The 57,671-nt window shown below is 57.6% G+C and carries 48 protein-coding genes and 1 pseudogene (1 of these 49 running past the window's edge); 34 read left to right on the top strand and 15 right to left on the bottom strand.

Annotated features, from left to right (window positions below):
• On the top strand, positions 1-234 hold the 3' portion of the coding sequence (locus ABSG47_RS02500) for a GGDEF domain-containing protein (RefSeq protein ID WP_424165947.1). Its footprint begins 768 nt before the window's first position; the window shows 234 of its 1,002 coding nt (coding positions 769-1,002); its start codon lies off the left edge, out of view; it ends in the stop codon at positions 232-234.
• 9 nt (positions 235-243) lie between these two features.
• Here the strand turns inward: ABSG47_RS02500 and hemW are convergent, their stop codons facing one another.
• Positions 244-1,494, bottom strand: coding sequence for a radical SAM family heme chaperone HemW (hemW, locus tag ABSG47_RS02495; protein ID WP_424165944.1), 1,251 nt, complete (start codon positions 1,492-1,494; stop codon positions 244-246).
• A 145-nt stretch (positions 1,495-1,639) separates the two neighbouring features.
• Here hemW and ABSG47_RS02490 point away from each other — a divergent pair, with 145 nt between their 5' ends.
• Positions 1,640-2,770, top strand: a complete 1,131-nt coding sequence (locus tag ABSG47_RS02490) for a metallophosphoesterase (protein WP_424165940.1) — start codon at positions 1,640-1,642, stop codon at positions 2,768-2,770.
• On the opposite strand, the gene fliB is transcribed toward ABSG47_RS02490, so the two are convergent.
• Positions 2,753-4,243 (bottom strand): flagellin lysine-N-methylase, encoded by a 1,491-nt coding sequence (gene fliB, locus ABSG47_RS02485; RefSeq protein ID WP_424165938.1) that lies wholly within the window; start codon positions 4,241-4,243, stop codon positions 2,753-2,755. The genes ABSG47_RS02490 and fliB overlap by 18 nt on opposite strands.
• Before the next feature lie 145 nt (positions 4,244-4,388).
• A complete protein-coding gene (gene efp, locus ABSG47_RS02480) occupies positions 4,389-4,964 on the bottom strand; it encodes an elongation factor P (protein WP_424165935.1) in 576 nt (191 codons plus the stop codon).
• A gap of 157 nt (positions 4,965-5,121) precedes the next feature.
• Here efp and ABSG47_RS02475 point away from each other — a divergent pair, with 157 nt between their 5' ends.
• The 10 genes from ABSG47_RS02475 to ABSG47_RS02430 all read left to right on the top strand — a co-directional run bounded on the left by ABSG47_RS02475 (position 5,122) and on the right by ABSG47_RS02430 (position 16,539).
• Entirely contained in the window at positions 5,122-7,386 is a 2,265-nt protein-coding gene (locus ABSG47_RS02475) for a beta-glucosidase (RefSeq protein ID WP_424165933.1), read from the top strand.
• Positions 7,387-7,583: 197 nt separating this feature from the next.
• Positions 7,584-8,738, top strand: a complete 1,155-nt coding sequence (locus ABSG47_RS02470) for an acyltransferase family protein (RefSeq protein ID WP_424165931.1) — start codon at positions 7,584-7,586, stop codon at positions 8,736-8,738.
• A gap of 616 nt (positions 8,739-9,354) precedes the next feature.
• Positions 9,355-9,666, top strand: coding sequence for a hypothetical protein (locus ABSG47_RS02465; protein ID WP_424165929.1), 312 nt, complete (start codon positions 9,355-9,357; stop codon positions 9,664-9,666).
• Positions 9,656-10,228: a type II toxin-antitoxin system VapC family toxin gene (locus ABSG47_RS02460; protein ID WP_424165926.1), complete on the top strand. Its 573-nt coding sequence runs from the start codon at positions 9,656-9,658 to the stop codon at positions 10,226-10,228. Before ABSG47_RS02465 ends, ABSG47_RS02460 begins: the two co-directional genes overlap by 11 nt.
• A gap of 350 nt (positions 10,229-10,578) precedes the next feature.
• Positions 10,579-11,508 (top strand): LysR family transcriptional regulator, encoded by a 930-nt coding sequence (locus ABSG47_RS02455; protein WP_424165923.1) that lies wholly within the window; start codon positions 10,579-10,581, stop codon positions 11,506-11,508.
• Between the two features lie 104 nt (positions 11,509-11,612).
• Positions 11,613-12,773, top strand: a complete 1,161-nt coding sequence (locus tag ABSG47_RS02450; RefSeq protein ID WP_424165921.1) for an NAD-dependent formate dehydrogenase — start codon at positions 11,613-11,615, stop codon at positions 12,771-12,773.
• Between the two features lie 65 nt (positions 12,774-12,838).
• Entirely contained in the window at positions 12,839-13,285 is a 447-nt protein-coding gene (gene cynS, locus ABSG47_RS02445; protein ID WP_424165918.1) for a cyanase, read from the top strand.
• A gap of 189 nt (positions 13,286-13,474) precedes the next feature.
• The gene (locus ABSG47_RS02440) at positions 13,475-14,854 is read left to right on the top strand and encodes an OFA family MFS transporter (protein ID WP_424165916.1); all 1,380 of its coding nucleotides are present in this window, start codon (positions 13,475-13,477) and stop codon (positions 14,852-14,854) included.
• 19 nt (positions 14,855-14,873) lie between these two features.
• Positions 14,874-15,050: an MFS transporter small subunit gene (locus ABSG47_RS02435; RefSeq protein ID WP_424165913.1), complete on the top strand. Its 177-nt coding sequence runs from the start codon at positions 14,874-14,876 to the stop codon at positions 15,048-15,050.
• Positions 15,051-15,495: 445 nt separating this feature from the next.
• Positions 15,496-16,539, top strand: a complete 1,044-nt coding sequence (locus ABSG47_RS02430; protein ID WP_424165911.1) for a cytochrome P450 — start codon at positions 15,496-15,498, stop codon at positions 16,537-16,539.
• A gap of 715 nt (positions 16,540-17,254) precedes the next feature.
• On the opposite strand, the gene ABSG47_RS02425 is transcribed toward ABSG47_RS02430, so the two are convergent.
• The gene (locus ABSG47_RS02425; protein ID WP_424165909.1) at positions 17,255-17,518 is read right to left on the bottom strand and encodes a hypothetical protein; all 264 of its coding nucleotides are present in this window, start codon (positions 17,516-17,518) and stop codon (positions 17,255-17,257) included.
• A gap of 248 nt (positions 17,519-17,766) precedes the next feature.
• Entirely contained in the window at positions 17,767-20,175 is a 2,409-nt protein-coding gene (locus ABSG47_RS02420; protein ID WP_424165907.1) for a lytic transglycosylase domain-containing protein, read from the bottom strand.
• 679 nt (positions 20,176-20,854) lie between these two features.
• On the opposite strand from ABSG47_RS02420, the gene ABSG47_RS02415 reads away from it, so the two are divergent.
• Together ABSG47_RS02415 and ABSG47_RS02410 are read left to right on the top strand one after the other, a co-directional pair.
• The gene (locus ABSG47_RS02415) at positions 20,855-21,619 is read left to right on the top strand and encodes an ABC transporter ATP-binding protein (RefSeq protein ID WP_424165905.1); all 765 of its coding nucleotides are present in this window, start codon (positions 20,855-20,857) and stop codon (positions 21,617-21,619) included.
• On the top strand, positions 21,612-23,387 hold the full coding sequence (locus tag ABSG47_RS02410; protein WP_424165903.1) for a hypothetical protein: 1,776 nt from the start codon (positions 21,612-21,614) through the stop codon (positions 23,385-23,387). The genes ABSG47_RS02415 and ABSG47_RS02410 overlap by 8 nt, the downstream gene beginning before the upstream one ends.
• Positions 23,388-23,416: 29 nt before the next feature.
• Here the strand turns inward: ABSG47_RS02410 and ABSG47_RS02405 are convergent, their stop codons facing one another.
• Positions 23,417-25,894: an alpha-L-rhamnosidase-related protein gene (locus ABSG47_RS02405; protein WP_424165900.1), complete on the bottom strand. Its 2,478-nt coding sequence runs from the start codon at positions 25,892-25,894 to the stop codon at positions 23,417-23,419.
• Between the two features lie 187 nt (positions 25,895-26,081).
• On the opposite strand from ABSG47_RS02405, the gene pstC reads away from it, so the two are divergent.
• The 5 genes from pstC to ABSG47_RS02380 all read left to right on the top strand — a co-directional run bounded on the left by pstC (position 26,082) and on the right by ABSG47_RS02380 (position 30,347).
• Positions 26,082-27,191: a phosphate ABC transporter permease subunit PstC gene (gene pstC, locus ABSG47_RS02400; RefSeq protein WP_424165898.1), complete on the top strand. Its 1,110-nt coding sequence runs from the start codon at positions 26,082-26,084 to the stop codon at positions 27,189-27,191.
• Positions 27,192-27,355: 164 nt separating this feature from the next.
• Positions 27,356-28,246 carry a phosphate ABC transporter permease PstA gene (gene pstA / locus ABSG47_RS02395; RefSeq protein WP_424165895.1) on the top strand — a complete coding sequence of 297 codons (891 nt, stop codon included), beginning with the start codon at positions 27,356-27,358 and terminating at the stop codon, positions 28,244-28,246.
• 177 nt (positions 28,247-28,423) lie between these two features.
• Positions 28,424-29,182, top strand: coding sequence for a phosphate ABC transporter ATP-binding protein PstB (gene pstB / locus ABSG47_RS02390; RefSeq protein ID WP_424165893.1), 759 nt, complete (start codon positions 28,424-28,426; stop codon positions 29,180-29,182).
• On the top strand, positions 29,179-29,901 hold the full coding sequence (gene phoU / locus ABSG47_RS02385) for a phosphate signaling complex protein PhoU (protein ID WP_424165890.1): 723 nt from the start codon (positions 29,179-29,181) through the stop codon (positions 29,899-29,901). The genes pstB and phoU overlap by 4 nt, the downstream gene beginning before the upstream one ends.
• A gap of 149 nt (positions 29,902-30,050) precedes the next feature.
• The gene (locus ABSG47_RS02380; RefSeq protein WP_424165887.1) at positions 30,051-30,347 is read left to right on the top strand and encodes a helix-turn-helix domain-containing protein; all 297 of its coding nucleotides are present in this window, start codon (positions 30,051-30,053) and stop codon (positions 30,345-30,347) included.
• A gap of 207 nt (positions 30,348-30,554) precedes the next feature.
• Here the strand turns inward: ABSG47_RS02380 and ABSG47_RS02375 are convergent, their stop codons facing one another.
• Positions 30,555-31,283, bottom strand: coding sequence for an OmpA family protein (locus tag ABSG47_RS02375; RefSeq protein ID WP_424165885.1), 729 nt, complete (start codon positions 31,281-31,283; stop codon positions 30,555-30,557).
• A 325-nt stretch (positions 31,284-31,608) separates the two neighbouring features.
• On the opposite strand from ABSG47_RS02375, the gene uvrC reads away from it, so the two are divergent.
• Positions 31,609-33,507 (top strand): excinuclease ABC subunit UvrC, encoded by a 1,899-nt coding sequence (gene uvrC / locus ABSG47_RS02370; protein ID WP_424165882.1) that lies wholly within the window; start codon positions 31,609-31,611, stop codon positions 33,505-33,507.
• Between the two features lie 27 nt (positions 33,508-33,534).
• On the opposite strand, the gene ABSG47_RS02365 is transcribed toward uvrC, so the two are convergent.
• Complete coding sequence (locus ABSG47_RS02365; protein WP_424165879.1) at positions 33,535-33,897, bottom strand: response regulator; 363 nt, start codon at positions 33,895-33,897, stop codon at positions 33,535-33,537.
• A 395-nt stretch (positions 33,898-34,292) separates the two neighbouring features.
• Entirely contained in the window at positions 34,293-35,627 is a 1,335-nt protein-coding gene (locus ABSG47_RS02360; protein WP_424165877.1) for a hypothetical protein, read from the bottom strand.
• A 186-nt stretch (positions 35,628-35,813) separates the two neighbouring features.
• Between ABSG47_RS02360 and ABSG47_RS02355 the strand changes: the two genes are divergently transcribed.
• Positions 35,814-37,175 (top strand): APC family permease, encoded by a 1,362-nt coding sequence (locus ABSG47_RS02355; protein WP_424165875.1) that lies wholly within the window; start codon positions 35,814-35,816, stop codon positions 37,173-37,175.
• Between the two features lie 50 nt (positions 37,176-37,225).
• Here ABSG47_RS02355 and ABSG47_RS02350 read toward each other — a convergent pair whose 3' ends face one another.
• The 3 genes from ABSG47_RS02350 to glgA all read right to left on the bottom strand — a co-directional run bounded on the left by ABSG47_RS02350 (position 37,226) and on the right by glgA (position 39,790).
• Positions 37,226-37,651 (bottom strand): type II toxin-antitoxin system VapC family toxin, encoded by a 426-nt coding sequence (locus tag ABSG47_RS02350; protein WP_424165873.1) that lies wholly within the window; start codon positions 37,649-37,651, stop codon positions 37,226-37,228.
• On the bottom strand, positions 37,648-38,016 hold the full coding sequence (locus ABSG47_RS02345) for a hypothetical protein (RefSeq protein WP_424165871.1): 369 nt from the start codon (positions 38,014-38,016) through the stop codon (positions 37,648-37,650). Before ABSG47_RS02345 ends, ABSG47_RS02350 begins: the two co-directional genes overlap by 4 nt.
• Before the next feature lie 304 nt (positions 38,017-38,320).
• Positions 38,321-39,790 (bottom strand): glycogen synthase GlgA, encoded by a 1,470-nt coding sequence (gene glgA, locus ABSG47_RS02340; RefSeq protein ID WP_424165869.1) that lies wholly within the window; start codon positions 39,788-39,790, stop codon positions 38,321-38,323.
• 54 nt (positions 39,791-39,844) lie between these two features.
• On the opposite strand from glgA, the gene ABSG47_RS02335 reads away from it, so the two are divergent.
• Positions 39,845-40,597, top strand: coding sequence for a GNAT family N-acetyltransferase (locus ABSG47_RS02335; protein WP_424165867.1), 753 nt, complete (start codon positions 39,845-39,847; stop codon positions 40,595-40,597).
• Here the strand turns inward: ABSG47_RS02335 and ABSG47_RS02330 are convergent.
• Entirely contained in the window at positions 40,594-41,268 is a 675-nt protein-coding gene (locus ABSG47_RS02330; RefSeq protein WP_424165865.1) for an energy transducer TonB, read from the bottom strand. The two genes, ABSG47_RS02335 and ABSG47_RS02330, sit on opposite strands and share 4 nt — an antisense overlap.
• Before the next feature lie 103 nt (positions 41,269-41,371).
• Here ABSG47_RS02330 and rsmA point away from each other — a divergent pair, with 103 nt between their 5' ends.
• Entirely contained in the window at positions 41,372-42,178 is an 807-nt protein-coding gene (gene rsmA / locus ABSG47_RS02325; RefSeq protein WP_424165863.1) for a 16S rRNA (adenine(1518)-N(6)/adenine(1519)-N(6))-dimethyltransferase RsmA, read from the top strand.
• A 39-nt stretch (positions 42,179-42,217) separates the two neighbouring features.
• Here the strand turns inward: rsmA and ABSG47_RS02320 are convergent, their stop codons facing one another.
• On the bottom strand, positions 42,218-43,699 hold the full coding sequence (locus tag ABSG47_RS02320) for a DUF6600 domain-containing protein (RefSeq protein ID WP_424165860.1): 1,482 nt from the start codon (positions 43,697-43,699) through the stop codon (positions 42,218-42,220).
• A gap of 459 nt (positions 43,700-44,158) precedes the next feature.
• Positions 44,159-44,860, bottom strand: coding sequence for an HAD family acid phosphatase (locus tag ABSG47_RS02315; RefSeq protein WP_424165858.1), 702 nt, complete (start codon positions 44,858-44,860; stop codon positions 44,159-44,161).
• 44 nt (positions 44,861-44,904) lie between these two features.
• Here ABSG47_RS02315 and ABSG47_RS02310 point away from each other — a divergent pair, with 44 nt between their 5' ends.
• The 11 genes and pseudogenes from ABSG47_RS02310 to ABSG47_RS02260 all read left to right on the top strand — a co-directional run.
• Positions 44,905-45,681 (top strand): HAD-IA family hydrolase, encoded by a 777-nt coding sequence (locus ABSG47_RS02310; RefSeq protein WP_424165856.1) that lies wholly within the window; start codon positions 44,905-44,907, stop codon positions 45,679-45,681.
• A gap of 216 nt (positions 45,682-45,897) precedes the next feature.
• Positions 45,898-48,618, top strand: coding sequence for a TonB-dependent receptor (locus ABSG47_RS02305; protein WP_424165853.1), 2,721 nt, complete (start codon positions 45,898-45,900; stop codon positions 48,616-48,618).
• Between the two features lie 111 nt (positions 48,619-48,729).
• A complete protein-coding gene (locus ABSG47_RS02300) occupies positions 48,730-49,278 on the top strand; it encodes a hypothetical protein (RefSeq protein WP_424165851.1) in 549 nt (182 codons plus the stop codon).
• 112 nt (positions 49,279-49,390) lie between these two features.
• Positions 49,391-50,164, top strand: a complete 774-nt coding sequence (locus ABSG47_RS02295; RefSeq protein ID WP_424165848.1) for a TIGR03435 family protein — start codon at positions 49,391-49,393, stop codon at positions 50,162-50,164.
• Between the two features lie 124 nt (positions 50,165-50,288).
• Complete coding sequence (gene uvrB / locus ABSG47_RS02290) at positions 50,289-52,280, top strand: excinuclease ABC subunit UvrB (protein WP_424165845.1); 1,992 nt, start codon at positions 50,289-50,291, stop codon at positions 52,278-52,280.
• Positions 52,281-52,515: 235 nt separating this feature from the next.
• Positions 52,516-52,935 carry a response regulator gene (locus ABSG47_RS02285; RefSeq protein WP_424165843.1) on the top strand — a complete coding sequence of 140 codons (420 nt, stop codon included), beginning with the start codon at positions 52,516-52,518 and terminating at the stop codon, positions 52,933-52,935.
• A 152-nt stretch (positions 52,936-53,087) separates the two neighbouring features.
• Complete coding sequence (locus tag ABSG47_RS02280) at positions 53,088-55,208, top strand: heme lyase CcmF/NrfE family subunit (RefSeq protein WP_424165840.1); 2,121 nt, start codon at positions 53,088-53,090, stop codon at positions 55,206-55,208.
• Positions 55,208-55,753 (top strand): cytochrome c-type biogenesis protein, encoded by a 546-nt coding sequence (locus ABSG47_RS02275; protein ID WP_424165838.1) that lies wholly within the window; start codon positions 55,208-55,210, stop codon positions 55,751-55,753. Before ABSG47_RS02280 ends, ABSG47_RS02275 begins: the two co-directional genes overlap by 1 nt.
• A gap of 3 nt (positions 55,754-55,756) precedes the next feature.
• A complete protein-coding gene (locus tag ABSG47_RS02270) occupies positions 55,757-56,035 on the top strand; it encodes a hypothetical protein (RefSeq protein ID WP_424165836.1) in 279 nt (92 codons plus the stop codon).
• A 64-nt stretch (positions 56,036-56,099) separates the two neighbouring features.
• A complete protein-coding gene (locus ABSG47_RS02265) occupies positions 56,100-57,368 on the top strand; it encodes a peptidase associated/transthyretin-like domain-containing protein (RefSeq protein ID WP_424165833.1) in 1,269 nt (422 codons plus the stop codon).
• 103 nt (positions 57,369-57,471) lie between these two features.
• A pseudogene (locus ABSG47_RS02260) lies at positions 57,472-57,671 on the top strand (hypothetical protein); the annotation flags it as partial.

Genomic DNA, 57,671 nt, shown 5'->3' with positions numbered 1-57,671 from the left:
TCTGCGCCGTTTCATGCGGCTGGGCATGTGGTGCGGCTCTCGGCTTGCTTTGGCGTGGCGGCAAGCGCGGGGCGTTCGCCCGTGATTGTGCTGCGTGAGGCGGAAGAGGCTTTGCGGTTGGCGAAAGAAGAGGGTCCGGAGAATATTCGCTGCGCGGGGAATGATATGGAGGCGCTGGCCAGGCCGGTGACGTTTCTTTCGCCTACATCGGGTGAGGATTTGCTGGCCTGGTAGGCGAAACTCTCAGTTGCGTGATTCGAGAGCCGATTCGAAAACGGGGGGCTGTGCTTCGCTTTCGTCCGCATCAAGCGAGAGAAATTCCTGAAAGACATCGTTGGAGAGTAGTCGTCCGCGTGGAGTGAGGCGGATGTGGTCGCCGTCTGTGGTGAGTAAGCCATCTTGCGCAAGACGATTTGCGGCTTCGAGTGCTGGGGCTACGCGGCTGTGGCCGAATTCGGTTGCTAATGCCGATGCGTTGACGCCGGAGTTCATGCGCAGGCCGAGGAACCAGGCTTCCTCATGGCGGCGGTCGGGCGAGAGCCATGCGGTTTCGGGGGATTCGGTGTCTTCGAGATACGATTTGAGATCGTCTGCGGTTTTGGAGCGCAATGCATAAGCGGCTTCGGAATCGAGGAGCATGGAAGAGGCGTCGAGGCCGAGGCCGAGGTACGGGCGGCGCTGCCAGTAGCGGAGATTGTGAAGCGAAGCAAGGCCGGGGCGGCTGAAGTTGGAGATTTCATACTGCGCGAGACCGGATGCCGCCAAACGCTCGACGGCGGTTTCATACATGCCGGCGATGGCATCGTCGGATGGAACGAGTTCAGCGTGATAACGCGCGCCGCCGGAGAGCATCTCGCGGCCCAGGCGCGAATCTTCATCAACTTCAAGCATGTAGATGCTGGCGTGCGGGATGCCGGTGTCGAGGAGGACGGCGAGTGACTCGTCCCATGAGGCGAAGGTCTGACCGGCGAGGCCTGCGATGAGGTCGATGTTGAGGTTGGTGATGCCGGCGGAGCGAAGGCGCTGGAGATCGCTGAGGACGGCGGCGCGGTTATGAAGACGACCGCTGGAATGGGCTTCGCGATCAATAAATGACTGCACGCCGAGGCTGACACGATTGACGCCGGCTTGAGCTAATGCGGCTAGCGTGGCGTCGGCAATTTGTGCCGGGGCGCACTCGACGGTGATTTCGGCGTCGGGCGTGAGATGGAATTCAACGCGGAGAGCGGCGAAGAGACGTTCGATGAGATGCGGCTCAAGCAAAGAAGGCGTGCCGCCGCCCAGGTAGACGGTATCGACGGTGCGCGGGAGATCGCCGCCCATCTGCGCGGCCCAGGCGTGCGACCGGCGCATGTCCTCGATGAGGCGATGGATGTAGCGCGTGTGCTCGCTGGCAGGATAGACACCTGAGGCGAAGTTGCAGTAGGTGCACTTGGAGCGGCAGAACGGGATCGAGATGTAGACGCCGAGCGCGTTGGGCGGCGGTTGAGGCATACGTTGTTATTGTTTCATGTGAGATGAGCTGCGGCGTGGAATCCGTGAAGTCAACAGAAGGCGAGAATTCATGGCTTCCCTATTTTCTTTCCGGCATTATGGAGAGAGGGCCTTTTGACGTCGCCAGCCCCTTTGGGAGATCGGATTGAAGGTTTGGCCGGCACTCGGCATTGTTCTTATTCAGGCTTTGCTTTGCCTCGGTCACTGGTTCCTTTATGTGACGGCTGTGAGCTTCTGGCCGCTTGGAATTGAAACGCGGCATGTGCTTGCCATTGCGCTGGCGGTGCTTTCTTTCAGCTTTGTAGCGGCTACGCTGCCGAGCTTTCGCTGGACGAATGCGGTGGTCAGGGTCTGCTACACGATGGCATGCTGCTGGATGGGCGTGCTGAATTTTCTGGTGTGGGGAGCGTGCCTGTGCTGGCTGATGGCGCTGCCCATTCACTGGGTGGATGCGGCTCATGAGGCACAGCCGCGTGTGTGGATTGCGGATACGCTTTTGGCGCTGGCGCTGATGGTGAGCCTGTACGGCTTTGTGAATGCGCGACGGATTCGCGAGCGGAAGCTGACCATTGAACTGCCGAACCTGCCGGATGCATGGCGCGGGCGGAAGGCACTGATGCTGAGCGATCTGCACCTGGGGCATGTGAATGGCGCGGGCTTTGCGCGGCGCATTGCAGGGATTGCGCGGAGGCTGGATCCTGATGTGATTTTTATTGCGGGCGATCTTTACGATGGCTCGAAGGTGAATCCCGCAAAGCTGGCTGCGCCGCTCTTTGAGGTAAACCCTCCCCTGGGGGTTTATTTTTGTGGCGGAAATCACGAGGAGTTTGGCGATGAGGCAGCTTATGAGGCGGCGCTGCGCGGAGGCGGCTTTCGTGTGCTGCGGAATGAGCTGGCCGATGTGGACGGCGTGCAGGTGGCTGGTGTGCGCTATGCGGATACGACATTTCCGCTGCGGCTACGTGGGATTCTGGAGAAGATGCAGGTGGATCGTGGGCGCGCGGCAATTCTGTTGAACCATGTGCCGAACCGGCTGCCGATGGTGGAGCAGGCGGGATTTGGTCTGCAACTCTCCGGGCATACGCATGGGGGGCAGTTTCTGCCTTATACGTGGATCACGCAGCGGATTTTTGGCAGGTTTACGCGCGGGCTGCATGCGTTTGGAGACCTGCAGGTGTTAACTTCAGTCGGCGTGGGGACGTGGGGCCCTCCGATGCGGATTGGGACCGCGCCGGAGGTGATTTTGATTACGTTCGAGCTACATTTTGAACATTGAAGGCGATTCACGCAAAGCGCTGCCGTCCAAATCAGCCTTCGGGAATGCAACAGACGGCATTTGCCGGGAGGTGGCCTGTTCACTCTCATTCAAAGACTCGCGCATCAGGATCGCCAGCCCGTGCATGCCATCCATCCGGCTTTCAACGAGCAGGGCGTGGATGCGGTCAAGAAACTCGGGGTGATGTTCAAAATGCTTGCTGGCAGCCTGCACTGTGTGCACCACATGTTCGCCGGAAAAGTCCTGGCGATGAGCGCCGGCCACGCCGATCAACAAGCCCTTCATCAGCGTGAACTGAGCCACAAGCTGTATAAGCTCGCGGCTCATGGAAAGCTCGTGGAGATGCATCCCGGAATCCAGGGGTGCATTTTGCGCATCTTTCCGCATCCAATCGCGCCCAAATGGAAATTGGCGCCGGATGACGATATTGATCAGATAATTCTCCAGGATGTGCGGATTGGCCTGAAAGAACGGGGCATAATAACGCTTCTGCGCCTCCGCGTATCGAGCGGCCGCACCTGCCAGCGTAGCGTTCCGATCGTTACCGATACCTGCCGCAAATGACTGAACACACGCAGCGAACCGAGGCGTAACGTTCGAGCGGTGCAACATGACACCCGCCAGACGCAAGACCACATCCAACTGCGCTTCAACGTCAACAGGCAAGGCTGCCATAGTCGGGCGCAGAGATCCGGCAGCTACGGTTGCATCGAAATCCGCAAGCAATGCCATGACGCTTTGTTGCAGCTTGCCCTTTGCGAGCTCGTCGAGACGCCAGCAAAGCACGGCAAGCAAAAAGAGCCGCTGCCACAGCGGGTAGGCCCGATTCCGAATCAGCGCAAGCACCGTTTTCCGGATCGGCCAGAAGTGCAACCGCACATCGCGCGCGCCGTCTCCGGATTCCAACTCGGAGTCCGGCACGACTGGTCCCGCAACCGGCTGATTGCGGGAGCAGTCTGTCGCGGTCTCCCACCCCTCGGACGAAGGCCTGTCCGTGGGAGCTTCGGTTTCGAGCAGCGCGGGGTTCAGGAGAACCAGCCTCACGGCCTCAGGACACGAGAGCGCCAGGGCTGTTTCCTGTATCTCGCCGATGGAATGGACGATGCGCGGATAGGTTGCGCAGGTGTAGGAAAGTAAGTCCGTTCCCAACTCCTGCTGAATGCGGCAAAGCCGGACCTCCGTGAGCAGCGGGCACTGGTTGCTGGAGGTCATCCGTATCCTTGCGAACTCAGCATGGCTGGAACCTTCCTCACCGCGGAGCAGGCTTTCATCGATCAGGGTACGCAGCGGACCAGCCGGAAGTTGGGCGTAATTCTCATAGGTTCCGCGGTCGATGGGCACATTCCAGCCCTGGCAGCAGGTGTCTTCGCAGGCGGAGCCGATGCACTGAAATTTTTCAGCGTAGTTCGGGCTGATGGATGATTCGGGCTGCAACGGGCCTGCCGCAGCACAGGGTGGCTTGGAATCCTTCACATCCTGGGTCCAGGCACACGGAAGGCCTTCCGTATCGATTCACTATTAGAAGGTATTCAGAAATGGGGAATCGGACGGGAGGCACTGCGGTCCTGTCACGACTGAGGTCAACGGGCCTGTCGATCGGTAACGAACTGCAGGCCGCTTATGCGCGGCCTGCGAACTCGCGTGTTTCGGTGTTGACCTTGATGGATTCGCCTTCCTTGACGAAGAACGGCACCTGGATTTCGATTCCGGTTTCGAGCTTTGCGGATTTGGTGACGGCGCCGCTGGCGGTGTTGCCGCGCGCTCCGGGCTCGGTGTATTGCACCTTGAGCTCGACCTGCTGGGGCAGCTGGATGCCGATGGGATTGCCGTTGAACTTGTCGAGCTGCACGATGGCCCCTTCAAGGAGGAAATCGAGCGCGTCGCCTAGCTTGTCCGCGGAGAGGGTGATGGTCTCAAAGGTGGCCTGATCGAGGAAATAGGAGCCGTCGGTGTCGCTATAGAGATAGGATGCCTCGTCGGTTTCGAGATCCGGCACCTTGAACTTCTCGCCGGCCTTGAAGGTCTTGTCGAAGACGGCGCGGGTGAGCAGGTTGCGCATTTTGAGGCGCACGAGCGTCTGGCCGCCGCGGGCTGTGGGCGTGGAGATTTCGAAATCGAGGCACAGGTAGGGTGTGTTCTCAAGCTCGAAATACATTTTGCGCTTAACGTCGATTGCGTCAATCAGTGCGGCCATTGGTTCGGTTGTCCTTCTATGGATGGTTCTTCTTCTCTATCGTAAATGGCGAATCTGCCTTAAGTTTTGTAAACGAATCAGATGGTTCTTGCCGGGTAAGCGGCGGGCATTGGTAGTATTGGAGCGTTCAAAACAAACGTTTGAGTAAGGGGATCTTATGAAACCGTCTCGCTTCCCTGCCCGGCTGGCTGTAGTTGCCGTGGCTCTTGCCTCCGCAGGCTCGATCCTGCTGTACGCGCAGCGTCCGCAGCGCCCGCCGGCTCCGCCGAAGGGTCCGTGGATGAATACCAGCCTTTCTCCGGATGAGCGCGCCGACCTGGTGCTGAAAGAGATGACGCTGGATGAGAAGATTGCGCTGCTGCATGGCGTCGGCATGCCGACGGACGATCCGGTGACGCCGGAGAATGCGGCTTCGAACCGTGGCGTGGGCTATGCGGTAGGCGTGCCGAGGCTGGGGATTCCGGGCATCGATATGAGCGACGCGGCGTATGGCGTGCGGTCAAGCCAGGCGAATGGACGGTATGCGACGGCACTGCCGGCGAACGTGGCGGCCGCGGCAGGCTGGGACCCGGATGCGGCTTACGAGTATGGGGCGCTGATTGGGCGCGAGCTGCGGGCGCAGGGATACAACATGACGCTTGGCGGCGGAACGAACCTTACGCGCGAGCCGCGCAATGGGCGCACGTTTGAGTACCTGGGCGAGGACCCGATTCTGGCAGGCACGCTGGTGGCGAAGCTGATTGAGGGTACGCAGTCGGCGCATGTGATTGGGGACATTAAGCACTATGCCTTCAATGACCAGGAGAATGGGCGCAATTCCGGAAATGTGTCGATCGACAAGCGCGCGGGACACGAGTCGGACCTGCTGGCGTTTGAGATCGGCGTGACCAAGGGCCATCCGGCGGCGGTGATGTGCAGCTACAACCGTGTGAATGGCGACTTTGCGTGCGAGAACGAGTGGCTTTTGAAGGACGTGCTGAAGAAGGACTGGCAGTTTCCGGGCTTTGTGGTGTCGGACTGGGGCGGGACGCATTCGACGGAGAAGGCTTCCGCGGCTGGGCTGGATGAAGAGCAGCCGGGCAAGTTCTTTTACAGCGACAAGTTCAAGGCGGCTGTAGAAGCGGGCCGGATTTCGCAGGCGGAGCTGGACGAGCATATTCACCGGATTCTGCGGTCGATGTTCGCGGTAGGAGTGGTTGATTATCCGCGGCAGCGCGCGGTGGTGGACCCGTTTGCGGGATTTGAGACTTCGCGAAAGATTGAAGAGAGCGGCATTGTGCTGCTGAAGAACAACAAGGACATATTGCCGATTGAAAGCGGCAAGGTGAAGTCGATTGCTGTGATCGGCGCGCACTCCGATGTGGGCATGATCTCCGGCGGCGGCTCCGCGCAGGTGGACCCGATTGGCGGCAGCGCGATTCTGCCTCCGGGACAGGGCGCGACGCACTGGCAGCAGCAGATATGGTTTCCGAGCTCGCCGCTGAAGGCGATTCAGCAACGTGCGCCGGGCGCGAAGGTGAGCTTCGATCCGGGTGTGGATCCGGTCGCTGCCGCGGCGGCTGCGAAGGGCGCGGATGTGGTGGTGATGTTTGCTTACCAGTGGGAGAGCGAAGGGATGGATCTGCCTTCGCTGGCGTTGCCCAACTACAAGAACGGCGATAAGGATGTGGACCAGAACGCGATTATTGAAGCGGTGACCAAGGCGAATCCGCATACGGTGGTGGTGCTGGAGACAGGCAGCCCGGTGACGATGCCGTGGGTGGATGCGCCGCAAGCGATTGTGGAGGCGTGGTACAGCGGCAGCGACGGCGCGAACGCGCTGGGCAATGTGTTGTTCGGCTCAGTGAACCCGAGCGGCAAGCTGCCGAACACCTTCCCGAAGAGCGATGCGGATCTGCCGCATCCGACAATCTCAAAGCCTCAAGCGGTACACTTCGACGGGCCGGTTTCGCCGGAGACGTGGGCCAAGGGTTTGCCGCCATTCCCGATCAACTACGACGAAGGGCTGAAGGTGGGCTACAAGTGGTATGACGCAGAGAAGAAGCCAGTGCTGTTTCCGTTTGGCTATGGGCTCTCGTATACGACTTATGGCTACTCCGATCTGGATGTGAAGACGGGCGATACGGTGACGGTGACCTTCAAGCTGGCGAATACGGGCAAGCGCGAGGGCGCGGAGATTGCGGAGATTTATGCCGAGCTTCCGGCCAGCGCGCAGGAGCCTCCGAAGCGGCTGGTGGGCTTTACGAAGGTAAAGCTGGGGCCGAAGGAGAAGAAGACTGTCACGGTGGAGATTGACCGCAAGTATCTTTCCATCTGGGATGAGGCGAAGAATGCGTGGTCGCTGGTTCCGGGCGAGTATACCTTTCTGGTGGGCGGATCGAGCGACAAGCTGCCGGAGAAGAAGACGGTTAGCTTGCAGTAGATTGCTGAACGAAAAGAACCCGTATCCGCGGAGCGATGTTGGCTTGGCAGGTACGGGTTTTTTTCTTTGCTTTGGACGAGATCCTTTCAAGATCGAAGATGCGCTAGGCTGAATTTGATTCAACCTATCCAAGGCGCACTCCTTTGAACAACTCAGCTTCCTCCTACGTGCCGGGTGTACGCCTTTCCGAGCCTCGCTTGATCGGTCCACGCTTTCATGGTCTCGATACTCTCCGCAGTCTTGCGATTCTTGCTGTTCTGGTCTTTCATCTCCTGGATTTTGGCGGCGAAAATACCTTGCCTGCATGGCTCGAACCCATTGCTGAATACGGATGGATGGGAGTGGATCTCTTTTTTGTCCTCAGCGGGTATCTGATTGGATCGCAGTTGCTGAAACCGTATGCGACGGGCCAGCGGCCAGGGTTGTGGGGGTTCTATCGCAACCGGCTTTACCGGATTTTGCCGGCGTATCTGGTGGTGCTTGGCGCTTACTATTGGATTCCGAAGTGGCCTGAGTTCGATGGCATGGCTCCGGTGTGGAAGTACCTCACTTTTACCTACAATTTCTTTCTGCCTGCCGGGCCGCGCACCTTCTCGCATGTCTGGAGCCTCTGCGTGGAGGAGCATTTCTATCTGCTGCTGCCGCTCATCGTTCTGGTGCTGATGAGAAAGCCTTCTGCTTATAAAGCTGCTGCGGTTATTGCCGGTATCGTTCTCTTCGGCATTGCGATTCGCGGCTACTTTGTTTTTCATACGCTGCAGCCGCTGGAGCGCGCGGGCGACTCGTGGAGCAATCTTTATATGACGCGCATCTACTACCCGACTTATAGCCGTCTGGATGGTCTGGTGGCGGGAGTGGCGCTGGCGGCGGTTCGCGTCTTTCGGCCCGTGTGGTGGCAGAGGATTGCGCGGCGTGGCCATGCGCTGACATTGGCGGCTGTGGGGCTTGTGGCTTTGGCAGTCTGGCTGACGCGTGACCGCTATGCTTCCGCGACTGGAGTGGCAGCGGTGGGAGATATTCTGGGATTTCCCATTCTTGCGCTTGGGCTGGCGTGTCTTGTTGCTTCGTCCATCAGCAATAACGGCTTATTGAGCCGGTGGAAGATTCCTGGCGCGCGGTTGATTGCGACGCTGGCGTACTCGCTTTATCTGACGAGCAAGGCGCTGATTCATGTTGTGGATTTGTGTTTTCCGCACCTGCACGGAGCAAGCATGGGTGGACGGCTGGCGGTGTATGCGGCTTTCTGCCTGATTACGGCGGGGGCGCTGCACCTGTGCGTGGAGCGGCCGTTTCTATGGCTGCGGAATCGAAGCGCCACTACGAAGGTTTGTTTGCCGGTTGAGGTTCAATAATATGGTAAGTTGTTGATTGTATTTAAGTTATTGCAATTTGCAGTGTTTACCATTTAAATAACCGAACCAGGTTACCAAATAAATAAAAAAATCCGCACATCGACCATCTAAGGCGTTTATTTATATTGTTTTACGAGCAATTTTCAGTGTGTCGAGTTTTGTTCGCCTTTTCTGCGCTTTTCATTCTTGAAGTTGAAAGAAAATGACCCGGTTCCTTGATTGGAATCGGGCCGTTTTTCTGTTCTGATTATGAGTAAAGCATAAATGGGGTTAATTCTATGCAAACTTTCTGAAAGAAATTTTGCGTTAGCGATTCGGGAAGGAACACTGGGCTGAAGCCCAACGACTTTATCAGCCGGATTTTCGGCACGACTCAAGTCGTGCCCTGTTACAAAACAATTCAAACTGAGCCAGTACCCTTATTCGTGAGCTGTAGCTTTACGCTCCCTCCGGAAAAGCAAGGATGCTGATCCCGTTCATTCAAGCCACTCATTCCGTGACTCATCAGGCCGTTCATTCCGCGATTCAACAGGCCGGTATTTACCCGGGAGACGGCAAGCCTAAAGTGTAGAACAAATCAACCATACTTGTGCTACATTGATACGGAGGTTCCAGCATGGCCCAGGCAGTTCCAATTCGGAGTTCTCGAAATCCAAAGCGGCTTAAACCTGCCGCGAGCAGCCGTAGGCTCAGCGACGCTCTGTCCATCGCGGAGCAACAGGGATTACTGAGCGGCGGCAAGACACTTACTCTCCGCGGCCGCATGCCTTCGCTGCTTGTGGAACAAGCAAAGAGAAAAACAGGCATCCAATCAGACTCCAAGCTGATCGAAGCCGCTTTGGCAAACATCGTGGTCGAGGACGAGTACGCCAACTGGCTTCTTGCCCAGAGGGGTACGGTGAGCAAGGATCTCGACCTTGAGTTCTAGCTCCGTATTTCAACAATCGCTGCGCCGGCTGAAGCCGGAGAAACGTCACAAACAACTCGACTACCGCGACCGCACTCAGCTAAGGTTTCTTCCGAACCTTAAACCGCCGTTTCCTAAACTGCTTCTCGATACGACGGTTTACATTGATGCTCTGCAAGGAAACCTGCCGGATTATGTCGAGATTGCTCTTCGGGCCGGAAGCCTCTGGCACTCGACCGTTACGGAGGCGGAATTGGCAGCTCTTACAGGTCTGCTGGACCCGAAGCATCCGAACACTGCGAGCGCGATTCACCAGATTGCAGCATCCATCGAGTTAAGGCCAGAACATCGCATACTCGCGCCGGACAGGGAAATATGGCGGGAAGCCGGCATCCTCGCAGGACTTCTGGCACGGCTGCAACAATTTGGCAGGAACGAGCAACGCAAAGCGCTCAATGATGCGCTGATTTATCTCACCGCGTCTAAGAATGGCTGCGTGGTGCTCACTCGTAACGTCTCAGATTTCGATTTACTGATGCAGCTTGATGCCAGGGGGCAAGCCGTCTTCTATGACTCGCTGTAGGACTCGCTCCAAGACTCGCTCCAGGACTCGCTCCAGGAGCCTTGGCTGTGATTGCCACGATGAAGGTAGCTTTTTAAGCCCGTAAACAATGGCATCCTTTGGCTGGAATCCGCACAAAGATGTTTTTTCATTCGTCAGCAGGGCGAAAGCCCTTCAAAACCAAGCCCGCAATTCTGATGCCTGCTCCCTCCATTTTCGTCATACCAAAACGAGCCCATATTTCGGAGATTTATCCACACGCCGAAACCAAGGAGGCGCTCATCCAAGGGGCGGTCAGAGATTGGAGCCCGGCGACTTTTCGGATGCTGGCATTTCCCGGCTTCAAGTATGATCTGACTCGGGAAAGAAACGTGATCCTCCGACATCTCGAATTCTTAGTAGCTCTGGCGCAGGAAAAGCACTTTGCAAGGGCTGCTGTCGTATGTGGCGTAACGCAGTCCACGCTCTCCGCGGGAATCAAGCAGATGGAAGAGAGCCTTGGCGTTCTGCTGGTTGAGCGCGGACAGCGTTTTATGGGGCTCACCCTGGAAGGCGAAAAGGTTCTGGAGTGGGCCAAGCACGTCATCGCCGACTACGAAGGCTTGCAACAAAGCCTCTCCGAGATGAGAGCAGGCCTGACTGGTTGTCTCAAGGTTGGCGCGATACCCGTAACGCTTCCTGTGATCTCGCTTTTGACAACACCATTTGCAAAGCTGCATCCTCATACGCACACCGTCATTCGCAGCCTTACATCGATGGAGATTCAACGTGGAATCGATGAGCTTTCTCTCGATGTAGGGATGACCTACCTCGATAATGAACCGCTTGCCAGGGTGCGCAGGCTTCAACTGTATATGGAGCACTACGTGTTCCTTACTCGCGAAAGCCAAGCCACACAGAATCGGCGAACAATTCCCTGGGCAGAAGCAGCGAACTATCCCCTGTGCCTGCTGACAACGGACATGCAGAACCGCCGGATTATCGACACGCACTTTCATGAAGCAGGAGCAGAGGTGAACGCAGCTATCGAAACCAATTCGCTGATCACCCTCTGGTCCCATCTGAAATTCGGCCAGTGGTCGACGGTTGTTCCAAATTCATTTCTTTCGTTAATCGGCAAAGTGGAAGGGCTGGTCGCGCTGCCTCTTGTCGAACCCGATGCCTCGCATGCTGTCGGCCTCGTGGCTTCCGATCGTAACCCTCTTGCTCCCATGACAAGAGCCTTGTTCGACCTGGCAAAACAGGCCGACATTCGCCAGGAGATGCTGCGGCGCATCGCCGATCCGCCGGCTGATTCATAGCGGCTTCATCATAATCGATATTCTCGATGGACCCATTGAAGTTCTTTGTTTGACTGTAATTCTTGCCGTTTGAGAATGTTGCTTCCACAGGTTTGGAGGAAACAATGGCAAAGATACTTTGTGTGCTGTATGACGATCCCGTTACCGGTTACCCCAAGAGCTACGCTCGCAACGATGTTCCCAAGATCGACCACTATCCTGGCGGCCAGACCGCTCCGACGCCCCAGTCCATCGACTTTATTCCCGGCGAGCTTCTGGGGAGTGTGTCCGGCGAGCTGGGCTTGAGAAAATATCTTGAAGGCCTCGGGCATACTTTCGTTGTCACATCCGACAAGGAAGGCCTGGACTCGGTCTTCGAGCGCGAACTTCCCGATGCTGACGTTGTCATCTCCCAGCCGTTCTGGCCCGCCTACCTCACGCCAGAACGGATCGAAAAAGCGAAGAAGCTGAAGTTGGCGATCACGGCGGGGATCGGATCCGACCACGTCAATCTGGAAGCTGCGATCAAGCATGGCATCACCGTCGCCGAGGTGACGTACTCTAACAGCATCAGCGTCTCCGAGCACGTCATGATGACGATCCTTTCGCTCGTGCGGAACTACCTGCCTTCGTATCAATGGGTGCTCAAAGGCGGCTGGAACATCGCGGACTGCGTTGAGCGCTCCTACGATCTTGAAGGCATGCACGTCGGATCTGTGGCGGCCGGGCGTATCGGATTGGCGGTGCTGAAGCGTCTGAAGCCCTTCGATGTGAAGCTGCATTACTTCGACCAGCATCGGCTTCCCGAGAGCGTCGAGAAGGAGGTCGGGCTCACCTATCACAGCAGTGTAGAAGACATGGTCAAGGTATGCGATGTTGTGACGATCAACGCTCCTCTCCACCCCGGCACACTCGATCTGTTCAATGACGAACTGATCGGCAAGATGAAGCGCGGCGCTTATCTGGTGAACACAGCCAGGGGCCTCATCTGCAACCGCGACGCCATCGTTCGCGCTCTTGAGAGCGGTCAGCTTGCAGGATACGCCGGGGACGTCTGGTATCCGCAGCCTGCTCCCGCGGACCACCCGTGGCGGACGATGCCTCACCACGGCATGACACCGCACATCTCCGGCACCTCACTTTCCGCCCAGGCACGCTACGCGGCAGGAACGCGCGAAATTCTGGAAAATTTCTTCGAGAACAAGCCCATTCGCGATGAGTATCTGATCGTCGATAGAGGCAAGCTCGCTGGTACCGGAGCACACTCATACACGGTGAAAAAGTAAAGCAATCCCAAGACAACCAGGGGCGGGCGAATTCCCCTTCGCCCGTCTCTTCTTTGGAGAACACGATGACACGCGCGGAAATCACAGAAAAAATTCTCGCTATCAAGCGGAAGAAAAAACTCACATGGCAGCGGATAGCGGCGCAAATTGGAACGGGATCGCCCATTCTCTACACAGCCGCCCTTCTCGGGCAGATGTCTCTCACGAAAGAAGAAGCGGAGAATGCCGCAAAACTGTTCGAGTTGGATGAGGAAACAACGGTTCAGCTCACGGAACCTCCGTACCGTGGCTCCTTGTCCAACGTTCCTCCTACGGACCCATTGATCTACCGCTTCCATGAGCTCGTGCAAACCTACGGCACAACGTGGAAGGCACTCATCGAGGAGGAATTCGGTGACGGCATCATGAGCGCTATCGACTTCGATATGCAGATCGGCCGCAAGGAAGACCCTAAAGGCGACCGTGTCAGCATCACGATGTCCGGCAAGTTTCTGCCATACAAACGCTACTGAGGCATGCCCCGGTATAGTGGTGAAGCGGCGACGTAATCGGAATCTTCGATTGGCCCATTGAAATCCTTTGTTTGACGATCGTTTCGGCATCTTGAGAATGTTGTTGTCGCTCGTCGAAGTGCCGCCGCCGCATCCCCCACAAGCCACGGAACGATACAACGCGAAGTACTTTCCCAGGTCGGAATTCTTATGCAAATTGGGTTTCTTGATCGCGAACATTCGGTTGCAAAAGCCGGGTACAGTCGATGGCTGGTTCCTCCCGCGGCACTTGCCGTTCACCTCTGCATCGGGCAGGTCTATTCCTTCTCGATTTTCAAGAATCCGCTCCTTGCCCTGCATGGCCCGGACGGCTCCATGTGGTCACTCAAGGAAGTTGGTTACATTTTTTCCCTGGCCATTGCTGTTCTTGGAGTCTCCGCCGCGCTATTTGGCGCGTGGCTCGAAAGAGTAGGGCCTCGCCGGGCCATGATGTATGCGGCCCTTTGTTTTGGGCTCGGTTTCGAGATCGCCTCCGCCGGCGCAGCAATGCACAGCTTGTTGTTGATCTATCTCGGCTATGGCGTCGTAGGCGGTATTGGTCTGGGACTGGGCTACATTTCCCCGGTCTCGACCTTGATCAAATGGTTTCCTGACCGCCCCGGTCTTTCCACCGGCCTCGCCATTATGGGGTTCGGCGGCGGCGCGCTCATCGGCGCCCCGCTCGGCAATCAACTCATGGCGTTCTATAAGGCGCATGGACACGCAAACCCCATTCCCATTACCTGGATCACGATGGGTTTAATTTACTTCGTCTTCATGCTCTTCGGTGTGCTCACGATCCGCGTGCCCGCTCCGGGATGGAAGCCTGACGGCTATCTTCCCAGGCAAAGCTCGAATCGGTTGATCAGCTCTCACGATGTGGCGGTACAGCAGGCATGGCGCACGCCTCAATTCGCGCTGCTTTGGATTATGTTGTGCGCGAACGTCACGGCGGGCATCGGCATCCTGGAACAAGCCGCGCCGATGATCCAGGATTTCTTTCATGGAAGAATCTCTCCGGACGCGGCTGTCGGTTTCGTCGGTTTGCTTAGCCTCTTCAATATGGGCGGGCGGTTCTTCTGGGCCACAGTGTCGGACCGGATCGGACGCCGGACGACTTATTTCTGCTTCTTTACTCTGGGCCCCATACTATATTTCCTGATGCCGAAGACCAGTTCTGCCGGACTGAACTCCGTTCCTGCCTTTGTCTTGTTCGCCTGCCTGGCGCTGAGTTTTTACGGTGGCGGATTCGCAACGATTCCAGCCTATCTGAAGGACCTCTTTGGCGGCTACAACGTGTCGGCTATCCATGGTCGATTGCTGACGGCCTGGTCAACCGCAGGCATTATCGGGCCGCTCATCGTCAACGGCATTCTGGATCACGATCGCGCTGCCGGTGTGGACAGATTGGTTGCCTATCGCACCGTTCTGCACATCATGGCCGGAGTGCTTCTCATCGGTTTCATTGCCAATCTGCTGGTGCGCCCTGTAGCCCAAAGATATTGGTTGAACAAATTGCCGGCGGACGCGACTGACCGACCGGCGCACTGATACAAGAGGAGCGAAGCTCATGAATGAGTCAAGGAAATCGAACTCGTTGGAAATTACTGCCGCGTGGCTTGTCGTGCTGATTCCATTATCGTGGGGTGTATATATGTCCAGCAGGAACGCTATGAAATTGTTCGCCGCGCCGGTGCATGCGGTCTCAACGGCGCGTGCATTCCCAGGTCCGGCAGCGCTTAAATAGTGGATCGTTGTCCAGCTCTGCTACGCTTCGAGCGGTGGTTCACCAGGCAGTAGACTCGTTCCCAACCTCCGGTGGCACGAGAACGAAGCAAGGTAGCGCCCGCGGCTAGAGCATCTCTCCCGCAGGTATAAAGTTCGGGCGCCCCACCCTCGTCGCGTATTTGTTTTTGCGGCCAGGCTGGGGTCGCTCTACAGCAAGAGGAGAAATGCCATCGCTCAATCTGGTTGAGCGATGGCTTGCCGCACTCACCGGCATGCGGTTGCGGCGTGGTGTCCAGAGTAATGCGCTATAACCGCGCGCCCTCAAAAGCAACAAACGATTGGACTATACCGACGTCATCAGCAATGACAAAGTGTTGACAAGCGATGACAAAGCACTGACAAACATTCGGCGCGCGACGTAAATACTATAGGTGGGAGTCGATATGCAAAGACCAGGAGAAGAGGTGTCCATACCCATCTGGAGTAGCGATGAGTTCGATTCTCCGGTGTCTCCGCACATCGAGCCGGCTTATTTCGATAAGGACCTCGACGCCTGGGTTCTGAGCCGTTACGAGGATGTACTCGCGGCGTTTCGCTCGTCGGCTCTTAACATCGAGAGCAAGCGGCCCAGGACGGCTGAAGAAGATGAGGGGATGAATAGAATGCGCGCAGAGGCAAGGGAAGCGCTTTCTCCAGCCCAACTTCGTGAATGGTCGGAGGTGATCGTTCCTCTTATCGAGGCACGCCTCCAAGCGCTTCCTCAAGGACGTGCCGTAGACCTGCTGGATTCCTACCTTCGACCGAACTGTCTTGACCTTGCAGCCTTGGTGACGGAGATCGACCCACAGGACGCGATGAGACTCCAGGCGCTTGCTCGGCCTGTCTCGGCGGCGACCGCGGAACCATACGATCCTGTGCTCCGCGCGGAGTCAAAATCTGTTATGCCGCAGCTTGAGGTTTGCTTCCACGGGAAGGCTGAGAGCCTGCGCGAGTCCGGGTTTGTCGCACTTTCGCATACGCTGCCTTGCATGCTGGCGAATGCGTGCCATGCCTTGTTGCAGAGTCCGCGGCAGTGGATGTTGCTGCACCGGGAGCCTGGCCTGGCGGAGCAAGCGGTCGAAGAGTTGATGAGGTATGCGGGCTTGAGTCGTTTCCTGGGCCGTCAGGCGGTGGACGATTTGATCCTTGGGGGAGCTTCCATTCGCAAAGGCGATCGATTGATCTTGCGCATCATCGCGGCCAATCACGATCCTGCACGCTTCACCGATCCAAATGAGCTGGATATACACCGCCGTGGGGCGGGTCACCTGACCTTTGGGGCCGGGCTTCATGCGTGTGTTGGAGCAAATCTCTTGCGAATGGCTTCGGTTGCGATGATTCGTCCGCTTGTTGCTACCTTCTCTTCCGCGGTCCTGGCTGAGCCGATCACATGGCAGGGGGGATCACGTTTCCAATTTCCAGTACACCTGCCGGTTATGCTTCGCAAGGACGTCGTTTCTTCGACGTGACACAGAGCGAACCTGCAAGACCTCAAGCTATAGGACATAGCTCTATTTGTACTTGAGGGAGTAACTTACAACTCGGTCTAACGACGGCGGTTGTCTCTTTGTGCCGCACAATAAACTCACAACCAGGCCGGCGCTGGAAAACACGCCAGGATGGTTCCATCCCAAGCGCCGGGGCGGGACCATAGTGGCCCGCTTTTTCCGGCGCGAGAACAACAAATAGAATTGGTGCGGGCGGAGGGAATTGAACCCTCACGGCCTTGCGGCCTGCGGATTTTCATACCACTTCGGCTTTCGCCGCCCCGCAAGTACGGGTTCGTGGTCTGGACTATACCTTCACCATTCCCCATACAAGGTTTAGGTGCTGCCCGTCTAGTCTCTACACCTTCCCGGAAGTTCTTCCGGGCTTGGCTCGGGATTGCCATTTCAGGTTTCCCCGACTTTGAGCAGTTCTACGCTGTCGGTTTCCCGATGGGCACTCAAGCTTGCTTAAGTCCGCTGCGTCTGCCATTTCGCCACGCCCGCGTGGCCACCTTCAGTATAAGGCTCAGGTACCGGCGCGAACTTCCTTCGCTCCTTCCCCGACCTCCTTCTTCTTGCGCGCGACGTTGATAGTCGCCGTGTCGAGACGGGTCTCCTCCACATAATTTCCCATAAAAACATCATCGCGCTGGGCAGGCACGAGGACGCTGAGGCAGTGCAGAGTTCCGCGTGCAGACTATTGCGGACTTCGATAGCAGATATTCTCGCCCTCAAGCTGATACTCGGCGGAACAAAAATCTCCGCCGCAGATCATCGGCTCAAATCCGCAAAGCTGGCGGCGCGTAATCAGTCCCATGGTTCCGCAGCGGGGACATGACATGACCGCTACATAAGGATTCTGCGCATTGCCCAACTTGGTCTGGTTCTCCAGCACAAAAACCGTGCCGGGGTCCATTCGCTCAGGGATCCACTCCTGCAGAAACTGCAAATCGGCTGACATCCTGGCCTCCCATATTGCCGTTTGGCGTTGAGATGCATCTGAGCCCGAGCAAATCACGCGCATGGCTCTGTTGTCTTGCAGAAGCAGTTACGAAGGCTACGGCTCAAAGTAGTTGGACGCTCTGAGTCGAAAACAGTTTTGCTGTTGGACGCATTATGAGTCAACTTGAATCGCGCATATTCGTTGGCTAGCAGGGTACCGGAGTGCCAATGTGGTAATAACACTTTAGTGGTTATTGTGCTTAATGGTTATTGTGCTGCGGGCTCGCCCCGCGCACCGGCTGTGGCAGCAGTGTCAATGGAGCGATACATTTCCTTGTTGCGTTCTATAGCCTGCACGTACTCACGAGTCTGCGTAAACGGGATAGATTCCACGAATTCATCCATGCCGTGATAAGGACCTGCGGCCTGCCAGTCCACCACGCGCGACTCGCCCGCATTGTAGGCTGCCAGCGCATATTCCTCCACACCGCCAAAGCGGTCAAGAAGCTGCTTAAGATAGCGACAGCCAAGGCGGATATTCATCTCTGGGTTGAGAAGCTGGAAGGACTGAAAGCCGGAGACTCCTTCCTGACGGGCGAGGCTTTTGCCTTCGGATGGCTCGACCTGCATGAGTCCGTAAGCATTCATATAAGAGACAACGGAAGGATTAAACTCCGACTCCTGGCGTATGAGCGAAGCGACAAGATACGGATCGAGACTGTTCTTGGCGGACTCGGTCTTGATCGTCTCCCACCACGCTTCCGGAAAGAGAATCCTCCAGTAAGCCAGCGGAATCGATTTGATGGGCGCTGAAGCCGCATAGGGAATTGCACGCTTCAACGCACGCATGGCGCGGAACGTCTCACCGAAGGAAGCATATATCTGCGCTTCGGCCAGCGCGCTCCAGCCGGAGGAGTCGGGATCGGCAGCAATCTCCTGCGACACATATTCGTTCAGGCCGGCATTTGCCACCAGGCGCGCCTTGGCAATATGCGGACTGTCTGGCGGAGCGGCCTCATCAAGGTGGGGAATCACAGGCGCCTGGAAGGCATCGAGTTGCGGAAGCGAAACGGCCTGCACCTGGCCGAGCACGACCAGGCGCTGGCGGGCCATCTGCGCGTAAAAAAAGTGCTGATATGTGCGCACCACAGCCTTGTAATTGGCGACGGCAAGAGCCGGTTTACGATCCTCCATCTCATACAGGCGTCCACGCCAGTAGAGCGCTGCGGAGGTATCGGGCGAGTTGGGGAAGAGTCGAATCTGATCGTCGAAGATCTTTGCTGCGTCCGCATAAAGGCCCTGACGATAGTTGAGCCATCCAGCGCGCCAGTGGGCAGCAGAGGCGTTTTTGCCGGCCGGAAAGTGCGCGGCAAGGTAACCATAGTAGCTCGCGGCGCTCGCATAATCCTTTTTGAGCAGGTACATGTTGCCGCTCGAAAAGAGAGCTTCCGCCAGCCATTGGCTCTGCGGAAAGCGCTGCTTTAGTTCCTCCACCAGTTGCTGCTGGCCGGTTTCATTCTGATGGTCGCGGGCAAGCTCCATGAGAAGGTAGAGCCTGCGCGCGCCGCTATCGTCATTGGTGTCGGGCAGTGCGCGGGCCTGAGCGTCTGTGAGCCGTTTGAGCTTCCAATCGCAGGCCGCGGCCGCCACGGAGAAACCGTTGCGAGTGTTGGCATCGAGTGTGGCGTTGCGAGCCAGTGCGCGGTACTGATCGCCTGCCAATGCATACTTGCCTGCGTTGTAATATGCGTCGCCCAGACTGCGAAGTTCAGCGCTGGTAAGGCTGGTTTCCGCGCCGGCGGCGGTAAGTTTGGCGCGTGCCTGCTCGGCCTCCTGGCTCAGCGGATGATGCAGCAGAAGGTGCTTGTAAACGGCAATGGCATCAGCTTCCCTGCCCTGCGCTGAGTCGATCTTTGCCTGCGTCAGCTCGAAAGATGGTCTTTCATGGGCGGCGTCTCCCGCGTTCTGCAGTGCGCGCTCTGCGCCAGCACTGTCACCCAGGTTGAGAAGGATATTGGCTTCGAGATCAGCCGATGCAGCGACGAAGATTGAATCCGGATAGCGGCCGGCAAAGCCCTTGATGAGCGTTTCAGCGCCGGAGTCGTTGCCGGAGACGTGTTCGTTCATGGCGCCCAGGTAGTCGGAGTAGTCGGCCAGCACGTCGCTGGACTGTTTTGCCTGGCGCAGCGCGGAGGCCGCATCCGAATAGCGTCTGTCCTGCTGGTACGCAAAGCCTAGCGCAAGATACGCGGCTCCGGCGGCGTCGCCGGTGTGGCTGTGGGCGTAATTTGCCACGCCGGCGTAGGCAGAAGGAGTACGCAGCGTGATGAGCTGCTGCGCCATGGGCCGCAGTTCACTTGAAGCGACAAAGGCCTGGTGGATGCGGGCTGTCTGGGCGGTGGAGCGGGCGGTTCTGGTGGTTTTACGCCCGGATTTGCGAACTGTGCTGGGCCGCGCTGTAGTGCTTCCGGATTTGTGTGCTGCGGTGGCCGGTGTCTTCTTCTTCTTTTTGGCGGCTGTTGAATTCTTGCTTGAGCTGCTGCTTTTGGTGTCAGTGGTGCTCTGGCTGGATGCCGCGTACAACGCGGGTGACACGGATGCGACCAGAGCCGCGGCCAGAATCAGCGGGCCAGCGAAACGGCTCAGAATCAAGAGAGAGGTTGGGGAGTTCTGCACTCTCATATATCCACTCTAAGCGGACGGGAAGCGGAGATTACGGATTTGAGGCTGCGAAGTGGTAGAAAGTGTGGATTTGGAACCAATGTTTCAAACTGGAGCGCTGATTTGCAGCGGTTGAATTTTGGTTTCAGAGTGGAATTGAGCGAGTTATCCTGTGCAGACCTCTTTCCGAAGTGATGTTTTTTGTTGGGGTTGTGGAAGGTTCCACACTCCTGAGAGAAATCTTTATGCGATCTTCATTGCAGAACTGTGCAGCTACGCTACCCAGTTCTGAGGGACAAGGGAACAGGGACAAGGGACATAGGGTTATAGGTATAAAAGCTAAAAACCATAGATACCCTCGACGGCAGGGTTCACTGGCACAGTGAAAAGGGGTGGGGGAGGGATCCCCTCCCCCACCCATAACGACGACGGCCCGAATCCAGGTGGATTCGGGCCGTCCCATTTCTCTGCTGATTATGAGTAAAGCACAAATGGGGTTAATTGCGTGCAAACTTTCTGAAGAGGCTAGACGGTACGAAAGGGCAATGGACCAAAGTAATGGGGCAGGTAACGGATGACAGTAGACTGAAAAGCCATCCCCGCCACGGTATCCCTATGTAGCATACTGCTTGACGGGAATATATATAGAATGCTACATAGGATGGAGGAATCGGAATCTTCAAGGTGAATCATCATGCTGGAACTGCGTCATGTTTCAAAACACTATTCCGGCATCCCGGCCGTGGACGATGTCTCGTTCGCGGCGCTGGCCGGGGAGGTGACCGGCTACCTGGGGCCGAACGGCTCGGGCAAATCGACCACCATGAAGATGATCACCGGCCTGCTCGAACCCACCTTCGGCGAGATTTTTTTCGACGGCATTCCGATCCTCGCCGATCTGATTGCTTTTAAGCGGCGCATGGGCTATGTACCGGAGGAGCCATACCTCTACCACCATCTGTCAGGGGCCGAGTATCTGACCATGGTCTCTGAGCTGCGCGATCTTCCGCGAAACCAGGGCCAGGAGCGCATTGAAGGGCTCCTTCACCTCTTCTCACTCCACGGCGACCGGCACGCTTCAATCCAGGGTTATTCGAAGGGCATGCGGCAAAAAATACTCCTGATTGCCGCGCTGCTGCACAATCCCGATCTGTTGTTGCTCGATGAGCCATTTAGCGGCCTTGACGTGGCTTCAGCACTGGTGCTGCGGGAGCTTATCCAGGAACTCGCGGCGCGCGGCAAGGTCGTGCTGTTCAGCTCACATGAGCTCGACACAGTCGAGCGCATCAGCGCGCGTGTAGTGATTGTGCACAAAGGCCGCCTAGTGGCCAATGACGAGATAGCGCGCCTTCGCGGGCTCATGGAGCTGCCCACACTTGAAGAGATTTTCTCTGAGCTTGCTGTCGAGCAGGATTCGCGCTCCGTGGCGCTGCAGATGATGGGATTGATCGATGGATGACCGGATCGGAAATGCGCTTGCGGATGGGATGAGCTGGACCTCGCGGCAACTGCGCGCGGCGCCGAGACGGATCTTTGGACGATGGGCACAGCGGCTGCCCATGGATTTTCGCATCCTTTACAAACAATTTCTGCTGCGCATTCTCGACATGGAGGCGTTGTCAGTCGAAGCCGATATGGTCGAATACCTGGCGCAGTTTGCCGGGATTCTGATCTTCATCAGTGGGATTCAGAGTCTGGGCGTACTTTTCGTCGTGCTGTTGCATTCCGGGCCTTTCACCCCGGCCGAGCTCTACACGATGGGCTGGACAGCCGAACACGGCATCGTCGAGAAGATGCTTCTGGCGGCGGGCCTGGTGGTGGTCTTTTTATGGGACGCGCCGTTTCCTGACCGGCGCGACGTGATGGTGCTGGGCCCGCTGCCGGTTCGGCCAGGAACGATTCTGGCCGCAAAGGTTGCCTCATCGGCTGCGGTGCTGGGACTGGCGGTGCTCTGCCTCAACTGGTCGACAAACTTCGTATGGCCGGGTGTACTGGGTGGTCTGCACAGTCCGCGGCTCTGTCTGGCCTGTTGGCTGGCTGTTACATTGGCTGCGGCCTTTCTCTTTTCCACTCTGCTGGCCGTCGAAGGTCTGGGAGCACTTCTTCTGCCGCGGCAGGTCTTTCTGCGCTTGAGCGCTCTGGGGCAACTGGCAGCTTTTGCTTTGTTTCCCATCGGATACTTCCTATTGGGGCAGATCGATTCGCCGACAGCAATGATGGCTGCGGAAAATCGCTGGACGGTGGCTTGCTGGCCGGGTTACTGGTTTCTGGCGCTTCTTAAGCAGGTGGCTGGTGAGTTGCCGCCGGAGATGAGTTGGTTGGCACGGCTGGCATGGGGCGCGCTGGCGCTTTCCATTATTTCGGCGGCTGCGGCGCTTATCGCCTCCTATCACCGCACCTTGCGGCGCATTGCCGAACAGCCGGACCTGGAGCCCTCCAGAAGCGGGCGCACATGGCAGTTTCCACTCGGCAGCAGGCTGGAAACGGTGTTGGTCTATTTCAGCCTGCGCACGCTGGGGCGCAGCCGGCAGCATCGAATTGCGTTGGCTTTTTCCTGGGCGCTGGTGCTGGGGCTGGTACTGGGCATGGCACGCAGTTGGATGGAAGAACGCGGACCACGGCCAGTCGATGAGAGCTTTTTGATTTACACAGTACTTATGATGGCGCTGGCCGTAGGCGGAATGCGCGGTGTGTTCGCGCTGCCTATCGCACATAAGGCCAACTGGATGCTACGCGTGACACAACTGCGGCCCACGGAGCATTACCTTGCTGCAACACGACGTGTATTGCTGCTGTTTGCCGTTTTTCCGGTCTGGCTGGTTGCGATGCTCTTCTCGCTTGGTTACCGGCCCTGGCTTGCAGTTACCGGCCATCTGCTGCTGCTGGCGATCTTCGGTCTACTGGCAATCGAAGTGAGCTTGATTGGTTTTACCAAGATTCCCTTCACCTGTTCATTTTTGCCGGGCAAGACGAATATGCAGTATGTGTTTTGGGGATATGTTCTCGGCGCGACGATGATTGTGGTGTTCGTGACAAGCTGTGAGCAACCGGCACTGATCAGCATTACGCGCTTTGTCGTAATGGCCGCGCTGGCAATTGCCGCGACGATAGCTCTGCGGCTGTGGAACCGTGAGCGGGAGCGCAAAGCCGAACTCTACTTCGAAGAGAAACCGGAACCGCCGCTGATCACTCTTGGACTTATCGTGAACCCGAGGGCACGGATATAGTGCGAAGATTTCTTTTTGTATCCCGGTCCCTAGCGCACTGAAACACTGATGTGATTGAGGCCGGGGTGAAGAGGCTTTTGCTGGCTGCCGAGGACGAAAGTGCCTGTGAGACTGCCGGGAAGAGTAATGGTGGCGTCGAGGGTGTCGCCGTGGCGTTGGTAATCGACGCTGATCTCGCCTTCGGGATGCGGGAAAGTGGCTTTCAGTGTGGGCAGCGTGCCGAGGTGAGGGGCTATGCGGACGGTTTTGAAGCTGGGACTTGATGGCTCAATGCCGGCGACGAGAGTGAGGAGATCGTAGATGGGGTGCGAGGTCCAGGCGTGCGAGTCCGAGCGGGTGTTGCCGGGGATCTCAGGCCAGGTGCTGAAGTGGAGTGGCAAGAGCTTGCGCCAGGGGTCGAGTGACTGGAGGTAAGAGTCGGCCATGTTGGCGTGGTCGAGGGCGCGGGCGAGGTAGAAGCGGAAGTAGTATGAGGCGCTGAGGATGCCGTCGGGAGTTGTCCCCGGTTCGATGGTGAGGATTTTTTTCAGGACGGTCTGCTGGTCTGCTTTGGGGATGACGTCATAGAGGACGGCGAGGACGTTGGACTGTTGGGAGAAGACTTTCTTGTCGGGGTTATCGGCGAGAAGATTGCGGTCTGGGCTCCAGCACTGCGAGTAGATGCTGCGGCGCACGGTTTCGGCCTGGTCTTTGTCACGGGTTGCAAGGACTGGGTCGCCGAGGGCCTGTTCGAGGTCGGCGGCGTCATTCAATGCGCCAAGATATTCAAGCGTGGTGGCGCAGGATTCGTTGCTAGTTGAATACGTGGGAATTTCGCCGGATGAGACCCAATCGATGAAGCTCCACCAGGGGAGTTTTTCGAGGAGGCCGTCTTTTGTTTCGTGCTGCTGAAACCAGCCGAGGATGCTGCGTGTGCCAGGGAGCAGGTTGCGAACGAAGTGAGGATCGTCGCGGTAGATCCAGAAGTCATGGAGCATTCCTATATATAGAAGCGAAAACGTGGGGATGTTCTGCGGGAGCGAGCTGGGATAGCGGCTGCGGGTGATGCCTTCCGGGAGCCGCGAGTGGTCGAAGGCTTCGAGCGCCTGGCGGCCGAGACGGTCATCGTTGGCGACGGTATAGGAGATGAGGGACTGGATGCGGGTGTCGCCGACATACTGAAGCTGCTCCCAGTAGGGCGTGTCCATGTAGGTTTCGTGGGCATCGAGGCGTGCGGTGCGCCAGCTTATCTCCCAGATTTTGGCGAGGTCGGGGTCGGGGGTGGTGAGCTTGGCCTTTTCCTCGAAGGGGTAGGCGGTGAAGAAGGCCTTGAGGGATTCGAGCTGGAGGGGTTCGTCGGCGGTGGTGATGTCGAGCGCGAGATAGCGCCAGGTGCGCCACCAAAGCGGCTCGAAGGTGCGGTGCTGGCCGCCATCGGGGAGGAAGATGTCGGTGAGGCCGAGGGCTTGGCGTTCATTCATCTGTCCATCCGAACCACGATAATCTGTGGCGTCACGGTCACCTTTGTGGCGGTTCTTGTCGTAGAGAGCTTCGGTATAAGTCAGCTTGATGGTTGCGCCTTTGCCGCCAGAGACGGTGAGTTGGGGGTAGGCGGTGGTGAGGGTTTTGCGGTCGAGGAGAATGCGCGCGTGGCCTCCAGGTCCAATTGAGACTGAGGTAGCTGGGAAATCCCTGAAATATGTCGATTTCTGAGGAATAGGTGGCTCAGACGGCGGAACATTGATGTCATCCAAAGATACGCGGACGACTTCTCCGGAACTGGTTTGTGTGTACTCCATGTGCGGAAGACCATCCGGCACGAGGCCCCAGGGATTATCGCCTGTGGTCTCGGCTGAGTGGGCGTGATTGTTGCCGGGATAGATGCTGTCGCGCATGGGATCGCCTGCATCCACCCATCTGCCGCGAGAGACATGCTCTCCATTCCATGTCCAGTCATATTTAGAGGCGTCGATCTCTTCGCCGGGGCCTGCGGCCATGTACTCCTTGAAAGAAACAGAGGAGCGGTCGAGAGCGATGTGGCCGGGTTCGATTTCGACCTGCCAGTTTTCAGGGGTGCTGATGGACTGCTCTCCTGTGGCTTCGCTTTCGAGAAGGAAGGCGGTGCGGTCGGAGATTTGAGCGATGGGAGCGTAGACGCCGAAGTTCCAGACGGTGGCGGTGATGGCGTTGTCGCCGGTGTGCAGGTAGGGTGCGAGATCGAAGGTTTCGTAGCGCCAGTGGGTGAGGTCGCCGCGGGCTGGGCCGTCGCCGATGCGCTTGCCGTTGACGTAGAGAATGAAGCGGTTGTCAGCGCTGACGCGGACGATGTAACTGGAGCGAAATGTTGGCAATGAGAGCATGCGGCGGAAGTGAAGGACGATGGGTTCGCGGAGTGGGGCGGTGGGATGGGTGATCCAGGAGGCGTGCCAGGAGTGGGTTGGCGGGTCGGGCTGAGCAGTAGCTTGCGCGTTTAGGGGCGCGTTTGCGGGCCCATTTGCCGCCGTTGCCCACAGGAGTGTTACGATCACGACCAACCATGCTGCGCGCATCTTTGCCCCCACCCAATTCGTCATCAAGATTAACGGAGAACCCGCCCCGGAGCGCAATTGCGCTGCAGGCACGGTGCATGAATAACTGGTTCTATGCGTTTGATTTCGCCGGGCTGTAACCTTGCGTTCACATTTCGCGGGTAGCCTAAGTAAGGTGACCGTTCCAGTGTCCGAAATACGCACTTTCCAGCCTCAGTTCCCGCCACAGAAGAACGCCAAAGGTCAGGTGCAAGCGCCACAGCCGGGCGGAGCGCCGGGTGGGGACGGTCAGACGGGGGACCAGTCTGGCTCGGCGATCCGCGCCTTCCTGCGCTCGCGGGGCAACTCGGCAGTTGCCGACGGCGGATTCCGCGTCCTGATGATTCTGTGCGGCTTTTCGATCTTTGCGATTGTGGCGCTGATTGCGATTGTGCTGATATACCGCTCGGGCATGGTTTGGCACAACTTCGGGCTCCGGTTCTTTTACACCTACGATAAAGACCCGGCGACGGGGCGGCCGCTCTACTGGGATCCGGTGAACGGGCACTTCAGCGCGGTGCCGTTTCTCTACGGCACGCTGGTTTCGTCCTTTCTGGCGCTGCTGCTGGCGGTTCCGCTGGCGATTGGCGTAGCGATCTTTTTGACGGAGATGTGCCCCAGGATGCTGCGTGCTCCGCTGGCGTTTTTGACGGAGCTGCTGGCGGCAATTCCCTCGGTGATCTACGGGTTGTGGGCGGTGTTTATCCTGGTGCCGCTGCTGCGGGAGCATGTGAATCCGTGGCTGTCAAAGGGGCTGGGATGGACGGGGCTGTTTACGGATGACAATCCGACGGGGCTGGGTTTTGTTTCTGCCGCGATTATTCTGGCCATCATGATTCTGCCGATTATCTCGTCGCTGACGCGCGAGGTGATGACGGCGGTGCCGCACTCGCAGCGCGAGGCAGTGCTGGCGCTGGGCGCGACGCGGTGGGAGATGATCCGCATGGGCGTGCTGAGGAATGCGCGGATCGGCATTGTGGGCGGCGTGATGCTGGGGCTGGGCAGGGCGTTGGGCGAGACGATGGCGGTGGCGATGGTGATTGGCAACACCGCTGAGATTCATACGAACCTGCTGGCCAATGGCGCGTCGATGGCTTCCGTTATTGCAAATGAGTATGCCGAGGCGACCAGCGACCTGCATCGCAGCGCGCTGACAGAGCTGGGCCTGGCGCTGTTTATTGTGACGATTCTGGTGAATGCCGCGGCGCGCCTGCTGGTGTGGGCTGTAACGCGCGGCGCGCCTGCAGAGGCCCACTAGGAATTGGGTGGTAATAACCACCCTTGCGATAGAAAAAATCGCAAGGGTGGGGCACGGTACAGGAAGGTTTGAACAGGGGCTAAAGCCCGACGATTTTTGGGGAGCATGATTGGCACGACTGAAGTCGTGCCCTGTTACAAACCGAAAGGTACGGAGAAACGATTTTGCCACTGAGCGGCAATCCAATTCGATCGAAGATTCGCGCGGCGACCGATAACGCTGTGACGGGGCTGGCGATTCTGGCGACGCTGCTGGTGATTGCGCCGCTGATGGCCATCTTTGGCTACCTGGTTTACAAGGGCGCGTCGAGCGTGAACCTGGATTTCTTTACGAAGATTCCGAAGCCGGTGGGTGAAGAAGGCGGCGGCATGGCGAACGCGATTGTGGGTTCCGCCGTGCTGCTGGCGCTGGGAACAGTGATCGGCGTGCCGGTGGGGATTGGCGGCGGAATCTACCTGGCGGAGTTTGGGCGCGGGACGAAGCTGGCGAATGCGGTTCGGTTTACAGCCGATGTGCTGAATGGCGTGCCTTCGATTGTGATGGGTATGGCCGCATACGCGCTGCTGGTGGGGCCGAAGGTGTCGTGGCTGCCGTTTCTGGGGCACTTTTCGGCTTTTGCAGGTGGGGTTGCGCTGGGAATCATGATGATTCCCACAGTGTGCCGGACGACGGAAGAGATGCTGTTGATGGTTCCCCATGCGGTGCGCGAAGCTGCGCTGGGCCTGGGCGTGCCGAATTGGCGCAGCGTACTTTCGATTACAGTAAAGACAGCTTCACCGGGCATTATTACGGGCTGCATGCTGGCTTTTGCGCGCGTGGCGGGCGAGACGGCTCCGCTGATTTTTACGGCGCTGGGCAACGAGTACTGGAGCCTGGATTTAAACCAGCCCATTGCGGCTCTGCCGCTGCAGATTTACAAGTACGCGCTTTCGCCGTATGACGAGTGGCACAGGCTGGCATGGGCCGGGGCTCTGGTGCTGATTGTGCTGATTGTGCTGTCGGTTTCACTGGTGCGGTATGTGACCAGCCGCGGTGTTTTGAAGGGAGCTAGTTGAGCAGGGGCTAAAGCCCCTCTTCTTTGAACCGCTTGATCGGCACGACTAAAGTCGTGCCCTGTTACAAAGCAAGTTTGAATTTGTTGTTTGTGCAAGTTTGAATTCGTTGTTTGTGCAAGTTTGAATTTGTTGTTTGTGCCAGTTTGAATTTGTTGTTTGTGAAGGAGAAATGCTCGCGTGGGCGTTGGAATCGAAGTTACGAATCTGAATGCGTGGTACGGGACGAACCACACGCTGCAGGACATTAACCTGCACATCCCGGCGAACCATGCAACGGCGCTCATTGGGCCATCCGGCTGCGGCAAGAGCACTTTTGTCCGCTGTTTGAACCGGATGCATGAGACCAATCCGATTGCGCGCGTGACGGGCGGGGTGAAGGTGGGCGATGTGGACATCTATGCCGATGCCAAGCCGGTGGAGATCCGGCGGCGGATCGGAATGGTGTTCCAGAGGCCGAATCCATTTCCAACCATGTCGATATATGACAATGTGGCCAGCGGATTGAAGCTGAACGGATACAGCAACCGGCGCGTGCTGGATGAGATTGTGGAGAAGTCGCTGAAGAATTCGGCGCTTTGGGATGAGGTTAAAGACGATCTGAAGAAGAAGTCGGGAGCGAGCCTTTCCGGCGGCCAGCAGCAGCGTTTATGCATCGCGCGGGCTCTGGCGGTGGACCCTGAAGTGTTGCTGATGGACGAGCCGGCGAGCGCACTGGATCCGGTTTCGACATCGAAGATCGAGGACCTGATCTTTGAGCTGAAGTCGCAATACACGATTGTGATTGTGACGCACAACATGCAGCAGGCAGCGCGCGTGGCGGAGAAGACAGGCTTCTTTTTGAACGGACGGCTGGTGGAGTTCGATTCGACGCATAAGATCTTTACCAACCCAAGCGATAAGCGCACCGAGGATTACATCACAGGCAGGTTCGGATGACACGCATACGGTTCCAACAAAGCCTCGAAGACTTGAAGGAGAACCTGCTGGTGATGGCGGGCCTCGCGGAGCAGGCGATTCAGCGCGCGATTGAGGCCTACCGCACGCGCGACCTGTCCATCTGTGACTTGGTGAAGCGCAGCGAGCTGGCGATTAACCGGATGGAACGCGACATTGACCAGGCCGCGCTGGACCTGCTGGCCATGGAACAGCCAATGGCGAAGGACCTGCGCTTTATTCTTGCCGTGATCAAGATCAATGCCGACCTGGAGCGCGTGGGCGACGCGGCGAATTCGATCATCGACCGCGTATGCAATATGGATCAGATGCCGCTTGTGGAACTGCCTGTAGATATTCCGAGAATGGCGCGGCTGGCTTCAGATATGGTTCGCAAGAGCCTGCAGTCGTTTATTGAGGCCGACGCGGAGATGGCGCGGTCTGTGCTGACGATGGATGACGCTGTGGATGCGATGAACCGCTCGGCCTACAAAACGCTGACGCAGGTGATGGAAGAGAACAGCTCGATTGCCCCGCAGGCCTTGAATGCGCTGATGATTTCGCGAAGCCTGGAGCGAGTGGCGGATCACGCGACGAATATCGCCGAAGACGTCATCTTCTGGGTGCAGGGCGATGACGTGCGCCACCACAAGAGCGTGCCGCAGGCCAAGCAGCAGGCGAAGACGGAAGCAAGCCCGGCGGCGAAGGACTCCGTCAGTTAGCGACAGGCTGTTGAAATCGGCTCTGGCGAAAACGCAAAATTCTGCCTATTTTCCTGTCGCATTTTCCGCGTCGGGCGCAATATCATGCGCTTATGAGCAATCTAAATTCCAAGTCTCTTGAGGAACTTCAACAGCAGCTCGGAAAGCGCATGAACGCGCTGCGATTGCTGCGAAATCTCGATCAGCGCACAACAGCGGAGCTAGCCGGGCTTTCCGTGCGCACGGTGCTCTACCTGGAAGAAGGGCGCGGGGCCACGCTGAATACGCTGCTGCGAGTGCTGAGGGCGCTGGATGCGCTGGATGGCATGGAATTACTTGCTCCCCGGCCTGCAGGAAAGCCTCTGCCACTGCCGCGCGGCCCGCGAGCCAAAGAGAGACTGCAGAACCGCATCGACAAGAAGGCGAAGAGCGCGAAGAGACAGCCCGCGAAGAAATCCGCAAAGTAGAAACTTATGCGCGGACAGCAAAAAGCCTCGGGGGGCGACCGAGGCTTTTTGCTTTCTCCCTGCATGTAATTTAAGAAAGTAATTTAATTTATATATAGGTATCTATCTTTAAGTAAATATGTATAAGTCGATCTAATGTATATTCCGTTTAATGCTCAATGTTCAATGTATGTAATGTACTTATAACTCGGAGGATTGGTCTTTAAGTTAACGGGACCCGCCTGGATTGGGCGCCGGCTGGGGCTGCATGTTATCTCCGCCCATGTTGCTGAGCAGGCGGATTTCCACGCGGCGGTTCTTATGGCGGCCATCAGCGGTATTGTTCGGCGCCACTTCCTGATCCTTGCCGATGCCGATCAGGTAAAACTTGTGCGCGGGAACGTTGTATTTAGCTGCCAGATACTGCACCACCGCATCTGCGCGACGGTTGCTGAGGTCGTAGTTATATTCCTGGGAGCCGGTGGAGTCCGTTCCGCCGGTAACTTCGACGATGTAGCCTTTGGCGCCGCCGAGTTGAGCAGCGAAGCCATCCAACTGATCTTTGCTGTCCTTGGTAAGCATGGCCTTGTCGAAGCCGAAATTCACCGAGACATCCGCGAGCGACTTATAGTTATCGAGGCCCTTCACGACCTCACCGAGCGAATCAGCGCGATGCACGGCATCGTTTGCCGCCGTTTCCGCCTGACCTGATGCCTGCTGCGCGTTCTGCGCATTCTGATTAGCGGAGTTGGCTGAGTTCTGTGCCTGCTGAATACCAGTCGTGGCACGCGCGTCTACATCATGAATATTGCGGTTGTTATCCGCGGTGCGGTCTTCCAGGTTATTCGTTTTATCTACAATAGGCGCCGTCTGTGTATTGACCCAGTTCTTGGTGGCGCACCCTGTTACGGCAAATAATGCGATTGCGGCCGCTCCTGTTGCCATCCGAAGATTCATTTTTATCCTCCTGCTGCCGTGAGATTGCACACCGGCAGGGTTTGTTGCACGCCCTACCTAGTGCATGCACCATGCCAAACTGACGATTTTAAGGAAGCTCATAAAAATCAATGGTTTACGGAAATTTTCGCGGATCGAGAACATAGCCTTAACCATGTATTTTTTACCGTCGTCGTAACCTTTTGACCGCGTAAGAAGCGCCCTGGGGCGGACACCGCGCCGAAAAAGCTCCGATTTTCGTAATCCCTTCTCTTTGCGGCTAATCTAAGGAAGGGCCCGTTGCTCTTTTCGACAAAACATTCGCTTCCAGCGATTTTTAACTGATATGGACCTGCACGAGAAAATCCGTACGCTGCCCACGCAGCCTGGCGTGTATATGTACAAGAACGCGCAAGGCGATGTGATTTATGTAGGCAAGGCGAAGAACCTGCGCTCGCGGGTGCGGTCGTATTTTCTGGATGCGGCGCAGGCCAATGCGAAGACCGGATCGCTGATGCGCGAGGCAGTGGACATCAGCTACATCCTGGTGGGGAACGAAGGCGAGGCGCTGGCGCTTGAGAACAACCTGATCAAGCAGCGCAAGCCAAGGTTCAACATTCTGCTGCGCGATGACAAGACCTACCCGTACGTGAAGCTGACTCTGGGAGATCGCTTTCCGAAGGTCTTTGTGACGCGGCGGCTACGGAAGGACGGCGCGGCATACTACGGACCTTACTTTCCGGGAAACCTGGCCTATCGCGTGGTGGAGCTGATTCACCGGAGCTTTCTGATTCCGAGCTGCAAGGTGGACCTATCGCGGTATTATCCGCGGGCTTGCCTGCAGTTCTACATTCATCGCTGCCTGGGGCCATGCGTGGAAGGGCTGACCACGCCGGAGGCTTACAAGCAGGCGGTGCGCGACACGCAGATGCTGCTCGAAGGCAAGGCGACGGAGCTGGAAAAAACGCTGACCGAACGCATGATGGAAGCCGCGAATGAGGAGCAGTTTGAGGCTGCGGCACGGCTGCGGGATCAGCTTTCCACGGTGCAGCAATTGCAGGAAAAGCAGCGCATTGCCACGGCGGAGCTGAACGATGACGCGGACGTTTTCGGGTATCACTTTGAAGAGGGCGCGCTGGCAGTAAATCTGTTTCACATGAGGCACGGAAAAATTGTGGACCGGAGAGAATTCTTCTGGGAGGATTTGCCTGAATTGATGGAGAGTCTCGCCGTGGAGAACACTCAGGAAGCGGAAGAAACCGCGCACTTTGAGCCACGGAGCGAGACAAACTTTAACCCAGGCCAGCTCTTCTCTGCGCTGCTCAAGCAGCTTTACATCGATCAGCCATACGTGCCGCGCAGCATTCTGGCGCCTGCTGATTTTCCGGATCGTGAGTTATTGGCGGGATTGCTGAGCGAGCGCGCGGGTCACCGGATTGAAGTGGCTGTGCCGCAGCGCGGCGAGAAGCGATCGCTCGTTGACCTGGCCGCGCAAAATGCGAAGCAGTCTTATGTGCAGCGGTTCCGCGTCCTGGAGCCCTCGCAGAAGGCGATCCAGGAAGCGTTGGCCGATGCGCTGATGCTGCCGGATCTGCCGCAGCGAATTGAGTGCTTCGATATTTCGCACATTCAGGGCGCGGAGACCGTGGCGTCGCTCGTCGTATGGGAAGACGGCAAGATGAACAAGAGCGAGTATCGCAAGTTCAAGGTGATGACGGTGCTCGGCGTGGATGATTTCGCATCGATGCGCGAGGTAGTTCACCGGCGATACAAGCGGTTGAAGGATGAGGATAAGCAGATGCCTTCACTGGTGTTGATTGACGGCGGTCTGGGACAATTGCACGCCGCCGCAGACGCGCTGGAGGAGCTTGGATTTACGACGCAACCACTGGCTTCCATTGCCAAGAAGGAAGAAGTGATTTATGTGAGCGGCAATGAGGACGATCCGGTGGTACTGGATCGGCGCTCGCCTGTGCTGCACCTGATGCAGATGATTCGCGATGAGAGCCATCGGTTTGCCGTGGGCTACCACAGGCAGCGGCGCGCCATGCGCGATCGCGAGAGTGAGCTGCTGTCGATTGCCGGAGTGGGCGCGCTCACGCGGCAGCGACTGATTACGCATTTTGGCAGCCTGCGGGACGTGCAGCAAGCAACGGTGGAGTCGCTTGCCGCGGTGGTTTCAAAGAAGACAGCAGAAAGCATCTGGCGGTACTTTCATGAAGAACAGATTGTTCCATCGGAATGAAGTTCGCAGCCCGGTCGATGCCAGATGTCACAGGCTCTCATGGATCAACGCGAGAAGCTCGGAAGGGTGGATTGGCTTTTCATTGATCGTGAACTCAAACTTTCCCTGTTCTTTCTCCAATACGCTCCTGGCATTTTGCTGACCGGAAAAAAGAAAGATACGGCATTCCGGAGACTGTGCCCGAACGCGGTTTGCGAGCTCAACGCCGGTCATGCCGGGCATGAACACATCACTGATGAGCAGATCGGGAACGATCGACTCTGATGCGCGGAGAGCGTCTTCCGGCCGGTGAAACGGCCTGGCAACGAAGCCGGCGTGCTGAAGAATAACAGAAAGCGTATCGGCAATTACAGCTTCATCATCGACAACAAATATAACTTTGGAATTCATAATTTATCTCCTATGTAATTCACTAAGGAAGGTCTGATTAAGTCCGTGAAGCATACCTCAGCGGCTAAAGCCGCATTGATTTTGCTGCATTTATGTCACGGCTGAAGCCGTGACCTACCGTTCGTGCTACTTAATCAGAGTTTCCCTAATTCAGCGGCTGAACTTTCTACTTTCGGATGACATATCGTCATTCGTTCAACCAATACCCTCCTTCGCTCACATAGAGACGCAAGAATAGTGCGCCAGGTTGCGCGTATTTATTCAGGCTAAGACAGGCTTCTTTACGAGGCTATATGGCATCCCGGCAGGGTCAGTAGATACTTTTTACATGCGCAGGTATTGAAATGTGTAAAAAGTATCTGCCGGGAATAGCGTGTTGACAACACGTTAGCCAGTTATGGCTTTTGTATGTGGATGATGGCTTTCCCTACCGGACCGCTTGCAATCATCCTGTGAATAACCTTTGTAATATAGCCATCACCGTTGAAGGCATCCGGGGGGATTGGGCCTATGAAACGGACTAAGCCAGCGCTGTCTACGACAATGGCGAGCGGAAATTCCTGTGCGCCGAAGGTTTGTGTTGTAGCAGCGGGAACAACAAGCGTGGAGGTTCCCTGAAGCTCCTGGAGAAATCCTTCATGCACGGCGGAGTCCGTGATCATCGATGTATCAGCAAAGACGAGGCCGTAGGCATGCAGCGGCGTGTCGGCGTTGACATTGGCGAATTCTGTCAGCGTCTTCATCATCTTTCGGCACTGCACACACCAATCGGGGAAAAGCACGAACACGGTGCCTGCGCCAAAAGATTCTGGAAGGCGCGGCTTGGCTGTGGAGGATGCGAGCGAGCGCGTGATGGTGAGATCGGGCAGGTGCTTGCCCAGCAGATGAAAGCGCGTGCGGACGTTTTCAATGCGCTGGCGATCTTCCGGCGCAAGTGTTGCCGCGTCAGGCAACGCGGCATCGCAACTGGCGACAATGGCTGAGCCGGCAATGCTGTTGCCCATGTTCTCATAGAAGAAGGCGAGCTGCATGGCAGAGTCGTAAAGTTCGCCGATGCTCATGACGCCGTCGCCGGTTGCGGATTTGAGCGGAGTTCCCTGCTGCAGAGCGGCGATGATTTTTTCGTGCTCATCCTCCGCAAGATGCAGCGCCTGAAAAGCGCCTCGCTGTTCGAGCGAGTCCTTCATGTAGCGGAGCGTGAAGGCGGCTTCAGCATCGTAGGGAAGCGCGTTGAGCATTTCCTGCGCGGTCTGCGCTGCCTGGTCAAACTGGCCCATCTGCAAAAGAGCATTGGCGTTCAACGCGTAGGCTTGCGCGCGATGCGGCTGGGCATTGCTTGCGATGTAATGCGCGGCTGCGGTGTTGGCCGATCCCCAGACCTGGCCGAAGGCGCAGAGATGCGCGTAGTCGTAAAGATCGTCGCCGGTGTAGGCCTGGGAATCCATCTGTGTGCAGGCCTCGCGGGCTTTGCCGATGCCGATGGATAAAGCACCTAACTCCGGGTCAGACCAGTTGTCGAGCGAGGCGCGCACCTGGTCGAGCGGGCGCATGGATTGCTTGTAGACTTCAGCGGGGGAGAGCGCGGCTGGCGGCGCGGGAGATGGAGCAGTAGCGGAGGGAATCGGCGCCGGAAGAGGCGCAGTTGCTGGAGCGGCCGGAGTTGTAGTTTGTCCATGCGCGCCATATACGCACATCATCAGCATCAGCGCGAACCGCACTCGTTGGAACATGGATACTCCGTAGAAATAGTCTGCGATCCACTGCGCCGCGCCGTGTCCGAGCGGAACGCAGAGGGATGATATGCACTTGCTGGATTAGACACCGATAGAGGCGAAGATGTTCCCGCGGCTATGCTACCCTCACATCACTGGATGAGCGATACGCATAGTTCTAAAACACAGGTGAGTCCGGCTGATTTGCCGCGCGTTCTTGGTGCGCCGCAGGCTACGGCCATCGTAGTGGGAACGATCATTGGCAGCGGCATTTTTCTTGTTCCGCGCGAGATGATGCAGGACCTGGGCTCGTCTTCATTGGTATATCTGGCGTGGGTCGTGGGCGGACTGCTCTCGCTCTTTGGCGCGATGACTTATGCCGAGCTTGGCTCAATGCTGCCATACGCGGGCGGCGAGTATGTGTATCTGCGCGGGGCCTACGGAGACACGACGGCGTTCTTATATATGTGGACGTGGTTCGCGGTTGCGAAGCCTGCGTCGATTGCGGCGTCCACGGCAGGTTTAGCACGAACGCTGGGCTTCTTTCCGGCATTTCATTTTCTGGGCGATCATGTGGCGGGGACGCCGCTGCTGTGGTCGCAGGTGTTTGCGATTGGCGTGACGTGGTTCATGACGGGGCTGAACTATCTGGGCATCAAGAAGGCCGGGGATTTTCAGCTTGTGTTCACCGTACTGAAGGCCGTGCTGATCTTGATTGTCGCGGCGCTGTGCTTTGCTTCGGCAACGGGCTCGTGGAGCAATTTTTCGACCGGTGTGCCGGGGGCTGTGGGCGGAATCAACGGCTTTATGACGGCGCTGATCGCGACGCTGTGGGCCTATGACGGCTGGAACGATCTGACGATGGTGGCAGGCGAGGTAAAGCGGCCGGAGCGCAGCCTGCCGATTGCGCTGATTGGAGGGTTGTTTGCGGTCGGTGTGTTGTTCATGGCCACGAATGCGGCGATCCAGTACATTTTGCCGGCGGCGCAGATTGCAGGCAGCGAGCGGCCCGCGGTGGCCGCGCTGTCAGTCGTGGCCGGTCCGCGCGGAGCGGGATTCGTCGCAGCGGCGATGGCGGTAAGTATCTTTGTCTCGCTGAATGGAACTGTGATGAGCGGCGCGCGCGTGCCGTTTGCCGCGGCGCGTGACCGGCTATTCTTTTCGCGATTCATGGCGATCGATCCGCGATTTCAATCGCCGTCGTTTTCTCTGATTGTTCAGGGGCTGCTTTCGACTGTTCTGCTGATTTTTCTGTCACAGTTTCAGCAGTTCTTTGACTTGGCAGTCTTTGCGGAGTGGATGTTCTACATGCTTACGGCATCGACGATCTTCTACTACCGCAGGAAGTATCCGGAGCTCAAGAGGCCGTACCGCGTGTGGGGTTATCCCGTGTTGCCGGCGATCTTCATTCTCTGCGCGGCGGCAGTGCTGGTATCGAGCTATACGAGCAACCTCAAGGGATCGCTGCTGGGAACGGTGGTGATTCTGCTGGGGCTGCCGGTGATGTGGGCGGTGCGGAAGATGTACGGGAAGTCAGTGCCGATGGAAGAAGGGCGAATGTATTGAAAAACGCTGTCATTCGAGCGCTATTTATGAATTCTCTCCTGGTTCCGGAGCTATAACGGAGCAGTTTCCATGGAAGCAATGAATTGGATGCCCGACAAATTGACCTTCGTCAAGCGATCATCGTTGGTTACAAACAAGTCGCACCCAGCGCTCGCCGCAGTAGCCAGTTGAATTGCATCAGGAGCTTTAATGGAACGGTCCTGGCGGATAAGAGCGAATATCTCACCCGCCTTCCGATCAAAGGAAAGTATGTTCACTTCCGGCTCTTTCAGCAATGAACTATATTTGCTCGCTAAGCCCTTATCGCCTGCGTGAATCGGTTTTACAAGCACCTCTCCCAGCGTCAGCGTGGATGTCAGGATCGTGTCTTTACGCATCGAAAGCTGCGTGAAGATAGCATTCGCACGATTTCCGCGCGGCCCCATATCTTCCATGAGGTAGATGAAAATATTGGAATCCAAAAAAATCCTGCTCATTCCCATCCCTCGCGCAATTGCCGGATGTACTCGTCAGGATCAATCCCTTCCGCCATCTTCGCGCCAATTCCCCGCGCCTGAAGAAGATTCTCCAAGTGCCGCGGACGCGCCTCGTCCGGAATAACAAGTCTTTCTCCGGGAGAATATGAGGTTTCGCGCAACTTCCGGCCCCATTCATCGGGATCCTCCAGCGTTGTTGCCACTCCCTTGGCGCTTGCATATCGCTGCTTCGCCCATTCCAGCAGGGGAAGATACTGCTCGGGGAGTTCTCCCGCGTCCGGGAAGATTTTTCCGGTCCGTTCAGGATGTACTTCGTCGCCTGGAAGCAGAAGACGGCGCGTGTGCTTGCCGGTTGCAAACAGCATCCGATGCTTACCTGGATTTGGAGCCCTGTTTGCTACACAGTGTTGAGAGGCATGAACGCTGACGCCTGAGCGAAGCTCGCCATTCACGTTCTCTCTCGCAGCCCGATTCACAATCTCTTGAATAGTGAATTCTGGCCGGCCGGGCTGTTCCCGATGGAGAAGAGAGGTTGCGATAAACACTTCCGCAGCGCATGAAACTTCAATGCGAGTAGCCAGCATTGTCATTCCCCTCCTTGTGGAATATTCCCCGCAAGGAGAAGGTTAGCACAAGATACGACTCGTACGACACAATTTTGTCGTACGACTAGCTACGACGCTTGGCCACTTCCGAATACACTTCGACATATTGGCGGGCGGGTTGGGTCCAGCTATAGTTCTTGACCATGCCGTTACGCATCAGGCGGTGCCAGGCTGACTTCTGCGGGAAGACAGCGAGAGCGCGGTCGATGGCTGCGAGGAAATCGCCCGGAGCGTAGCCGTAGAACTTGAAGCCTGTGCCGGTTCCCTGTTCCGGATTTGTGCCAGCGTTCCACTCTTCGATGGTGTCATCAAGGCCGCCTGTGGCGCGGACGACGGGCACGGCACCGTAACGCAGCGAGTACATCTGGTTCAGGCCGCTGGGCTCATAGCGGCTGGGCATGAGAAAGATGTCGGAGCCGGCTTCGACCTTGTGCGCGAGGGCTTCATCGTACTTGACCCGCAGCGAGACGCGGCCCGGATAGCGCGCGGCAAACTCGCGGAAGAGGTTTTCGTAGTACGCCTCGCCGGAGCCGAGAACAGCGACGGAGACATCGCGGCGCATGAGCTCATCGGCAATGCCGGAGAGAATGTCAAAGCCCTTCTGCGTGGCGAAGCGCGAGACAATGCCGAGAACGGGAGTTGTGGCCGAAACAGATTCAAGGCCGAAGGCGTGAAGCAGATCGGCGCGGCACTCCTGCTTGCCGGTGAGGACGTTGGCGGTGTAGTGCGCAGCCAGGTAGCCGTCCCTGGCCGGGTCCCACTGTGCGTAATCGACGCCGTTGAGAATGCCGCGCAGATCGGCGGCGCGGCTGCGGAGGATGCCCTCAAGGTTGTTGCCGAACTCGGCGGTCTGAATTTCCTCAGCGTATTTGCGGCTCACGGTGGTGAGCATGTCGCTATAGACGATGCCGCCTTTGAGGAAATTGAAGGTGTTGAACTGCTCCACGCGATCCATGGTGAAGATCTCCCAGGGAAGGAGAAGACGCTCCGTGGTTTGCGGCGGAAACCAGCCCTGATAGCCCGCGTTATGGATGGTAAGGACAGTGCCTGCGCTGGCAAGAAGCGGATCGGGTGCGTAGATGGTGCGCAGATAGATGGGCAGGATCGCGGACTGCCAGTCATGAACGTGAAAGATCTGCGGAACGCCAAGGATTTTCGAGGCTTCAAGGACAGCGCGGCAGAAGAGGCCAAAGCGTTCCCAGTTGTTGGGATAGTCGCCGGTTGGTGTGCCGTAAAGGCCCTGGCGGTCGAAGAGTTCAGGGCAATCGACAAAATAATACTGCACGCCATTGCGTTTGCCGCCGTCCACGATGCCGGCAAAGCGGTTGTAGGACTCATAAGGGATGGTGATGGAGCGGATAACGTACTTCCACCGGTCTGCAAGATGCGGGCGGACGACGGCATAGAGCGGCAGATAGACAGTGACTTCATGGCCGAGCTTGACGAGCTCCGGCGGCAGTGCGCCGACCACATCGGCGAGACCGCCGGTTTTTGCGAAAGGAACACACTCCGAGGCAGCAAATACAATACGCATGAAGGCTCTTTCTCCACCCAATAAGTCAGTCTAGAGCACACGAAAGCGGATACGATGCCGAACCACGCCCAATCCGAGGAAATTACCGATTCTTCACTCTCGTTGGATGCGGGAAGGATGCTGCTCGACACCGCTCTATTGGACAACCCCATCTGGAACGCGCTGAGCACGGAACACGTGAAACTCGCGCTGGGCGATGAGCGTGCGCGGCGTTATCCAACAGAGATTGGACCGCTGAGCGGCATTCCCGCGCAGACAGAAGAGAGCTATGAGGCGCTGAGCGAGCTGGCTGAAGACGGCGTGGTGGTGCTGTTTTCCGTGGAGCCGATTGTGCCCGCAGGCGGCTTGCATGTGGTGCGGAGCGGACCTATTGTGCAGATGGTGCGCAAGACTCGCGGTGTTGAAGCGGATGCGGGCGAGTTGATACCGCGCAAGCTGACAGCGGAGGATGCGCCTGCGATGGTAGCGCTTGCCGATCTGACAGAGCCGGGACCGTTCCGGCTGCGGACGCTGGAGCTGGGAAATTTCTACGGGATCTTTCATGGCCTGGAGCTGGTGGCGATGGCGGGCAAGCGGATGCACTTGCCGGGACTGGTCGAGGTCAGCGGCGTGTGTACGCATCCTGCGGCGCGGGGCAAGGGATATGCACGGCGGCTGATGCAGATTGTGATTGACGAGATTGAGCGCGATGGAAAGACTACGCTTCTGCACGCGTACAGCACGAATCCGGCGATTCGGCTATATGAGGCGCTGGGATTTGAGACGCGGCAGGAGTTTCATTTTGCGGCGCTGGTGAATGGGGGCTAAGAATCCCCGATGGGGTATTGCGGATTGAACGGGAAGACCAGTTCGGCCTGCGTGGCAACGGGTTTTCCGTTGACGGTCGCAGGATGGAAGCGCCAGCTCTTTACGGTTTCAAGAACAATCTGATCGAGCTTGTTGCCGAGGCCCGTCACGAGGGTTTCGCTGACTACGCCACCTGCCGCATCGACATTGACATCCACAACGATCTTTTTCTCAGAACCCGGCAGAAGCCCGCGATCTGTAACGGGCGGCTTGGGCGAGAAGACCGGGAAGGCCGGTGTGGCGTCTTCATCATCCGCGCCGTTGCCTGCCTTGGTCTGGCCTGAGCCTTTGCTGTTTTGTGGGTTGGGAGGCGAGCCGCCGCCGTTTTTCTTTGGCGGATCTTTCGGGGCGGGCAGGATGGTCTTTTTGGTGGGATCGGCGTTGTGGTCCGGAGTCTTAGTGTGAGCAGCTGCGGGATCGGGCGGCAGCGTGAGCTTAATGGCGTGCGATGCGCCCGCGATTTCAACCTGACTGACGGAGATGAAGGAAGTGGTCACGTTGGCGGGACGGAGGAACCGTGAGCCGGTGGCGATTCCCACAAGGAGCAGGCTGCCGAAGAGGGCTCCGTGGCAGACGAGAGAGAGCAGAACCCCGCCGGTAAGGCGTCGAGTACGTTCGATCTCAGGCGGCATAGCTTCCCTCCCGTTCTATTGCGTTCACGTTAGGTCCGATTTTCGCATACTTTCAGGCTGAGCCATGGGCGGGCGCTCCGATACCATGATCTTTTGACTCTTTATGCCAGCAAAATCCAGGCTCGGACAGAATTTTTTGCGCGACCAGTCGGCGATTGCGCGGATCGGAGCCGCGCTCGGCGACGTTTCGAGACAGAATGTGATCGAGATTGGACCGGGCGAGGGGGCGATTACACGAGCGCTGACCGAACGCGCATGCCACGTGACGGCGATTGAGGTGGATCACGAGCTGGCGATTGCGCTCCGTGCCTATTTGCCTTCGGAGAAGCTCACCGTCATCGAGCAGGATGTTCTGCAATTCAACTTTGCGGATGCCGCGGCACAGGCCGGACACAAGCTTCCGGTTGTGGGAAATCTGCCGTATTACATCACCTCTCCAATTCTGCTCCGTTTGGCCAAGAATCATGCGTCGCTCGATCGCGCAGTACTGATGGTGCAGCGCGAAGTGGCGGATCGCGTGGTAGCTGAACCGGGTTCGCGCGATTACGGGCTGCTCTCCGTGACGGTGCAGATGTATGGGCCGGTTGAGCGGCTGTTTACGCTGCCGCCAGGCGCGTTTTCTCCGCCGCCGGAGGTGCATTCCACTGTCTTTCGATGGCGATTTGCGCCGCGCTTCGCAGAACTGGGCGTGAATGAAATGAGCTTCATCCAGTTTGCAAAGCAGATCTTCGCGCAGAAGCGAAAGACGCTCGCGAATAATCTGCGGGCCGCGGGATTGGAGGCAGCCGCGGTTCAGGCGGCTTTGGCGGAGACGGGGATTTCGCCGCAGGCGAGGGCGGAGTCGTTAGAACTCGATAAGCTGGCCGCGCTGCACGCACACCTTGAAAACAAAAAGGCCGCCGCGCTGTAAAGCGAGGCGGCCTCTTCAAGCCATCCGGCTTTTATCCCGCTACTTGGGAGAAGCTGGACGCGGAGCTGGTGGAGGCGGAGCCGCACGCGGCGCAGGAGAAGACATGGGAGCGCTGGGCGCGGGGTGCGGGTGAGATGCACTGGAGCTGGGAGGCGGAGCCGTGTAACCGGGCCTGGTTTGGCCCGAGTACTGGCCGGTAGCCGGGTTGTAGCCGGGACGATTCCCAGCGCCTGCATTCGCGCCGCCTGAGCCGTTGAACTGCACCGGCGTGTTCGCAAGCTGGTGATTATAGACAGGCCGGTGGGAGACGGGCCGCATCGGCACAACCGTAGCTCCAGCGATTGTGACCGGCGTTCTGCGATCGCGCAGGGGCAGGCCAGTCTCAATCGGCTGACCAGTGCGGTTTACCGCAATGACAGGCTGAGCGCCCATTGCGTGGATTAAGCCGCCCGGACGCACCGGACCGCGCAGGCGCGGAGGCAAGGGGCGACCCGGTGGATGCCATCCGAAGGGACCGCGGCCAACGTTGAATCCCCAGGCGCTGCCGCCCCACCAGGGCGTGCAGCCTCCCGGGGCCCAGCCCCAGCCAAAGCCGGAATACCAGTTCCAGAGGCCGCACTGGTAGGGCAGATAGCCCCAGGAGTAGCCGGAGACCCAGGTGTAGCCGTAGCCCGGACTATTCATCCAGTAGCCGCTGCCGTAGGGGTCCCATGAGCCGTTGGAGGCGTCGTAGGGAGACCAGACATAACCCTCGCCCGGCACGTCATACCAGTTCCCGTTCTGGTTCAGATCGCCCCAGGCTGGATTGGTTGCGTCATCCATGCTCCTGGTAGCGGGCGTGGCGCTGCCGGCGGCAGCAGTCAGCGCCTGGTCGCGGTCAGAGTTCCACGCATCCCAGGAATCGGGCTCAACGATTTCAGCCACACGAAGCATGCTGTCTTGAGGCGCGAGCCTTACGCTTTCGCCACCGTGAAGGTCCGCGGTAATTCCGTCAGGACCCTCCAGATGGATAGTTCCATCAAAGACAGCAACCTCTCCGGGAGCCTCGTCGAGCTTGACGCGGATAACGGCAGCGCCGGTGGAGGCGGCTGTGTAGCCGGCAAAGCGCACGCTCTCTCCGCCGCGCAGCTCAAAGTAACCCATTCCATGATCGAGAAGAAAATCGCCGGCGCCCTGTTGCATGCCTTCCAGGCTTACGGAGCTATCGGGCGGGATGCGGCCAACGGTGCCATCCGAAAATTGAAGTTCGGCGCGGCCGTCATCGCCGGTCTGGACGCCAAAGCCGTCAAAGAGCGGCGTGTTGGCCACGGCCTGATCGGTGATGGACTGGCCGGATTGCAGGATTCTGACCTGGCCCTCGATGGTGCTGAGGCGAACGGCTCGATTCTGGCCTTGATTTGACGCGGGATTCTGGGCTGGATCCTGGCCCGAATTCGGGATTGCACCGTTTCCGGCATCCTGCGCCACCGCCAGCGCGGATAGCCCCGCTGACAGCGCCAGTGCCGCTGCCCATGTAGTCATGTGCCTTTTCATTGCCCGTTTCCCCCACTTCTTACCGACAGCGGATAACCCAAAAAGTTGCGTGTCGAATATAGATAAAAATACGCTTGAACGGGGCAAAACGCTCGGTAATGGCTTAAAGCCCAAGGATTTTATCAGCCGGATTTTCGGCACTACTCAACAGGTTGCGGAAAAAGGCAGGTTTGGTGAACAAACATCCCGCAGGGGCTAAAGCCCGGACACGTCTTTGCGATAGTTACGGCACGAGTAAACTCGTGCCCTGATTGCTGACAAAGCCGGTCTGGCGGTTTTAAGGAAGGGCCCGGGGCTAAAGCCCCTCTTGAATACATTGGCCTTATTCGTGAGGCTGAAGCCTCACGCTCCCTCCGGAAAAACGAAGATGGAGTTTTTCATCAGGCAGGGCACGACTTGAGTCGTGCCCTGTTACAAAACGATTCAAACTGAGCCAGTACCAAACGCTCACTTAAGGAAATAGAAGGGATCGGGATACTTAACGGAGTACTCGGCGAGGGGCTTGCCGCGAAGATCGCTCCACTGATCGCCGACGTTGAGAATGATTTTGTAGCCGGAGGCGGCGATGCGCCCGCGGGCGGCGGATTTGTAGTCGAGAGCGCTGGTGGATTCCTCATCGGTCTGGCGCAAAATGAGCTGCTGCCAGTTGTCAAAGCCGACGTTGCGAAGATTCTGCTCGGTGACGGCGCGCTGGCTTTCCGTGCGTCCAGTGAGGAAGAAGACAGCGACGCCAAGGCGCTGGGCTTCCTTGTAGAGGCGGAGGGTGCCGGCGATTGCGGGAGCTTGAGCGGAATCCACCCAGGCATTGAAGCGGGCGGAGTCGTAGGCGAAATCCGCGCCGGCCATCTCGTCGTAGTTTGAGAGCGTGGTCTCGTCAATGTCGAGGATGAGCGCGAGCTTCTCCTCCGTTGAAGGGTGCAGGACGCGGCGATGAAGAAATGCGATGGCGCGGTCTGCCTGCACGTCGAGATCGTGCTGATAGCAGACCGTGGGACGGGTGCAGTCGTGATAGGCGCGGAGCTGAGCTTTGACGTTGTTGAGATTCTGAATGCTCTCACTGGGAGCCAGTGGAGCAACGGCCTGCGCAGCGGCTCCCATGCAGCAGGAGAGAATGAGAGCGAGAAAAACGGAATCACGACGATAGCGCATGAGCAAAATCCCCCAGAATATGACAAATACATGAGCCGGCGTCCATGCTTTTAGCAGCAGCAACTCCCAAGATTACACTGAATCTTATGCTGCGCATTTTGAATGCCGTGCCTACCGAGCACCTGAAGCTGCTGGTCTTCGACCTGGATGGAACGCTGATTGACTCGGCACGCGACCTGGCGAACAGCGTGAACGCCGCGCTCGAACATCAGGGACGGCCCGCGCTGCCGGATGAGTTGATCGCGACTTATGTGGGCAACGGCGCGGCAATGCTGGTGCGGCAGGCACTGGCAGCCGAGAACAACATTGCGCCGGATGAAGTTCATGACGAGGAGCTGGCCACGGCGTATAGCTACTTTCTGGAGCACTATCGCTCGCACAACCTGGATTTCACCTATGCCTATGAAGGCGTAGTGGAGGCGCTGAAAGCGCTGAGCGGGCGGTTCGAGATGGCTGTGCTGACCAACAAGCCCGTGCGGCCGGCGCAAAGGATCTGCGAAGGGCTGGGGATGGCGCAGTTCTTCCGGGTAATTTACGGCGGAGACAGTTTTCCGCTGAAGAAGCCGGACCCGATGGGACTGAACGCAATCATTGCCGAAACCGGAGTGCGTGCCGATGAGACGCTGATGATCGGCGACAGCAAGGTGGACGTGCAGACCGCGCGAAATGCCGGCGCCTGGAGCCTGGGCTGCCAGTTCGGCTTTGGACCGCAGAATCTGCATGAGGAGATGCCGGATATTCTGGTGGACCACGCAAATGGCTGGACGGAGGCCCTGGAGCCTGCGAAAATAGATTTACAGCGTAAGCCAAAGAAAGCCTGAAACCGTTTACGGGCCATATCCGTCTACGAATGACAGCAGTTCAAAACAAATCACAGGCATTTGCAAGCTCAGGTTCCTCGCACGAAGATGCGAGAACTGTCACTACAGTTTGAATCCGGTAGGCCAAAGTCAAGCAGCAGACTGCACGCAAACGCGTGTACGGGATTTTGTATCTCCGCGCAAACGGGATGCCGACAATATTGCCTTGGAGTTGAGATGATTCGCTCTCTCTCGCTATTTCTGTGCCTCGCCGCGCCGTCGCTTGTCGCCGCGGCTCCCAATACTCCCACCAATGTGCCTGCCGTGCCCGCTCCTGTGCCAATTGCCGGCGTGGTCGCCGATCCTACAGGGGCAATCGTTCCCGGCGCGGAGATTGACCTGATTGACGCCACAGGCGCTGTGGCCGGCACAATCCATTCCAGCGCCGACGGCTCTTTCCAGATGCAGCCGCCCAAGGCCGGCAGTTATACGCTGGTGATCTCTGAGCCGGGCTTTGAGACGACGCGGATGCCGGTGGTGGCTGTCGTTCCAACCGTCGCGGTGAAGGCCACCAGCTCCTCTGTCATGCAGGGAAATATGTTTCCCGTCCCGCTGAAGGTTGTGCTGCCAATTGCGGCGCTTGCCACGAACGTGCATGTGAGCGCAGACGGCAATGAGGACCTGACCGCCGGCGACAGCAATCGCGATACGCAGGTGATCACGTCGAGCGACCTGAAGCAACTGCCGATCTTTGACAACGACTACGCGACCGCGATGAGCGCCTTTATGGATGACAGCGCAACGGCGACCGGCGGAGCGGGGCTGATCGTCGACGGCGTGGAAGGCTCGCGTTCTCCGGTTTCCGCCTCCGCGGTGCAGGAGGTGCGCATCAACCAGGACCCCTACTCGGCGCAGTACTACTACCCTGGCCGCGGACAGATGGAGATCATCACCAAGTCCGCTCAGGAGCATTATCACGGCGAGTTCAACTTCATCTACCGCAATTCCGGTTTGAACGCCCAGAATGAGCTTGCGCCTTCCAAGCCGTTTGAAGAGCGTCAAGTGTATGAGGGCCACGTTACCGGGCCTATCATCTTTGCGCATAACTCAAGCTTTCTGGCTTCGTTCAATCACGACTTAGAAGACACAAACGCGGTGGTGGATGCGGACGTGCTGCCCACGCCCGAAAATCCCTCCGGCGTCCTGCTGCAGAATGTGCCCACGCCTTCCGGCGAGACATCCTTCAGCATCCGCGGCGCGCACAAGTTCGGCGACATGCACTCCGCCTACGCGCAATATGGCCACTGGCAATCCCACTCGTCAAACCAGGGCATCGGCGGGCAGACGCTGGCAGAAGCTGGCTGGAATGGCCTGAGCAACTGGGACGGTATTACACTGCACGCCGATTCAGCGCTTTCCGCGGTACTGGTTAACCAGATATCCCTGGTGGGCGAGCGCTGGAGCACCATCAATACGAATGTGGTGGATGCGCCGAAGATCAATGTAAACGGATACTTCACCGGCGGCTCGGGCCAGAACAACGCTCAGTACACTGGGTACAACCTGCGCTTCTATGACATGGTTTCCTGGACGCACGGGAGGCATTTTGTGAAGATGGGCGGGGGGATACCGAACTTTGCGCGGCTGGCTGCCGACGACGACACAAATGCGTTGAGCAGCTACAGCTTTGGGCCGACGCTGGCCGCCGATGGCGTTACGGTGCTGCAGACGGCGCTACAGAACTACGAGAACAATCTTCCTTCGGGCTTCTCGCAGGGCTATGGAGAAACCCACTTCGTCTACCACCAGCAGGAAGCCGGCGTGTTTATTCAGGACCAGATCAAGCTGACCACGCGCTTCGCGATCACTCCGGGACTACGCTATGACTGGTTGAATTTCCTGGCGCAGAAGCGGCTCGGATTCTCTCCTCGCCTCTCGTTTGCATACGTGCTGGATCAGAAATCAAAGATGGTAGTGCGTGGCGGCGGCGGACTCTACTATGACCGCTTTGGTGGCGGTCCGATGCTGGATCTGACGCGCTATGGCGGCCTGCAACCGCGGCGGCGCACGGTAAGTCTCTCGCTCAATCCGGCAGATCAGCCGGAGAGCGGCTGCTATCCGATTTCAAACTGCTACGACGTGACGGCGCTGCCTGTGAATCGCGTGGAGCTGGCGCCGAATGCGCGCCTTCCATATCAGATGCAGTATGGGCTTTCAATTGAGCGCGGGATGGGCGAAAAGGGAACGTTATCAGTAAGCGCATACGCGATGCGCGATATCGGAGCCTTCCGCTCGGTGGACATCAACGCGCCGACGCCTGAGTCAGGCTACACAGTCCGGCCCGATCCGAATTACCTCCGCATCCGCCAGATGCAGACGCAAGGCTTCTATGAAGGCGACGCAATGGATATCGCTTACCAGGGCCGCTATAACAAGTGGTTCTCCGGGTGGGGGCGGTACACGTGGTCGCACTATGGGTCGGATACGGGCGGCATCGGGTGGTTTCCGCAAAACCAGTACGCGCCCAATGACGAGTGGGGCCCGGCAAACTGGGACCGCAGGAACCGGATCGGCTTCTATGGAGTCTTCAATCCGAAGAGTGTCATGAATCTCTCCGGCGGGATCTTTGCCAACTCCGGCAGGCCGTGGACGGTGACCACCGGCACAGACCCTTATGGCGACGATCTCTTCAACGCACGGCCTGAAGGCGTGGCGCCCTATAGCGAAAGCCTGCCGCCGTATGTCGATTTGGACCTGCGCTGGGGTCACGATTGGGCCATTACGGAGAACAAGGACGACGAGGCGCCGCACGTGGGCTTTTCGGCTTCAAGTTTCAACATCCTGAACCATCCGAGCGTGTCAGGAGTGGACTCTGTCCAGACCTCGCCGACCTTTGGCGAAACGACAGCAGTGAGCGCGCCCCGGCGGCTTCAGTTGGCAATGCGGTTTGAGTTCTAGGGACGAGTGACACAGGACGAGAGACGAAAAGACAGGTTCCCGGCTGAGTCAATACCTTGGCCGGGAACTTTTTGTTTCAGGTGCGCGTATACTCCGGCAAAGGGGATGTCTATGCGCGCTCGCCTGCTTACTCTTACCCTCTGCGCCGCGGCGTTACTGTTTGTGGCCGCTCCTGCTCGTGCTCAGAACGACCGGGTGCAGTTCTTCAGCAACATCCACATAGGGCCAAACGATACCGCCAACAATGCGGTTTGCTTTTTTTGCAGCGTGGATGCCGAGGGACCGGTGAACGGTAATATCGTGGCCTTTTTCAGCCATGTGAACGTGCGCACCACGGTGGATCAGAATGTGGTGAGCTTCTTCAGCAACATGAACGTGCTCCCCGGCAGCAGCGTCGACCAGAATCTCGTTACGATGTTCGGTTCCGTGCACGTGGATAACGGAGCCCATGTGGGTCAGAATGCAGTTACGATGTTCGGCTCGTTTTACGCGGCAGATTCGGCGTCCATTGACGGCAACCGCGTATATTTCCCCTTCTGGCTCTTCGGCATACCAACGCTATTAATCGGCCTGGTGATTTACGTAATTGTGCGAGAAGTACGCGAGCGTCGTTACCGCAGGCAGTGGATGGCAAGCCAGGCAATGGGTCCGAGAGCATAACCGCGACAAGCTGACCTCCGCACAAAATTGGGTGGTAGATCAAAACGAGCCTTCTCGGAGACCATTTCGTTGAGCAAATAAAATGCCAACAGCGTCTATCCGTATGTCACCCATGAAGACTTTACTCTCCTCATTTGCGCTGCTGGTAGCTTGCACAATGCTCGCAAGTGCGCAGGCTAAAGAGTCTCAATCGGCCTTCGATGTTGCAGCAATCAGTCTGCACGATCCCGCGCCGCATGAGCGCTCACATATCGTCAGCTCAGATAAAGGCGGGAGTTTCACCACCAGGAACGTATCCTTGCTGGCAATCGCGCAGTACGCCTTCATGATCCCGGACAGTCGCATCATGAACGTGCCTTCCTGGATGAAGACGGAACACTTCGACATTGACGCGAAATCGGACGATGCGGTGACCGAACGGTTAAGCAAGCTGGATTGGGACCAGGCAAAACAGATTAAACATGAAATGATCCAGTCACTTCTGGCGGACCGGTTTAAGCTAGCGGTGCATCGCGAGACGCGTGTACTGCCTGTTTACGAGCTTGTGGTGAGCAAGGGTGGGTCGAAGCTGTCAGCGTCCAAGGCTCAGGGTTCGATGGTAAATCACGGTCTGGGCCGTCTGAATGCGCAGGGAATGACCGTAGCCGGAATAGCACAGGAGCTGGCATCGGACGCGGGCCGTGTGATTGTGGACAAGACTGGTCTCGATGGGCGATTCGATATAGATCTCAAATGGACACCGGATGACGCCGCCGGACAGGCTGCAGATGGCCCACCATCATTATTCACGGCACTCAAGGAGCAGATTGGTCTTGAGCTTGTGCCAGCAAAGGGGCCAGTAGAAGTGCTGGTCATCGATCATGTGGAACAACCGTCGGCGAATTAATGGCATTCATTCAATTTCGAACTGGCCTTCTATTGCCATAAAGCTATTGATTTCAAACCGCGCTACTATTCTAAGCTAAGCATTTTCGCTATATTTTCGCCTTCTTGATATACTAATTCCCGATATGGACTTTCAGCTCGTCACACAATACAAGCCGCGCGGAGACCAGCCGCGAGCCATCGAAGAGTTGGTCAGCGGGCTGGCCGGTGGAGAGCGGCACCAGGTGCTGCTTGGTGTGACGGGGTCCGGCAAGACCTTCACCATGGCCAAGGTGATTGAGCAATCGAACCGCCCGGCGCTGATTCTGGCGCATAACAAGACACTCGCAGCGCAGCTTTATCACGAGTTCAAGCAGTTCTTTCCCGGCAACGCGGTCGAGTACTTCGTCAGCTACTACGACTACTACCAGCCGGAGGCGTACATTCCCGCCGGCGACCTGTACATCGAGAAGGAATCGACGGTCAATGAGGAGCTGGACAAGCTCCGGCTCTCGGCCACTCGCTCGCTCTTTGAGCGGCGGGACGCGATCATCGTCAGTTCGGTGAGCTGCATCTACGGCCTTGGCTCGCCGGAGGCTTACTACGGCATGCTTTTGCTGCTCGAAAAAGGTCAGCGGATCAGCCGCAAGGACATTACGCGGCGGCTCGTGGAGATTCTCTACGAGCGCAACGATGTGGACTTTCGCCGCGGCACATTCCGCGTGCGCGGCGATGTGATCGAGGTCTACCCAACTTATGACGAGAGCGCATTCCGCATCGAGCTCTTCGGCGATGAAATCGAGTCGCTCTCGCAGATCGACCCGCTCTTTGGCACGGTGAAGCAGAAGTATTCGCGATTGCCGATTTACCCGAAGAGCCATTACGTGGTGCAGCCCGAGCGGAAGATGCAGGCGATTGACTCGATTCTGAACGAGCTGAACGAGTGGGTGCCGCAGCTTGAAGCGCAGGGACGCATGGTCGAAGCCCAGCGCGTCAATCAGCGGACGCGCTTCGATCTCGAAATGATCAAGTCGATGGGTTACTGCCACGGCATCGAGAATTACTCGCGTCACTTCTCCGGGCGGCTGCCGGGCGAAGCTCCGCCCACGCTGCTCGATTACTTTCCACGCGACTTCATCCTCTTTGTGGACGAGAGCCACGCCACGATTCCGCAGGTACATGGAATGTGGCACGGGGACCGCAGCCGCAAGCAGAACCTGGTCGATTATGGCTTCCGTCTACCAAGCGCGATAGACAACCGCCCGCTGAAGTTTGACGAGTTCGAGAACCGGATTCACCAGACGATTTATGTCTCTGCCACGCCCGGACCTTATGAACTCACGCGCGCCTCGGGCGTTGTGGTTGAGCAGGTCATCCGTCCCACGGGACTGGTCGATCCCGAGATCGAGATTCGGCCGGTGAAGGGGCAGATTGACGATCTGCTGGCAGAGATACGCGACCGCGCCAAGCGCAACGAGCGCGTGCTGGTCACAACACTGACCAAGCGCATGTCGGAAGACCTGGCAGGCTATTACACCGAGGTGGGCGTGCGCTGCCGGTATATGCACTCGGAGATTGAGACGCTGGAGCGCGTAAAGCTGCTGGCCAGTCTACGCAAGGGCGAGTACGACGTGCTGATCGGCATTAACCTGCTGCGTGAGGGGCTGGATCTGCCGGAGGTTTCGCTGGTAGCAATTCTGGACGCGGATAAAGAAGGCTTCCTTCGTTCGGCCGGATCGCTGATTCAGACAATTGGCCGCGCAGCGCGGCATTTGCAAGGCCGGGCGCTTCTGTACGCCGACAAGATGACGGACTCGATGCGCCGGGCTATCGACGAAACCGATCGGCGGCGGGTGATCCAGCGCGCGTACAACGAGGAGCACGGCATTACGCCTCAATCGGTGATCAGCTCGATTGACATGGGCCTAGCGATGATTCTCAAGTCGGAGTACGGCGACGTGCTCGTCGAAGAGACCGCCGGAATGCCGGAATTTGCCTCGCAGGGTGAGGTGGATTCGTATATCACCGGGCTCGAGATGGAAATGCGCGAAGCGGCGAAGAGGTTCGAGTTTGAGCGAGCTGCAAAACTGCGCGATACGATCAAAGAGCTGCGCGAAAAGGAATTTCTCTTCGGCTGAGCGAAACTCAATTTAAAGAAGGAATTAGCGCGTTGTCTTCGGCGCAAGGCCATTTCGGACCTTACTTTTTATTTCGTTTTATTGCGTTTTAATATGAATAGCGACGTTGATCTTCTAAATATGTCAAACAATTGAATTTGCTTGACCCGTACGACTAAAGCGATTTATTTTGTTGGCTATCCGAGGCAACTGCTCTCACAAACTCCGCATCGGATTGGGTGGAGAGTTATAGATTTTGAGCGCAGTCGCTAAGTCATGGGCCTTTGCACCACCCGCACCGGCAATCCTGCTAGTGAATGACGATCCACTCCAGGCATACGCTCAAAAAGAGGCTTTTGAATCTGTGTATCAGCGCGTTGTCCGTGCCGCCGGTGCCGCAGAAGCCTTCATTCTGGTCGATCAGCCTGCATTTGCCCGCGATCTGGCACTGGTAGTGGTGTCCCTGCATATGCCAGGGCTTTCTGGACAGATGTTCGTGGACGAGCTGGCCAGCCGCGCGCCGCGGGTTCCGGTGCTGGTGCTCTGCACCAATGACGGGTGTAAGGAGCAATACGCATCCGCCAATGCGCACTTTTTGCCTGCTTCCGCTTCCATGAATGTCATGTTACGCGCCGCCAGCGAGATCATGCAGCCTGAAGTTTTGCGCATCGCCTGAAGACTCTTTCACTCTTCCTATCTATCGATCTTTTTCTCCATCCATTGAGCGAGGCATCCTCTTCTTCGCGTCCATAGAATGACCATGCCGGCTGTGCTTCCCCTCACAATGCCGCGTCGCGTGGGTCTGCGAAAATAGTGATTGAGGTACCAATGGCAACCTTTGGCAGTTTTGCCTTAATTGCCGCCCTGGCTTTGGCGGCGTACAACCTGCTGGCCGGCACCTTTGCGTTGCGGCTGATAGCCACCGGCGGACAGGCACGCATCTCGCCGGAGCGGCTGGCGGATACGGCGCGGCGCGCGGGCATTGCCAGCTTCGTGGCGGTCACCTGCGCGGCCTTTGCGCTGATATGGAGCGTTTTTACCAACGACTTTTCCATCGCATACGTCCTTGAGCACTCCAATCGCGCCTTGCCTGCCGCGTACAAATTTTCGGCGATGTGGAGTGGCCAGGAGGGTTCGCTGCTCCTGTGGGCGTGGCTGCTGGCCGGTTATGGATTCGTTCTGCGGCTCACGCACAAGAACGACGTCAAGCTGTATGCATACGCGGGAACCATTCTGGCCGGAATTCAGGTCTTCTTTCTCTCGCTGTTGAACTTTGCCGCGCCGCCGTTCTCGCTGCTGCCGGGCTATGTGCCGGGCATAACTCCGCTGCCTGACGATGGCAACGGCCTCAATCCCCTGCTGCAATATCCGGAGATGGTCATCCATCCGCCCATGCTGTACCTGGGCTACGTGGGCTTCTCGGTGCCATTCGCCTTTGCGTTAGGCGCGCTCATGATGCGCTATCCGGGCGAAAAATGGATCCGCATCACCCGCGTATGGACGATGGTGACCTGGACCTTCCTGACCTGCGGCATCTTTCTCGGCATGCACTGGGCTTATGCGGTGCTGGGCTGGGGCGGCTACTGGGGTTGGGACCCGGTAGAAAACGCAAGCTTTATGCCGTGGCTTGCGGCAACAGCCTTTCTGCACTCCGTGATGATGCAGGAGAAGCGCGGCATGATGAAGAGCTGGAATGTATGGCTGATCTTCATCACCTTCATGCTTACCATCGTCGGGACGCTGCTTACACGCGCCGGGCTGGTCAGCTCGGTACACGCCTTTGCGCAGTCCTCCATCGGCACGTGGTTTTATATCTTCCTGGGCCAGATACTGCTGGTCTGCCTCTTCACATTCATTCTGCAGAAGGACCACCTCAAGAGCGATCACCAGATCGAGTCGCTGGTCAGCCGCGAGTCGAGCTTCCTCTTCAACAATCTTGTGCTGCTTCTGGCCTGCTTCGTGATTCTGCTGGGAACCTTCTTTCCCATCCTGAGCGAGTACGTGCAGGATCATAAGGTCACCATCGGCGCGCCGTACTACAACGCCGTCGCCATTCCCATTGGTCTCTTCCTGCTGTTTCTCACAGGCGTTGGACCGCTGCTGCCGTGGCGCTCGGCTTCGCTCAAGGCCATTCGCCGCAACTTTGTCATTCCGGTCATTGCTCTCTGGGGCATGGTGATTGTGGCGCTCGTTGCAGGCGTGAGGCCGTGGAAGGATGGCGAGTTCCAGACCGGCACTTTTTACGCGCTCATTGCTTTTGCGCTCGCGGCAGCGGTTCTCACCGCCATTGTCAGCGAGTTTCTGCGCGGCGCAGGCGTCATCGCAAAGCAGACCGGCAAGAACCTCTTTGCCTCACTGGTGCTGCTCACGCGTCGCAACACGCGTCGCTACGGCGGCTATCTGATTCACATCGGCCTGGTGATTGCGATCATCGGGTTTGCCGGCACGGCATTTAACCGGAACGTGGAGCAGGAGATGGGCCTGCACTCAAAGATGCACATCGGTCCATACGACCTTGAGTGCCTTGGCTTCTCGCAGGATTCGAACTCAAACTACAACTCGGAGTTTGCGTTGCTCGATGTGACTTCAAACGGCAAGCCGGTGAAGGTGCTCACCACCAGCGGATTTACGAATCTGCAGATGACGCCTGAGAAGCGCGTGTACCTGGCAAGCCAGCAGCCGCAGACGATGGTGGCAATTCACTCCGTGCCGGAGTGGGATCTGTACGTGGTCTACGAGGGCATCAATCAGGACACAGGCCAGCCGATCATCAAAGCTATCCTGAATCCACTCGTTGGATGGATCTGGTTTGGATGGATCGTGATCGTGATTGGCTCGATTGTTGCGCTCGTGCCTTCGATCACTCCCTCAACAGCAGCACTGAAGATTCCGGCGAGCGCAACGGTTCAAGCCGCGGCGGGCCAGTCCGCGCTCAAGGGGGGCGATTGATGCGCCGAACCCGAACGATCAAGTTGGGTGCCCCATTCCTGGCACGTCTTTGTTTTTGCGCCAGGGGTGGGAAAGCGATTCAGTTCGTACAGGCTCTTTTCCTCGCCATTGCAATCTGCTTCACGCTGGGCGCAACCTCAGGCAAGGATCGGTTTGACAGGCTGAGTCATCGCATGACGTGCCCGTGCGGCTGCACGGAGTTGCTGGGCGAGTGCAACCACGTAGGCTGCCCCGATTCAGGTCCGATGACGAATGAGTTGATGGCCTCCATCAAAAACGGGCAAACGGACCAACAGGTTCTGGATGCCTTTACGGCAGAGTATGGCACAACTGTGCTGGCTGCACCGACGACAAAGGGCTTCGATCTGGTGGCGTGGATTGCGCCGGCAGCGGTATTTCTTGCGGCACTCTTTGGAGTGCTTCTCGTAGCGCGGCACTGGGCCGCAACGCGGCCGCAAACTCTTCCAGCACAGAGCGACTCGCCGGAAATATCGGCTCTAAGAGAAAAGATTCGCCGGGAGACCGGCGCGGATGGAGGTTTTTAAGCAATGACCTCAAATACCGGATTGATTGCCGGATTACTGTTGCTCATTGGCGCGTTTGTTTACACCTTCTGGCCGGAAAACTCCTTTGCCGCTCAGAGGCAGAAGACGCAGCTCGATTATCTGCTCGAACGCAAGGAACAGCTCTACGAAAACCTGCGCGATTTGAACTTTGAATATCGCGCCGGAAAGTATCCGGAAGAAGACTTTGAAGCGCAGCGCGCGTCTCTTGAAACCGAGACCGCACAACTGCTCGCCGAGATTGAGCGGCTGCAGCAGGCATAAGACAGAGATCAGGGGTCAGAGATCCGATTTGGTCCCGAGTAAGAATTGAAGGATTACGACACGAATGCATTTGACTCGATTTGCTACCAGCGCTTTTGCTTTGAGCGTTTTGTTTTCGGCCTCGCTGGCGCACGCCGCCGCCACTTCCGGCACAGTCAACAACAAGACCACCGGCAAGCCTTCCGCAGGCGACACAGTAGAGTTGATTGATGTGCAGGCCGGCATGAACGCCGCGGCCAAAACCACCAGCGATGCCAAAGGCCATTACTCGCTGAACATGCCGGGAGCGGGACCGTACCTTGTACGCGTAACACACCAGGGCGCGCCGTTCTTTATCGCAGTAGGCGGAGCATCAGGCGATGTGACGGTCTACGACGTAAAGGCAAAGGTCGATGGTGTTTCAATTGAAGATCAGATCTTCGGCGTTGAGACTGCGAACGGCCAGCTGCAGGTCACGGAGCAGTTCGTAGTGCATAACGTCAGCTCGCCACAGATGACGCAGTATGGCGATAAGCCCTTCGAGTTCGTGCTGCCGGAGGGCGCAGTAATGGATGCGGCTGAATCCACGCGCCCCAGCGGCATGCCAACGATGTCCATGCCGCACGCGCTGCCGGAGAAGAGCCACTACACGTTTACCGTGCCTATTGACCCGGATCAGGGATCGGATAAGATGACCATCTTCCAGATCCAGTTTCATCTTCCCTACTCCGGCTCGTACACCTTTAAGCCCACGCTGATGATGCCCGTGGACAACCTCGTCATCCAGATGCCGAAGGCGATGACTTTTACGGCAAAAGACGGGCTGGCCTTTCAGCCGCTGCAGCGCGATCCCTCGTTTCAGATTTTCCTGCTGAAGAACGCCGTGCCGGGCAATACGGTTCAATTCACGGTAAGCGGCGAAGGTTCGATTCCGCGCGAGGGCCAGCAAGGCGGCTCTGGCGCTGCAGGCGGCGCACAGGCAGCGCAGAGTAATGGTCCCGGCGGAGGCATCGGCGAGCCTATCAACCAGCCCGATCCGCTGAGCAAGTACAAATGGTGGATCCTGGGTGGAGTAGTGCTGGCGCTCGGTATTGCAGCCGCATTTCTGTTACGCAAGCCTGCGGGAGCCGTAGGCGCACCGGCGGCCAGCGGCACAGTTGCAGGAGCAGCCGTGAATCCTCTTATTCCTGTGACAGCCGCAGGTAAGAATGCCGCACTGTTAAACGCCCTCAAGGAAGAACTCTTCACACTCGAAAGCGAAAAGCTCTCCGGCACAATCGACGCAGACGAGTATCAAACGCAAAAGTCAGCTCTTGAAACAGTGCTGAAACGGGCGCTTAAGAGAAACTCATAAGCTGCAAAATCTCTATCGTCAGGGCATCGCAGGCGCAATCTGCCGCGCACGCAGTGCTTGGTAAACTTGAAGTAGACCCCGCGCGCCGCAGGCGCAGTTCGCCGTGCGCGCAGCACCCGGAGCATTTGTGCATACAGCAGTGGAAGAACGCATCATCCGTCCGGCGCGCAACATTCTCGGCAGCCTGCGCCTGCCCGGCGACAAGTCCATCAGCCATCGTTACGGAATGCTTGCGGCGTTTGCCGAAGGCACCTCGCGCTTTACGAATTTTTCGACCGGTGCCGACTGCGCCTCCACGCTGGC

The sequence above is a fragment of the Occallatibacter sp. genome, assembly GCF_049510455.1.
In the GTDB taxonomy this organism is placed as follows: Bacteria; Acidobacteriota; Terriglobia; order Terriglobales; family Acidobacteriaceae; genus Telmatobacter.
The sequence above is the reverse complement of the archived record's forward strand: the minus strand, read 5'-3'. Positions and strand labels throughout refer to the sequence as shown.

What these genes read in the sequence shown, in the direction of transcription:
- rsmA (WP_424165863.1), top strand. Translation starts at nt 41,372, where the DNA reads ATGCCAGCAAAATCCAGGCTCGGACAGAATTTTTTGCGCGACCAGTCG.
- ABSG47_RS02345 (WP_424165871.1), bottom strand. Translation starts at nt 38,016, where the DNA reads ATGCTGTTTGCAACCGGCAAGCACACGCGCCGTCTTCTGCTTCCAGGC.
- uvrB (WP_424165845.1), top strand. Translation starts at nt 50,289, where the DNA reads ATGGACTTTCAGCTCGTCACACAATACAAGCCGCGCGGAGACCAGCCG.
- ABSG47_RS02475 (WP_424165933.1), top strand. Translation starts at nt 5,122, where the DNA reads ATGAAACCGTCTCGCTTCCCTGCCCGGCTGGCTGTAGTTGCCGTGGCT.
- ABSG47_RS02330 (WP_424165865.1), bottom strand. Translation starts at nt 41,268, where the DNA reads ATGCCGCCTGAGATCGAACGTACTCGACGCCTTACCGGCGGGGTTCTG.
- ABSG47_RS02360 (WP_424165877.1), bottom strand. Translation starts at nt 35,627, where the DNA reads ATGTTCCAACGAGTGCGGTTCGCGCTGATGCTGATGATGTGCGTATAT.
- ABSG47_RS02435 (WP_424165913.1), top strand. Translation starts at nt 14,874, where the DNA reads ATGAATGAGTCAAGGAAATCGAACTCGTTGGAAATTACTGCCGCGTGG.
- ABSG47_RS02415 (WP_424165905.1), top strand. Translation starts at nt 20,855, where the DNA reads ATGCTGGAACTGCGTCATGTTTCAAAACACTATTCCGGCATCCCGGCC.
- ABSG47_RS02315 (WP_424165858.1), bottom strand. Translation starts at nt 44,860, where the DNA reads ATGCGCTATCGTCGTGATTCCGTTTTTCTCGCTCTCATTCTCTCCTGC.
- ABSG47_RS02280 (WP_424165840.1), top strand. Translation starts at nt 53,088, where the DNA reads ATGGCAACCTTTGGCAGTTTTGCCTTAATTGCCGCCCTGGCTTTGGCG.
- ABSG47_RS02270 (WP_424165836.1), top strand. Translation starts at nt 55,757, where the DNA reads ATGACCTCAAATACCGGATTGATTGCCGGATTACTGTTGCTCATTGGC.
- ABSG47_RS02300 (WP_424165851.1), top strand. Translation starts at nt 48,730, where the DNA reads ATGCGCGCTCGCCTGCTTACTCTTACCCTCTGCGCCGCGGCGTTACTG.
- uvrC (WP_424165882.1), top strand. Translation starts at nt 31,609, where the DNA reads ATGGACCTGCACGAGAAAATCCGTACGCTGCCCACGCAGCCTGGCGTG.
- ABSG47_RS02295 (WP_424165848.1), top strand. Translation starts at nt 49,391, where the DNA reads ATGAAGACTTTACTCTCCTCATTTGCGCTGCTGGTAGCTTGCACAATG.
- ABSG47_RS02365 (WP_424165879.1), bottom strand. Translation starts at nt 33,897, where the DNA reads ATGAATTCCAAAGTTATATTTGTTGTCGATGATGAAGCTGTAATTGCC.
- ABSG47_RS02375 (WP_424165885.1), bottom strand. Translation starts at nt 31,283, where the DNA reads ATGAATCTTCGGATGGCAACAGGAGCGGCCGCAATCGCATTATTTGCC.
- glgA (WP_424165869.1), bottom strand. Translation starts at nt 39,790, where the DNA reads ATGCGTATTGTATTTGCTGCCTCGGAGTGTGTTCCTTTCGCAAAAACC.
- ABSG47_RS02350 (WP_424165873.1), bottom strand. Translation starts at nt 37,651, where the DNA reads ATGAGCAGGATTTTTTTGGATTCCAATATTTTCATCTACCTCATGGAA.
- efp (WP_424165935.1), bottom strand. Translation starts at nt 4,964, where the DNA reads ATGGCCGCACTGATTGACGCAATCGACGTTAAGCGCAAAATGTATTTC.
- ABSG47_RS02410 (WP_424165903.1), top strand. Translation starts at nt 21,612, where the DNA reads ATGGATGACCGGATCGGAAATGCGCTTGCGGATGGGATGAGCTGGACC.
- ABSG47_RS02335 (WP_424165867.1), top strand. Translation starts at nt 39,845, where the DNA reads ATGCCGAACCACGCCCAATCCGAGGAAATTACCGATTCTTCACTCTCG.
- phoU (WP_424165890.1), top strand. Translation starts at nt 29,179, where the DNA reads ATGACACGCATACGGTTCCAACAAAGCCTCGAAGACTTGAAGGAGAAC.
- ABSG47_RS02380 (WP_424165887.1), top strand. Translation starts at nt 30,051, where the DNA reads ATGAACGCGCTGCGATTGCTGCGAAATCTCGATCAGCGCACAACAGCG.
- ABSG47_RS02440 (WP_424165916.1), top strand. Translation starts at nt 13,475, where the DNA reads ATGCAAATTGGGTTTCTTGATCGCGAACATTCGGTTGCAAAAGCCGGG.
- hemW (WP_424165944.1), bottom strand. Translation starts at nt 1,494, where the DNA reads ATGCCTCAACCGCCGCCCAACGCGCTCGGCGTCTACATCTCGATCCCG.
- ABSG47_RS02265 (WP_424165833.1), top strand. Translation starts at nt 56,100, where the DNA reads ATGCATTTGACTCGATTTGCTACCAGCGCTTTTGCTTTGAGCGTTTTG.
- ABSG47_RS02305 (WP_424165853.1), top strand. Translation starts at nt 45,898, where the DNA reads ATGATTCGCTCTCTCTCGCTATTTCTGTGCCTCGCCGCGCCGTCGCTT.
- ABSG47_RS02465 (WP_424165929.1), top strand. Translation starts at nt 9,355, where the DNA reads ATGGCCCAGGCAGTTCCAATTCGGAGTTCTCGAAATCCAAAGCGGCTT.
- cynS (WP_424165918.1), top strand. Translation starts at nt 12,839, where the DNA reads ATGACACGCGCGGAAATCACAGAAAAAATTCTCGCTATCAAGCGGAAG.
- ABSG47_RS02310 (WP_424165856.1), top strand. Translation starts at nt 44,905, where the DNA reads ATGCTTTTAGCAGCAGCAACTCCCAAGATTACACTGAATCTTATGCTG.
- ABSG47_RS02450 (WP_424165921.1), top strand. Translation starts at nt 11,613, where the DNA reads ATGGCAAAGATACTTTGTGTGCTGTATGACGATCCCGTTACCGGTTAC.
- ABSG47_RS02275 (WP_424165838.1), top strand. Translation starts at nt 55,208, where the DNA reads ATGCGCCGAACCCGAACGATCAAGTTGGGTGCCCCATTCCTGGCACGT.
- ABSG47_RS02425 (WP_424165909.1), bottom strand. Translation starts at nt 17,518, where the DNA reads ATGTCAGCCGATTTGCAGTTTCTGCAGGAGTGGATCCCTGAGCGAATG.
- ABSG47_RS02320 (WP_424165860.1), bottom strand. Translation starts at nt 43,699, where the DNA reads ATGACTACATGGGCAGCGGCACTGGCGCTGTCAGCGGGGCTATCCGCG.